Origin of the sequence: Yeguia hominis, assembly GCF_014384705.1 — a bacterium.
Lineage (GTDB): Bacteria > Bacillota > Clostridia > Oscillospirales > Acutalibacteraceae > Yeguia > Yeguia hominis.
On record NZ_JACRSN010000013.1, the window covers coordinates 1 to 57,671 of the forward strand.

45 protein-coding genes, 2 tRNA genes and 1 pseudogene (2 of these 48 only partly in view) are annotated in these 57,671 nt (G+C 48.7%); 27 read left to right on the forward strand and 21 right to left on the reverse strand.

What is annotated here, in order from left to right; genetic code table 11:
• Positions 1-165: 165 nt before the first annotated feature.
• Complete coding sequence (locus tag IAG03_RS09075; RefSeq protein WP_249319804.1) at positions 166-1,476, reverse strand: transglutaminase domain-containing protein; 1,311 nt, start codon at positions 1,474-1,476, stop codon at positions 166-168.
• 166 nt (positions 1,477-1,642) lie between these two features.
• The gene (locus IAG03_RS09080; protein WP_249319805.1) at positions 1,643-3,427 is read right to left on the reverse strand and encodes an ABC transporter ATP-binding protein; all 1,785 of its coding nucleotides are present in this window, start codon (positions 3,425-3,427) and stop codon (positions 1,643-1,645) included.
• A gap of 421 nt (positions 3,428-3,848) precedes the next feature.
• Between IAG03_RS09080 and rlmD the strand changes: the two genes are divergently transcribed.
• Positions 3,849-5,222: a 23S rRNA (uracil(1939)-C(5))-methyltransferase RlmD gene (gene rlmD / locus IAG03_RS09085; protein WP_249319806.1), complete on the forward strand. Its 1,374-nt coding sequence runs from the start codon at positions 3,849-3,851 to the stop codon at positions 5,220-5,222.
• A gap of 193 nt (positions 5,223-5,415) precedes the next feature.
• On the opposite strand, the gene IAG03_RS09090 is transcribed toward rlmD, so the two are convergent.
• The 3 genes from IAG03_RS09090 to IAG03_RS09100 all read right to left on the reverse strand — a co-directional run bounded on the left by IAG03_RS09090 (position 5,416) and on the right by IAG03_RS09100 (position 7,225).
• A complete protein-coding gene (locus IAG03_RS09090; protein ID WP_249319807.1) occupies positions 5,416-5,844 on the reverse strand; it encodes a hypothetical protein in 429 nt (142 codons plus the stop codon).
• Positions 5,768-6,163: a TfoX/Sxy family protein gene (locus tag IAG03_RS09095; protein WP_249319808.1), complete on the reverse strand. Its 396-nt coding sequence runs from the start codon at positions 6,161-6,163 to the stop codon at positions 5,768-5,770. The genes IAG03_RS09090 and IAG03_RS09095 overlap by 77 nt, the downstream gene beginning before the upstream one ends.
• A 303-nt stretch (positions 6,164-6,466) precedes the next feature.
• Positions 6,467-7,225 carry a TraX family protein gene (locus IAG03_RS09100; protein WP_249319809.1) on the reverse strand — a complete coding sequence of 253 codons (759 nt, stop codon included), beginning with the start codon at positions 7,223-7,225 and terminating at the stop codon, positions 6,467-6,469.
• 259 nt (positions 7,226-7,484) lie between these two features.
• On the opposite strand from IAG03_RS09100, the gene IAG03_RS09105 reads away from it, so the two are divergent.
• The 6 genes from IAG03_RS09105 (at position 7,485) to tnpA (ending at position 13,951) form a co-directional block, all read left to right on the forward strand.
• Positions 7,485-9,281, forward strand: a complete 1,797-nt coding sequence (locus IAG03_RS09105; RefSeq protein ID WP_249319810.1) for a cache domain-containing sensor histidine kinase — start codon at positions 7,485-7,487, stop codon at positions 9,279-9,281.
• Positions 9,256-10,017: a response regulator transcription factor gene (locus tag IAG03_RS09110; RefSeq protein WP_249319811.1), complete on the forward strand. Its 762-nt coding sequence runs from the start codon at positions 9,256-9,258 to the stop codon at positions 10,015-10,017. Before IAG03_RS09105 ends, IAG03_RS09110 begins: the two co-directional genes overlap by 26 nt.
• A 103-nt stretch (positions 10,018-10,120) precedes the next feature.
• A complete protein-coding gene (locus IAG03_RS09115; RefSeq protein WP_249319812.1) occupies positions 10,121-11,479 on the forward strand; it encodes an ABC transporter substrate-binding protein in 1,359 nt (452 codons plus the stop codon).
• An 80-nt stretch (positions 11,480-11,559) separates the two neighbouring features.
• Positions 11,560-12,429 (forward strand): carbohydrate ABC transporter permease, encoded by an 870-nt coding sequence (locus IAG03_RS09120; RefSeq protein WP_249319813.1) that lies wholly within the window; start codon positions 11,560-11,562, stop codon positions 12,427-12,429.
• Positions 12,426-13,280, forward strand: coding sequence for a carbohydrate ABC transporter permease (locus tag IAG03_RS09125; protein WP_249319814.1), 855 nt, complete (start codon positions 12,426-12,428; stop codon positions 13,278-13,280). Before IAG03_RS09120 ends, IAG03_RS09125 begins: the two co-directional genes overlap by 4 nt.
• Before the next feature lie 209 nt (positions 13,281-13,489).
• On the forward strand, positions 13,490-13,951 hold the full coding sequence (gene tnpA / locus IAG03_RS14575) for an IS200/IS605 family transposase (protein ID WP_430472453.1): 462 nt from the start codon (positions 13,490-13,492) through the stop codon (positions 13,949-13,951).
• A gap of 308 nt (positions 13,952-14,259) precedes the next feature.
• Here the strand turns inward: tnpA and IAG03_RS09135 are convergent, their stop codons facing one another.
• Complete coding sequence (locus IAG03_RS09135) at positions 14,260-15,666, reverse strand: hypothetical protein (RefSeq protein WP_249319815.1); 1,407 nt, start codon at positions 15,664-15,666, stop codon at positions 14,260-14,262.
• Positions 15,667-15,933: 267 nt separating this feature from the next.
• Between IAG03_RS09135 and IAG03_RS09140 the strand changes: the two genes are divergently transcribed.
• Positions 15,934-17,067, forward strand: a complete 1,134-nt coding sequence (locus IAG03_RS09140; protein WP_249319816.1) for an IS3 family transposase — start codon at positions 15,934-15,936, stop codon at positions 17,065-17,067.
• 198 nt (positions 17,068-17,265) lie between these two features.
• Here the strand turns inward: IAG03_RS09140 and IAG03_RS09145 are convergent.
• Positions 17,266-17,341 (reverse strand) — tRNA-Ala (locus IAG03_RS09145).
• 69 nt (positions 17,342-17,410) lie between these two features.
• Positions 17,411-18,046, reverse strand: coding sequence for an endonuclease III (gene nth / locus IAG03_RS09150; protein WP_249319817.1), 636 nt, complete (start codon positions 18,044-18,046; stop codon positions 17,411-17,413).
• Between the two features lie 82 nt (positions 18,047-18,128).
• Between nth and IAG03_RS09155 the strand changes: the two genes are divergently transcribed.
• The 4 genes from IAG03_RS09155 (at position 18,129) to IAG03_RS09170 (ending at position 21,758) form a co-directional block, all read left to right on the forward strand.
• Complete coding sequence (locus IAG03_RS09155; protein WP_249319818.1) at positions 18,129-18,785, forward strand: TraX family protein; 657 nt, start codon at positions 18,129-18,131, stop codon at positions 18,783-18,785.
• 74 nt (positions 18,786-18,859) lie between these two features.
• Positions 18,860-20,113: a serine hydroxymethyltransferase gene (locus IAG03_RS09160; RefSeq protein ID WP_249319819.1), complete on the forward strand. Its 1,254-nt coding sequence runs from the start codon at positions 18,860-18,862 to the stop codon at positions 20,111-20,113.
• Positions 20,114-20,193: 80 nt separating this feature from the next.
• Positions 20,194-21,459: a replication-associated recombination protein A gene (locus IAG03_RS09165; RefSeq protein WP_249319820.1), complete on the forward strand. Its 1,266-nt coding sequence runs from the start codon at positions 20,194-20,196 to the stop codon at positions 21,457-21,459.
• A gap of 110 nt (positions 21,460-21,569) precedes the next feature.
• Positions 21,570-21,758 (forward strand): alpha/beta-type small acid-soluble spore protein, encoded by a 189-nt coding sequence (locus IAG03_RS09170; protein WP_249319821.1) that lies wholly within the window; start codon positions 21,570-21,572, stop codon positions 21,756-21,758.
• Positions 21,759-21,860: 102 nt separating this feature from the next.
• On the opposite strand, the gene IAG03_RS09175 is transcribed toward IAG03_RS09170, so the two are convergent.
• Entirely contained in the window at positions 21,861-22,283 is a 423-nt protein-coding gene (locus IAG03_RS09175; protein WP_249319822.1) for a hypothetical protein, read from the reverse strand.
• A gap of 92 nt (positions 22,284-22,375) precedes the next feature.
• On the opposite strand from IAG03_RS09175, the gene IAG03_RS09180 reads away from it, so the two are divergent.
• Positions 22,376-24,775 (forward strand): transglycosylase domain-containing protein, encoded by a 2,400-nt coding sequence (locus tag IAG03_RS09180; protein WP_249319823.1) that lies wholly within the window; start codon positions 22,376-22,378, stop codon positions 24,773-24,775.
• A 367-nt stretch (positions 24,776-25,142) separates the two neighbouring features.
• Here the strand turns inward: IAG03_RS09180 and spo0A are convergent, their stop codons facing one another.
• From spo0A to potA, 6 genes are all read right to left on the reverse strand, one after another.
• Positions 25,143-25,919, reverse strand: coding sequence for a sporulation transcription factor Spo0A (gene spo0A / locus IAG03_RS09185; protein ID WP_249319824.1), 777 nt, complete (start codon positions 25,917-25,919; stop codon positions 25,143-25,145).
• Between the two features lie 136 nt (positions 25,920-26,055).
• Positions 26,056-27,336, reverse strand: coding sequence for a SpoIVB peptidase (gene spoIVB, locus IAG03_RS09190; RefSeq protein ID WP_249319825.1), 1,281 nt, complete (start codon positions 27,334-27,336; stop codon positions 26,056-26,058).
• Positions 27,337-27,545: 209 nt separating this feature from the next.
• Positions 27,546-28,730, reverse strand: a complete 1,185-nt coding sequence (locus IAG03_RS09195) for an ABC transporter substrate-binding protein (protein WP_249319826.1) — start codon at positions 28,728-28,730, stop codon at positions 27,546-27,548.
• Positions 28,727-29,551 (reverse strand): ABC transporter permease subunit, encoded by an 825-nt coding sequence (locus IAG03_RS09200; RefSeq protein WP_249319827.1) that lies wholly within the window; start codon positions 29,549-29,551, stop codon positions 28,727-28,729. The genes IAG03_RS09195 and IAG03_RS09200 overlap by 4 nt, the downstream gene beginning before the upstream one ends.
• Positions 29,548-30,369 (reverse strand): ABC transporter permease, encoded by an 822-nt coding sequence (locus IAG03_RS09205; protein WP_249319828.1) that lies wholly within the window; start codon positions 30,367-30,369, stop codon positions 29,548-29,550. The genes IAG03_RS09200 and IAG03_RS09205 overlap by 4 nt, the downstream gene beginning before the upstream one ends.
• Entirely contained in the window at positions 30,366-31,502 is a 1,137-nt protein-coding gene (gene potA, locus IAG03_RS09210) for a spermidine/putrescine ABC transporter ATP-binding protein (protein ID WP_346726131.1), read from the reverse strand. Before potA ends, IAG03_RS09205 begins: the two co-directional genes overlap by 4 nt.
• A gap of 474 nt (positions 31,503-31,976) precedes the next feature.
• Between potA and IAG03_RS09215 the strand changes: the two genes are divergently transcribed.
• The 3 genes from IAG03_RS09215 to IAG03_RS09225 are packed head-to-tail and all read left to right on the forward strand — an operon-like array spanning position 31,977 to position 35,206.
• Entirely contained in the window at positions 31,977-32,360 is a 384-nt protein-coding gene (locus IAG03_RS09215; RefSeq protein ID WP_249319829.1) for a GntR family transcriptional regulator, read from the forward strand.
• A complete protein-coding gene (locus tag IAG03_RS09220) occupies positions 32,353-33,252 on the forward strand; it encodes an ABC transporter ATP-binding protein (RefSeq protein WP_249319830.1) in 900 nt (299 codons plus the stop codon). Before IAG03_RS09215 ends, IAG03_RS09220 begins: the two co-directional genes overlap by 8 nt.
• Positions 33,227-35,206 carry a hypothetical protein gene (locus tag IAG03_RS09225; RefSeq protein WP_249319831.1) on the forward strand — a complete coding sequence of 660 codons (1,980 nt, stop codon included), beginning with the start codon at positions 33,227-33,229 and terminating at the stop codon, positions 35,204-35,206. Before IAG03_RS09220 ends, IAG03_RS09225 begins: the two co-directional genes overlap by 26 nt.
• Before the next feature lie 182 nt (positions 35,207-35,388).
• On the opposite strand, the gene IAG03_RS09230 is transcribed toward IAG03_RS09225, so the two are convergent.
• Complete coding sequence (locus tag IAG03_RS09230) at positions 35,389-36,687, reverse strand: methionine gamma-lyase family protein (RefSeq protein WP_249319832.1); 1,299 nt, start codon at positions 36,685-36,687, stop codon at positions 35,389-35,391.
• Between the two features lie 229 nt (positions 36,688-36,916).
• On the opposite strand from IAG03_RS09230, the gene IAG03_RS09235 reads away from it, so the two are divergent.
• The 4 genes and pseudogenes from IAG03_RS09235 to IAG03_RS09250 all read left to right on the forward strand — a co-directional run bounded on the left by IAG03_RS09235 (position 36,917) and on the right by IAG03_RS09250 (position 42,805).
• Positions 36,917-38,401 carry a UDP-N-acetylmuramoyl-L-alanyl-D-glutamate--2,6-diaminopimelate ligase gene (locus tag IAG03_RS09235; protein ID WP_249319833.1) on the forward strand — a complete coding sequence of 495 codons (1,485 nt, stop codon included), beginning with the start codon at positions 36,917-36,919 and terminating at the stop codon, positions 38,399-38,401.
• The gene (locus IAG03_RS09240) at positions 38,398-39,762 is read left to right on the forward strand and encodes a UDP-N-acetylmuramoyl-tripeptide--D-alanyl-D-alanine ligase (RefSeq protein WP_249319834.1); all 1,365 of its coding nucleotides are present in this window, start codon (positions 38,398-38,400) and stop codon (positions 39,760-39,762) included. The genes IAG03_RS09235 and IAG03_RS09240 overlap by 4 nt, the downstream gene beginning before the upstream one ends.
• 252 nt (positions 39,763-40,014) lie before the next feature.
• Positions 40,015-41,289: an NlpC/P60 family protein gene (locus tag IAG03_RS09245; protein ID WP_249319835.1), complete on the forward strand. Its 1,275-nt coding sequence runs from the start codon at positions 40,015-40,017 to the stop codon at positions 41,287-41,289.
• Between the two features lie 299 nt (positions 41,290-41,588).
• Positions 41,589-42,805 (forward strand): annotated as a pseudogene (locus IAG03_RS09250) (IS256 family transposase).
• A gap of 571 nt (positions 42,806-43,376) precedes the next feature.
• Here IAG03_RS09250 and IAG03_RS09255 read toward each other — a convergent pair.
• The 3 genes from IAG03_RS09255 to ppdK form a co-directional block, all read right to left on the reverse strand.
• Positions 43,377-43,850, reverse strand: a complete 474-nt coding sequence (locus IAG03_RS09255; protein ID WP_249319836.1) for a hypothetical protein — start codon at positions 43,848-43,850, stop codon at positions 43,377-43,379.
• Positions 43,844-44,596, reverse strand: coding sequence for a hypothetical protein (locus IAG03_RS09260; RefSeq protein WP_249319837.1), 753 nt, complete (start codon positions 44,594-44,596; stop codon positions 43,844-43,846). Before IAG03_RS09260 ends, IAG03_RS09255 begins: the two co-directional genes overlap by 7 nt.
• A 524-nt stretch (positions 44,597-45,120) precedes the next feature.
• Positions 45,121-47,751 carry a pyruvate, phosphate dikinase gene (gene ppdK, locus IAG03_RS09265; RefSeq protein WP_249319838.1) on the reverse strand — a complete coding sequence of 877 codons (2,631 nt, stop codon included), beginning with the start codon at positions 47,749-47,751 and terminating at the stop codon, positions 45,121-45,123.
• Positions 47,752-48,466: 715 nt separating this feature from the next.
• On the opposite strand from ppdK, the gene IAG03_RS09270 reads away from it, so the two are divergent.
• The 5 genes from IAG03_RS09270 to IAG03_RS09290 all read left to right on the forward strand — a co-directional run bounded on the left by IAG03_RS09270 (position 48,467) and on the right by IAG03_RS09290 (position 54,507).
• Positions 48,467-49,426 carry a ribose-phosphate diphosphokinase gene (locus tag IAG03_RS09270; RefSeq protein WP_249319839.1) on the forward strand — a complete coding sequence of 320 codons (960 nt, stop codon included), beginning with the start codon at positions 48,467-48,469 and terminating at the stop codon, positions 49,424-49,426.
• A 77-nt stretch (positions 49,427-49,503) separates the two neighbouring features.
• Complete coding sequence (pth, locus tag IAG03_RS09275) at positions 49,504-50,109, forward strand: aminoacyl-tRNA hydrolase (protein ID WP_249319840.1); 606 nt, start codon at positions 49,504-49,506, stop codon at positions 50,107-50,109.
• Positions 50,110-50,125: 16 nt separating this feature from the next.
• On the forward strand, positions 50,126-53,590 hold the full coding sequence (gene mfd, locus IAG03_RS09280) for a transcription-repair coupling factor (RefSeq protein WP_249319841.1): 3,465 nt from the start codon (positions 50,126-50,128) through the stop codon (positions 53,588-53,590).
• A gap of 290 nt (positions 53,591-53,880) precedes the next feature.
• Positions 53,881-53,957 (forward strand) — tRNA-Arg (locus IAG03_RS09285).
• 370 nt (positions 53,958-54,327) lie between these two features.
• Entirely contained in the window at positions 54,328-54,507 is a 180-nt protein-coding gene (locus IAG03_RS09290) for a hypothetical protein (protein ID WP_102364675.1), read from the forward strand.
• 75 nt (positions 54,508-54,582) lie between these two features.
• Here IAG03_RS09290 and ant(6) read toward each other — a convergent pair whose 3' ends face one another.
• A complete protein-coding gene (gene ant(6), locus IAG03_RS09295) occupies positions 54,583-55,455 on the reverse strand; it encodes an aminoglycoside 6-adenylyltransferase (protein ID WP_002582178.1) in 873 nt (290 codons plus the stop codon).
• 53 nt (positions 55,456-55,508) lie between these two features.
• Positions 55,509-56,276 carry a nucleoside phosphorylase gene (locus IAG03_RS09300; RefSeq protein ID WP_002582179.1) on the reverse strand — a complete coding sequence of 256 codons (768 nt, stop codon included), beginning with the start codon at positions 56,274-56,276 and terminating at the stop codon, positions 55,509-55,511.
• 607 nt (positions 56,277-56,883) lie between these two features.
• Between IAG03_RS09300 and IAG03_RS09305 the strand changes: the two genes are divergently transcribed.
• Positions 56,884-57,671: the 5' portion of a ParA family protein gene (locus IAG03_RS09305; protein ID WP_024721698.1), read on the forward strand. Its footprint extends 37 nt past the window's final position; 788 of the gene's 825 nt are visible here — the first part of the coding sequence; the start codon lies at positions 56,884-56,886; its stop codon lies beyond the right edge, outside the window.
• A protein-coding gene (locus IAG03_RS09310; RefSeq protein ID WP_024721697.1) for a ParB/RepB/Spo0J family partition protein crosses the window boundary here: on the forward strand, positions 57,665-57,671 show its start. The gene runs 938 nt beyond the window's last position; only the first 7 of its 945 coding nucleotides appear in the window; the start codon lies at positions 57,665-57,667; its stop codon lies beyond the right edge, outside the window. Before IAG03_RS09305 ends, IAG03_RS09310 begins: the two co-directional genes overlap by 44 nt.

Sequence of the window (57,671 nt, forward strand, 5' to 3'; positions counted from 1 at the left end):
CTCTAAAACCGTCTCTCTCGAAACCCTTTAGAATCTTCAGGTCCGTTTCGCTCTTGTTGTTTAATTTTCAAGGTCCGCCGCCCGCCCGTCTCCGGGAGAGCGAGATTTATTTTAGCACCTTTCTCCACCTTTGTCAATACCTTTTTTTAATCTTTTTTTGAGTTTTTATTTTTCGGCATCCACATACAGCAGTTTTATCGTAATTCCACGGGAGATTGGATCCGATACAAAGACGCTTCTTTTCGTTTCCAACTCCACGCCGGACTTCCGTGATGCAGCCCCCATGCAGTGGCTTACCAAATACGGTGTCTTGCTGAATAGTCCATCGAGCGCATTCTCGAAATCCAGTGACTCGTCAATATAGACGGACACGCTCTCTTTCTTTGATTTTGCCGCCTCTGCAATCGCATCAACCAGTTGCGGATTCGTTTTATCGTGAAGCGTCTTGATCGGGATTCCCTTCGCCAAAAAATAATTTGCCGCTGTAGCACTGCATACAGGCAGACGAAGATTTGTATTTTGCAAATCCTCCGCGCTGGCTGTTTCCAAATCCAAATTTTCGTAAGAGCCGTAAATCACATGATCCCGCGTAATCCGATCATCCGTCACATTAAAGTACTGGTAATTCATCATCTCTTCGCCGTCTCCCCAGGTCGCGTCCAGATGATACCAGTCTCCGTCCACCTTTACGAGATTCCACATATGATCCATTCCCTTAGAGGTTCCGTTAACCAGAATACTCTCCATTCCTGTGCAGCCCAAAAGTGACTGCATTGCACGGGAATATCCCTCGCAAACCGCCTTTCCGTCAACCAGGGCGCCATAAAGCGTATACGCTTTCCAGTTTTCTTCTCCAGAAGCCGTTTCCGTATCGTATGTACAGCGTTTGGAGAGGCTTTCAAACAGATAAATTTCCCGATCCAGTTCAGACAGACCGTTCGGCATTTGACGAAAAATTTCATCCCGAATCCGATTGAGATTTCTCTGCATCGTAGTATACCGTTCCGGCGAAACATAGGAGTAAAGCGATAGCGTCGTAACATCGCTGCCGTAGGCATAGCGGTAACGGTTCGCAAGCCAGAACACTTCCGGATTCTCATTCCGGAACGTAGAAATCACCAATTGCAGACTGGCTTCCTGAAGCCGCCCCTCATACACAATCTCCTCGATCGGATAGAGCCCTTCTTCGTTGGGTTCCGTTTGAATTTTCGAAATTCCCTGTGCAATCTGCTGGTAAAGCAGTTGCTCCGCTTCACCCGGAAGCTGCTCATATCCCATACGCTGCTCCACATAAGGATATTCCGCATTTTCGGGCGCCGGAACCAATGGATCTTCCTTTGTTTGCTGCCCGGATACCATCCCCCAAATCCAGCCCGCCAGATCCACCTGATAAATCAGCATTCCGCAAATCTGTACCAGAACCAGAAGGAATGCCCCCATCGCAACAGTACATGCAATTTTTTTGGCCGTCCTCAAGAAAGGCTTCCCCCTATCATATCAAAATCCGGTAAAACACGCCGAATTCCGGCATGAGCCGGCCTCCCAAACGCATCAGATCCGCACCAAGCGCTCTATGCGATCGCAAGGTTCCACTATTATACCACAGCTGTCTGCCGCAGTTCCTGTCTATTTTATGAATATTTTAGCAGTTTTCAAGCAATCCGGAATTCTGATAAAGCCGGTAATAGACTCCCCGCTTTTGCATCAGCTCCGCATGCGATCCCATCTCTTCAATTCCATTTTCCGTCAAAACCAAAATCGTTTTGGCATTTTGAATCGTCGACAGCCGGTGTGCAACCGTAAACGTCGTGCGGCCTTTGGTCAGACGCTCCAGTGAATCCTGCACAATTCGTTCACTCTCGTTGTCCAGTGCAGAAGTCGCTTCATCCAGAATCAGAACCGGCGGATTCTTCAGGAAAACCCGTGCGATGCTGATTCGCTGCTTCTGGCCGCCGGAAAGTTTCACACCGCGTTCCCCGACATTTGTCTGATATCCGTCCGTCAAACGTTCAATAAACGCATGCGCGCCCGCAAGCTTTGCAGCCTGCAGAACCTCTTCCTCTGTTGCATCCGGCCGGCCGTAAAGGATATTCTCATAAACAGTTCCTGCAAACAGATACACGTCCTGTTGGACAATTCCGATCTGCGAGCGCAAAGACTGCAGCGTATATTCCCGGATGTCTTTTCCGTCAATCAGAATTTCACCGGAAGAAATCTCATAAAATCTGGGAATTAAATTGCACATCGTCGTTTTTCCGCTTCCCGACGGTCCGACAATGGCAACGCTGTCTCCCGCTTCAACATGCAGCGTAATATGAGAGAGGACATCCTTCTTGCCGTCAATATAATGGAAGCTGACGTTCCGGAAATCCACCGTACCGTGAATATCGGAAGGCGATTCATTTCCAGCAGCAAGTGCAAGTTCGTCAGGCATATCCATAATCTCGACAAACCGTTCAATTCCGGTCATGCCGAGTTGGAACTGCTCTACGTAGTTGACAATCACGGTGATGGTTGTGAGCAGCATCGATACATACATCAGATAGGCAATCAGGTCGCTGGGCGCAATTGCGCCGCGAATCATAAAAAGCGCGCCTGCAACCACGACAATAATATACATCAACCCCTCGAACATGCGGGTAGAGGTCCGGAAACACGCCATATAATGATACATCCGGCGTTTGATATTCAAAAATCGCGCATTGCCTTCCTGAAATTTTTCCTCCTCGACCTGTTCATTTGTAAAGGATTTTACGACCCGAATTCCCAGCAGACTGTCCTCGACACTGGAATTGAGCTCTCCAATCTGAACGCGAGAATCCTTAAATGCCAACCGCATTTTTTTATTAAAGTAATAGGCACACGCAAGCATCACCGGAAGCACTGCAAAAATGATCAGCGTCAGCCACACATTCATCGTGCAAAGGATCGAAAAGGCCGCAACAATTTTCAGAAATGCAATGAAGAATTCTTCCGGGCAATGATGGGAAAACTCCGTCACCTCAAAAAGATCATGCGTGATCCGGGACATCACTTGTCCAACCTTCGTGTTATCATAGTATGTAAAACTTAATTTTTGCAGATGGGAAAACAGATCCCGCCGCATATCTGTTTCTAGGCGCGCCCCCATAATATGCCCGATCGACGCCATAAAATAGTTTGCAGCGCCGTCAATCAGGCGGAGCCCCAAATATAAAAGGCCCAGCCGAAGGATCACGCTCACCGTCAACGATGCAAGATCATTCGTCCCTATATCTGTAAGATACCGGATAATCAGCGGCAGTACGATCTCACAAACCGTCGTCAAGGCCGCACAAAATAAATCCAAGGCCAGAATCCCGAGATAAGGCCTATAATACGGCATAAACCGCCGGATCAGGCCCTTGTTTTTTTGCTGTGTGTTCAAAATTAGTCCCTCCGTTTCCATTTCCATTTTTCATTATGGCACATCTGAGACTTTGAAGCAAGCCGGGAAAGCAAAAGACCGGCGGAAACCGCCGGTCTTTTGCTTTTGGGGAGGAGTTATATTGAAAAAGGTGCGGTATCCACCGCAAGGCTTGTACGCAAAACAGAATGTAGTGATACAGATTAAATTTATACCTTAGTATAAGATATTGAATAAATAATGTCAAGCATTTTTGTAGAGTTTTTTGTTTTTAGGTCATATCCCAAAAAACGCCATAAATTTTCAAAGAATGGATTGTAACAAATTCCGAATCTTTAAAAACCCCTTAACAAAAAGAGGACGGGAACATTGACAAACCGCCGAATTTATACCATTATTATAGAAAAAACAAAATGCACCCTCACGTCCTAAACTTTTGCCTATATTATTTTATGGAGGATTCATGTCCATTCAAAAAAACGACTCTATTTCCCTTACGATCACCGGAATGACCGCAGAAGGCGCCGGCGTCGGCCGGTATGAAGGCATGGCAATTTTTGTTCCCTGCTCTGCACCCGGCGATCAGCTCATCGCCAGAATTATCAAACGATCCAAAACCTATGCCGTCGGAAAAATCGAACAGATTCTCACCCCGTCCCCCGATCGAATCGTCCCGGACTGTCCGCAGTTTTTCAGGTGCGGCGGATGTGAGTTCCGCCATTTGCGTTACGAAGCGGAACTGCGTCTGAAAGAGCAGCGCGTCTGCGACGCCATTTCCCGAATCGGCGGGTTTTCTCCTGCGCTTGTTCAGCCGATTCTCGGCGCAGAAGCGCCGGACCGCTACCGCAACAAAGCACAAATTCCCATTGGATGCCAGAAAGACGGCAGTCTGTGTATGGGCTTTTACGCCAACCACAGCCATCGGATTGTCGATTGTCCGGACTGTCGTCTGCAGCCCGGTGTTTTTACAACAATCCAGAATCTTTTTCGGGCTTGGTTCGAGAAATATCACATTTCTATTTATGAAGAAGTTTCCGGAAAAGGCTGCTTGCGCCATCTATATTTGCGGTATGCCGAAAGGACAGGAGAAATCATGGTCTGTCTCGTCGCGGCCAGCATGCCGGAACACTGTGACGTACTGTGCGAGATGCTGCACGCAGAAGTTCCGGAAATCGTCAGTATTCTGCTCAACTATAATCCGGACAAGACCAACGTCGTGCTTGGCAAACGTTTTGAAACACTCTGGGGACGCGATCAGATCGAGGATCTGCTGTGCGGACTGCGCTTTTCCATTGCACCGGCTTCTTTTTATCAGGTAAACCACGCGCAGACACAGCGGCTTTATCAAGCCGCCGCTGCCGAAGCCGCGCTGCCGAAAGACGGTCTTTTACTGGATCTCTATTGCGGAACCGGAACCATCGGTCTGACCATCGCCAAGGACGCCGGCCGCCTGATTGGTGTAGAAATTGTAGAAAGCGCCGTGGAAAACGCACAGCAAAATGCACGCCGGAACGGAATTTTGAACGCGGAATTTCTCTGTATGGATGCCACAAAAGCGGCTGCGCGTCTGGCCCGGGAGGGCCTGCAACCGACTGTCGTTACCATTGACCCACCGCGAAAGGGCTGCACGCCGGAGGTTGTTTCCGCAATCACTGCGATGCAGCCGGAACGAATCGTCTACGTCTCCTGCGACCCTGCGACCCTCGCACGGGATTTAAAACAATTTGCAGCGCTCGGATATCCGCCGATGCGCCTCACGCCGGTCGATATGTTCCCCCGAACTGCAAATGTCGAGACGGTATGCTTGCTGTCCAAGGCTCAGACCATCTCGCTTTAAGGCAAAAGCGCTGCCGCCCGCCCTTTCCTTTTTCTGTTTTCCAATTCACTTTTGACGGATAAAAAACGCTATCTGCACGTTTTTCGGTTTTCAAAACGGCCGACGGTGCAACCATTATCAAAATGCGTCCACAAACATTTTCTTTTCTGTGGACGCATTTTTTATTGCGGCAAAATTCCGTTAAGCGTACTTATCACACGATCGGAGAATGGATGCCCATCGCCTGATGAATTTTATCCAGCGTTATACCTTTTGTATAGACCGAGTCAGATTCTGCCACTGCGGTAATAAAATCCAAAAACGCCTCCGTAATGGTGCCCTCTTCAATTTGCACATTGCAGTATTCTCCGGAAATCTCTAGCGGCAATGTAAAGTGGGTTCCTACATACTCCCGGACGGCAATCACCACATCCTGCGGCAAATGCAGACGCTGCGGTTTTGCGATACGCAGCAGCTTTCCGCTTTCTGCACAATCCTGATACAGCCGGTTGAGTACCGTTTTCCGGATATCCGGCGGCGCAGCGATCGAAACATTTTGCGGCAGATCATAAATAAAACCAGTCTCTGTAAAAAGGCGCAGACCGCCCTTGTAAAAAATTCCGATATAGGCCTGCCGCCGCATCCGCCTTCTTTTCCTTTGGCTTTGGCAACGGAATCACCTTTTCCAGAATCGGAATCACCTGCCTGAGCAGATCCGGGGCTTCGATGTCCAAAATATAATGCTTCTTCGCGCCGCCGTACGGATATCCGCGCGGCGCTTGTTCCATCAGGATCTCCAGTTCGGGCAGTTCCTTCACAAAAACCGTATTGTCGCAGACTAAAAGGATTGGCCGATCCTGCAGATATACCATATACTCGCCAAACATTTTCCGGTACCGAATTTCTCCGAATTCACGAATCTGTTCACAAACGAACTCTACATAATCTACTGAGGTTGCCATTGCGATCATTTTCCCTTTCCTTTTCCATGTTCAGGATCTTCCGCCGCACTCTGTACAGCGTTCGTAAATAAAATTCACATGTAAATTTCTGTGCAGACCAGGACGCCCGGAAAGTCTCCCTTCGGCAAAAATAGAGCGTCCAATTTTGGAAGTTTCGCAGCTTTCTCTTTCCAAAAAGGATCGATTCCAAATGGGATTTCATCCCGCAATTCCAGATTGGATGAATTCACATAATTTCTGACTTGTACATATAAATCTCGTCTGAACCCCATCCTGCAATCCGCATAAATTAAAAGAAAACGCCTATTTTAGAACAAACTGCATGATTAGACCAATCACAAGCAAATGCAGGGGATAATAGAGATAAAATAACCATTTCATCACCCGATTGATCCGGGCATTTTTTCCACGAGTTCCATTATAGAAAAACAACAGCGGAATGGACAACACCACACCGAACTGCAAAACTCCATAAAGCGGATCCAGCGCCAGGCAATAAACCCCTGCATACAGAGCGATGTAGAAAAGGCACCACAAAATCTGCTTTTTTGCGTTGCCGCGATTGGTTCCGATCGAGAGCACGCACAGAGAGGCAATACAGCTCCAATCACTCGGCAGCGCGGCCGCACAGGCCAGCACCACCAGTACAGGCTTCCATGCTGCTCGAATCCTGGAGCTTTCCGCAATCCGCAGCATCACAAGCCCCCACGCAAGCGCCCACATCACACTGGTTTGATTTAAAACGTCTCCGTAATAAAACGGCAGGAACGACTTCCAGTCGACATAATTTTCAGATGCCAAAATATACGGAACATGCGAAACACCCGCAAAAAGGAACAGTCTGCCCGTATATTTTTTGATGTCATGCGTGTAGTGAAACCCTTCTGCAATAAAAAAGCACATGATCGGACAGGTCAGCCTTCCGATGATATGTAGAAAGACAGGCAGCGGCTCCTTCGCATACCCCGGAAACAGCATCCAGGTAAGATGATCTACCGTCATTGCGGCAATGGCAATCAGTTTCAAAACATTCGCATCGAATTCGGGAGCCAATTTTTTCACGCTTCGATATGTCTCCCCATTTTGAGAATCTTGCACTCCGGTTCCCATTTTTCTTCTTGCACCCTTTCTTCATAAGGCCTTCTTCGGCAAAGATGTTTTTCAAATTCATTGTACAACGATCCAAAAAGGCACGCAAGCCTTTTCTGTGCACAGCCCTACGCACCGAAATTTTAGAAATTTCACCCTAAAAAATCGGCCTTGACACAATTCCATTTGGATTTTATGATAAAATAGATCTTTAAACAGGAGAAGTTCTGCCATGAAAAAATTGCTGGGAACCATCGGACAAAAAATTCTTTTTACAAGCGTACTGCTGCTGGTAATCGCCATTCTGACAACCGGTGCCATTCTCAGCCGTCTGTACACTTCGGAAAGCATCTTTCAGGCAGGATATTATTCCACCAGTCTGGTGGAACAAATTGCAGCAAACCTCAACACGCGCACGAAAGAATACGAGGACGGCATTCTCTCCATGGTGCAGGACTGGCGCTTGTTCGAGGATTATTTCAACAATTCCGACAGTCTTCCCTATTACAACCGGCGCAATCTGGCCTCTTTTGTCAACACCCGAAACACCACGCAATCGCCAATCGAAGAAATTTACGTCCTGGACCGTTACGGGCAGATCACAGAATTCTGTTATTCCACCCAACGTTTTGAAGGAAAAAGCCCCGCAGTGCGGGAAAAGCTGCTCGAAACTGGAGATGATTTTCCCTGGGGATGTGAATGGTTTGTCACCGAAGATTCCCCGGATATCGTTTATATGGCCCGCCGCATCATCCACGCACGCACCTTACAGCCGCAGGGCTCCATTGTCGTCGGCATCCAAAAACAAATTTTCAGTTCGCAGTTTTCCACGCTGCAGGAAGGCGGGTACGGCAGTCTTCTGGTCGCCAGCGAACAGGGCCAGCTGATCTTCGGCAGTACCGAAGAACCCGTCGAGATTGCAGAATTGCTTTCTGTCCCCAGAGAACAGTACACGGAGTCTTCTCTCCTAAAATTTCAAAACGGAAAGTTCCTGTTTCGCCGTCATAACAGCCGAGACGGAAAATGGGCCGTGCTCTATTTTATTTCCGAGCACGCGCTCTCTCAAAAAATGTCCCAGACGATTGCGCTGATCTTTCTGGTGTGCGCTGCGTTTATTGTCATTTCCGGCGTCTGTATGTCCGGAATTGCACACAATCTTACCCAAGGTATTCAGCGCCTGATCAAGCACCTGAAGCTTGTGCGTCATGGCGGCTGGGAACCCATTGGGCCTCCCTATCCGAACGATGAAGTTGGGGAAATTACGCTGGCCTACAACGAAATGGTTCGGGATCTGCACATGCTGGTCGAAGAGGTTTCCGAACAAAAAATGTTGGCCGAGCGCGCGCAGTTTCGCGCTTTACAGGCAGAATTCAAGGAACTGCAGGCAATGCTTAATCCCCATTTCATCTATAATGCAATGGAGGCGATGAATGCCCGCGCAAAACTTGCAGGCCAACAGGAAATCAGCCGGATCTGCATTGCGCTTGCCAAATTGATGCGCGCCTCACTCAGTCGAAAATCCAATATCATCACCATGGAAGAAGAAATTTCCCATCTGCAAAACTATTTGGAAATTCAGCAATTTATTATGGGAGATCGCCTCGACGCCTTTTTTGAGCTTTGCGACGGCCTGGATCGCGTCCGGATTCCTGCGCTTCTGCTGCAGCCGATCGTCGAAAATTCCATCGTGCATGGCGTGGAAGGACAGGAAGGCGATGCCGTGATTTTCATTTCCGTGTCCTTTGAAACCTATCATGACCAGGAATGCGTCGCCGTTCGTATTTCTGACAACGGCGCTGGAATGGATGCCGAAACGCTCAACCAGCTGCGAAGCCTGACACCGAAAAGCGAAGACCCGCCCGGACACTTCGGCCTGATCAGCGTAATGCGCCGGATCTGGATCTACTATGGAGAAGCGTATGGCCTGCAGATTGAAAGCACGCAGGGCCAGGGCACCAATATTACCGTGCATCTGCCGGTTCATAAGGAAGGAGAGGATCCCTTTGAAATCCGTCGTATTTGTGGATGATAATCCCCTGATTTTACAGTCGCTCCGCCATTCCATCCCGCTGGAACCACTGGGATATCAGCTCGCCGGCGCCTTTACAAACAGCAGCGAAGCGTTTGCTTTCTGCTGCGAAAACCGTCCGCAAATGCTCATTACGGACATCAAGATGCCGGGCATGTCCGGACTGGAACTCATTGAACGCCTGCAAACGGTTTATTCGAATTTTTCGTCCATCGTCATTACCGGATATGACGAATTTGCCTATGCGCAGAAAGCGCTGCGTCTTGGCGCAATCGATATTATTCTCAAACCGATCGACGACGAATCGCTCATTGCAGCGCTTCGCCGCGCTTCCGGCTTACGGGATGTCTCTACCCATTCTGCGGAAACCGCCGCCGTGGCGGCCGATTCCGGATTTCACGCATTGGATCCCGAAATCCAGACCACTGCCGCCGTACGGCGGGCGCTCGATTATCTGCAGGATCACCTTTCCGAAAAGACCAGCCTTGCGGAGCTCGCAGACTATGCCGGCCTGAGCAGCGCACATTTATCAAAGCTTCTCAAGAAGGAAACCGGCATGAATTTTGTCGACATCAACAACCGCATGCGCGTCGAAAAGGCGATCACGCTGCTCACGGACGGACGGTACAAAGTCTACGAAATTTCCAATATGGTCGGGATCGATAACTATGCTTATTTTTACCAAATTTTTAAAAAGGTTACTGGAAAAAGCCCAAAAGAATATCAATATTTCTAATAAAATGACAAAACAGACAAATTGTGTTCCTCCTGACGAAATGGATATAATAAAAACATCGACAGGGATGTTTCCCGTCACATTTTAAGGAGGTATTTGTCAAATGAAGCATGTAGCAAAAATTGCGGCAATCCTGCTGGCATTCCTGATGATTTTTGCAGGCTGCAGCACTGGATCTGCCGGAAGCTCGGATGCGTCTTCTACGCCTTCTGCGTCCACAGCTTCTTCGGAAGCAGAATCTGAGGATTCTTCCGCATCCGGCGAAGAAGTTACACTGTCCTTTATGCATCACATGGGTGAGCAGGGCAAAAAAGACGCGCTCGTTGCGCTGTCTGAAGATTTCACCGCAAAGAACCCGAACATCAAAGTAGAAGTCGAATTCCTTTCCTATGACGATTTTATCAACGTCTTCAAGCAGAGAGCTGCTGCTGACAATGCACCGGATTTCGTACAGCTGACGCCGTACCAGAGCCCGGAGACCATTGATGCCGGCCTCATCCTCGAACTCGACAGCGATTTGTATCCGGCAGAAGTCGGCCAGGACGTCATCGAACCGATGAAGCATGGCGGCAAATACTATGCGATTCCGCTTTCCCGCAGCGGCTACGGCATGTACTACAACAAAAACATGCTCGAAAAAGCGGGCGTTGATCCTTCCGCTCTCTCCACCATCTCCGGCCTGCTTGACGCTTGCCAGAAGGTGAAAGACGCTGGTATGGTTCCGCTGGCTTCCGGTTATGCGGAGAGCTGGACCGAGAACATGATCATCGAAGGCCCGATCTTTGCCGGCCTGATGAAGGAAGACCCGAACATGGCTGTTGACCTGATGAGCGGCGACAAGAAGTTCTCCGATTATCCGGAACTCGCAACCATCGTTGACAACTGCTACAAACTCCTCCGCGACTATGCGCTGGTAAATGAAGAGGTTGCAAGCAACCAGGCTTCCGATCAGTATGCACAGTTCGGCCGCGGCGACGCTGCGATGATGATGCAGGGCGTTTGGGCGATCACTGACATCCGCACCGCGCAGGAAGCTGCCGGAAACACCGATGAGTTTGGCTTCACCTACTATGCATGGTCGGACGACGAAAGCCGCAACTATCTTGCTGCGAACGGCGACTCCATCATGTGCAGCGCAGGCACCAAACATCCGGAAGAAGCAAAAAAATTCCTCAAATATATGATGACAAAAGAAGCGGGCAAAATCTGGTCTGAATACACCGGTACGATCAGCGCTGTTTCCGGCGTTGAAGTCGACAATCCGGATCCGATGATGCCGCAGATGCAGAAACTCTTCGACGAGAAGGCTTACTACTTCGAGCAGAACTCTGCATTTACCGGCCAGTACTACAGCGATCTTGATAAGATCTTCATTCAGGGTCGTGTCGATGGCAAGACCTCTGACGAAGTCATCGCCGAGTGGCAGGAAGCGTTCGATAATATCCGTGCAATCGGCGGCTAAAATCCCCGTAAGCATTTTTTCACGGTACCCCGCTCCCCTCTTACGGGGGGCGGGGAATCTTTCTAGAAGGGTGATGCTCCATGCTGCAAAGCAAGCAAAAGCGGCGGCTCCTTAATCAGCTCGTCATGTTCAGTTTCCTTTTTCCAGCAGTCGCGATCTTTGTTTTCGTGCTGCTCATTCCCTTTATCCAGGGCGTTGGGATTGCCTTTACCGATTGGAACGGCATCAATCCGACCTACAATTTTATCGGCCTCAATAACATCAAATATCTGCTCAACGACAAACAGGCGGGCAACGCAATTCTCAACACGCTCTATTACACCGTGCTCACCTGCGTCGGCGTCAACATTTTGGCGCTCGTTCTGACTGTTGCGCTCAACAGCAATGTCTTTGGGCACAAATTTTTGCAGAGCGTCATGTTTCTGCCTATGATCACCAGCCTCGTAATCGCAGCATTCATGTGGCTGCGAATCTTCAGCGACGTCTTTCCCGTCAATTTCGGCGTCGCAAGCCCCCTGACCGCCACATCGACCGTCATGCCCGGCATCGCGCTGATCTGCCTGTGGCGTGACACCGGCCTCGCAATGGTCATCTACAATGCGGGTCTGCAGTCCGTTCCGGAAGAGCTCCGGGAAGCCGCCAAAATCGACGGTGCAAACGCGTGGCAGACCTTCTGGAAGATCACCTTCCCGATGCTTGCGCCGGCCTTTACAACCTGCATTACACTTTGGCTCGGCTACGGCCTGAAAGCCTTTGAATATCCCCGTGTTGCGACAAACGGCGGTCCTGGAAAAGCCAGTGAAACGGTTGCGCTGTTCGTCTATAACCACTTCTTCTCCAATAACCGCGCAGGCTATGGCCAGATGGCTTCGATCATCATGCTGATCATCGTTGTCGTGATTACCGGAATTACGACAAAGCTGCTTCGGAAACGGGAGGTGCAGCTATGAACAAGAATCCCGACCGCATGAAACCGGACCGCAAAGTCAATCTTCCGCTCTCCATTCTGATGTGGCTTATTGTCGCGGTTTTCGCGATGCCGTTTTATATTTTGATTGTCTATGCTGTAAAACCCAGGGAAGCGACTATGCTCAAAAACCCGCTTTCTCTTCCCACCAGCCTGTGCTGGGAAAACTTTACCGAAGCCATTGAAAAGTCGAAATTTACGCTTGCCTTCTGCAATTCACTTATCGCAACCATTTGCGGCACCTTGCTGCTTGTCATCGTGTGCAGTATGGCAGCTTATGTGATTGTCCGCCGGGAACGTTCCCGTTTTTACAACGCCTGGCAGTATATTTTCCTTGCAGCAGTCATGCTGCCGTTCCAAACCGCCATGTTTCCGCTGTATAAAAACCTTGTGAACCTGCATATGCTCAATACCCTTTGGGGCTATGTCCTGGTTTCTGTGGGGTTCCAGCTCGGATTTAATATTTTCCTGTACTGCGGATTCATTAAGACCGTGCCGCTGGAGTTGGAAGAAGCCGCACAAATCGACGGCTGCAACGCCTACGGAACCTATTTCAAAATTGTGTTCCCGCTGCTCAAGCCGATCACGATGACAGTTGTGGTCCTTGCAGCTTTGGGAATCTGGAACGACTACCAGATTGCGCTCGTCGTCATCATGAAGGACAACGTCCGCACGCTTCCGGTCGCACAGCAGGCCTTTATCGGACAGCAGATTTCTTATCACAATCTCGCGGCCGCAGCTTGCCTGCTCTCGATCATCCCGATGTTCCTGCTTTTCCTGTTCTTGCAGAAATTTATTGTCAAGGGCATTGCCGCAGGCGCTGTAAAAGGATAATCGAAATTTATCAGAGATTAAAAAAACGGCATCTGCACGGCGTTGCCTGCAGATGCCGTTTTTTCAGATTATGGCTTTAGCCAGTTGAGGACGGAAGATCCGAAACAAACAACCACCCGCAATGCGGGTGCGCGTCAAGAGTTATACAAAAAAATTCTCCAAAGCAGTACAATAAGGTTGTTCAAGTCTTAGAGAACTGCGAAAGGAGAATTTTAACGGCTAACAGCACAAATGGTCTATCACACACAAAATGGTTATGCAAGAACCACATTGTAATTGTTCCAAAATACCGCAGGAGAATACTATATAACCAAACCCGAAAAGATTTACAGGAGATAATAAAGATATTGTGCAAATACAAAGGCGTAGAGATTATAGAGGGGCATATGATGCCGGATCATGTACATCTTTTGCTAAGCATCCCCCAAAACGAGCATACATATACTGATTTAAAAAAGGCTAAAAAGGCAGCGAATCAACATAAAGGTTATTTCGTTTTCGATGAATTCGGAAAAGCCGTTTATCCTATTGTAAAACCCAAAAGCTACACAGTGCGCGTGACGGTTGATGCTTTAAACATTCGTAAAGGCGCAGGAACCCTCTGCAAAAAGGTCGGAATGATTACAGATCAGGGCGTGTATGCCACACTAAAGGTAATGGGGGTAAACTAAAATCTGGTGCCGGATGGATTTGCTTGAAGTACACGAAAAAGGTTTAAAAGCGGAGATCACCTATAATGGGTGGTCTCCGTAATTATCACATAAAAAAGACACTCTTTATTACAAAGAGTGTCTTTTGGTTTGGACGAAAACCGTCCCCATACAGGGTTCGGATATGCGTCCAATGTCTGTGGAGTACGAAAAAGATGTTTTTGCATTTTTTGTGGAGAGAGTTGAACTCCCGCATCTTACATGCAATTCAAAAACAATTTTACAAGAAAAAATATCTCTAATATTTAACATTAGACAATTCGTTTTCTCTAAAAAATTTGTTGAATAAGACGTTTTATTTTTTCATCGGGAATTCCGAGGTGTTTAAATAAACATGCATATACTAAAGCAAGGAGAGCTGGGTATATTTCCGCATTTTCTCCCCATTCAATTGTGCCGGAGTGTGTTTTGCCATTACGAAGCTTTACAAAAGACGAAATATTTGTATCTGTTATTTGTGGTAATGACCATTTTGAAATTACTGCATCAATTGCATCTGTATTTTCATTATATAGTGTAAGGATTTTCTGCTTTAATGTGTAATCCAAATACTGAAAAGCACTACTTATCGTGGTTTGCTTAGAAGGATCAAGTTCTGAATGTAACTCTGTAAATTCTTTTATAGTACCTTTTATTTTTTCTTTTAATTCTGCTATCAAACTGTCTTTCTTTCGCTTTTGCTTATTCCACTCATATGAAATTTCTAACGCTGTACATATGTCTTGAATGTTTGTAATTGATATTTGATTATTTTTTCTATTATCCTCCGGCAAAAGAGTAAGCAATGGTTCGCATTTACCACTCACAATACTATCCACTAATTTTGGAATATAATCAAATATATGAAGTACGGAAATTACATTTCCGTATTTTTTGGAAGAATAATTATCGTAAGGATCAGCGAATTTACAATATGCTGTTGTAAAGAATTGATTATCGGAATTTCTTTGGCTTAGATATGTATCAAAGAAAATGTTTTTTTGTTTTGTCAAAATAGCAATCAAAGATTTAACAATGCGATAGTACTTCTCTATTTTATCAAATTCTTGTGCATTTTCAAAAGAAAAACGTACAAAGGAGTTAAGTTCCCCTAAACTGTATGATTTAAGATAATCATCATTATTTTTTTCACCAAACTGTCCTACAGAAATCGTTAGATTTACTTTTTCTCTATCTATTATCAAATCAATTGAATGAGTATAATCTTTCCAATGGCGTGTTTTTATTTCCCATACGCCGTTAAGGCTTAAATCATTTTGTGTGTCAGCTGGATCAATAGCCATTTGTGGCATGAATATAGAATTTATATTGCCACCGTAAAATGTAATTGCATGAAATTCATCCCATCGGTTTGCTATTCGATTAAAAAATCCTCCAACATTTCCTGCAGACTGTACGATTATAGGCGTTGCAAATCGGACACACTTATCCAACCCAAAAAGGCTGTGATAAAACTTATCATTGCGCAACAATGCAATTGAATAACCGCCACTGCTACCGAATAGATATTCCGGCAACTCAATGTTGCGCGAACGAATGCGATCAAAAATTTCCTCTATTTTTGTTGGATTGCTTTCGGCTGGAAGTAAAGAAACAATATAGTTCGACACGCTAAATGTAAATGTATCTTTATCAACATTGATATATCCATTAAAATCATTTGATACTTTCGCCATGTCTAATCCGTGACCTCCTTATAAAGCATTTGGATAAAACTGTTAAGATAGTTTCGGTATCATGATTGATTCGATTACGCTCTGCATAAACATTTCTAGGCTACGACAACAAATCAAAAATGGTAACATTGTGTTTCATAGAAACTTTCACTTTTTAACATTTCATATAAAATTAAATGTTTTTTTGTTTTGTTGTAATTATACCACACTTTTATAAAAAGTCCTTATAAATTTTCATGTTATAATTCTCCTAGAGGAGTTGATAACATGAACAAAAAATATACTGAAGAACAAAAGCAAGCAGTAATTAATCAATTTACTGATGGAATGTCTGTAGTAGCTATTGTTTCTAATACCGGAATTCCTCGTAGCACGGTGTATGCGTGGATTAAAATCTATCAAACCAAGCAAAACAAAAAAGAAGTTTCACTCAAAAACTTTCGCGTTCTCGAAGCAAAAGTAAAACGCTTAGAAGGAATCATTGAGATTTTACAAAATGTCGGTTGCCGGGTAGATGATCCCTTAGATATTAAGCTCTACGCATTGGAACAACTTTATGGACAGTACAGCGTTCATATGTTGTGCGATGCGCTTAAAGTTTCAAGAGGAACATTTTACAACCACGTCCTTCGCAACAAAAAAGACAACACATGGTACGCTAAACGCCGAGAGGAGTATCGTCTGAAAATACAACAAATATATGATGACAGCAATCAAATCTTTGGCGCAGCTAAAATTGCCACTGTCATGAAAGATAATGGCTATCGTATCTCGGTTGAAATGGTTAGAAAACTGATGCGAGATATGGGGCTTATCAGCATTCGGCAAGATGCAAAGGATTTGTACGATAAAGAACAACGCCGATATAAAAATTACTTAAATCAACAATTTACTACCACAAGACCGAATGAGGTGTGGGTAAGCGATATTACCTATTTTCGGTTCAACAATAAGAATTTCTATATCTGTGTTATCCTTGATTTATTTTCACGCATGGTTATTGCCTATAAAGTGGGAAAAGTAAACAGTACACAACTTGTCAGAAGTACATTTCAAATGGCTTATATGGAGCGAAAACCCGTACTGCCGCTGACTTTTCATACGGATCGCGGCTCCAACTATCAGTCTAAAACTTTTCGCCTACTTTTACGTTCGTTCGGGGTGACTCAGTCTTTTTCCAGAGCACACATCCCATATGACAATTCCGTCATGGAATCTTTCTTTTCCAATCTTAAGCGAGAAGAACTATACAGAACAAAATACCGTTCTGAAGGCGAATTCAGAACGGCGGTAGATCGATATATAGTCTTTTATAATGAACAGCGGCCACACGCAAAAAACGGATACAAGACACCAATGAAGAAAGAACTGGACTATCTCAACAAACAGGCCATTTTATAACCAGAATCAAATTAGACAGACGGGTTCGGATTGTAAATTTTTTTGTTTTCAATCTTTGTTTTACACTTTTTTTGATTTTTCTGTCCAATTTGAATTTGGAAATAGATAGCCTACGAACCCGCATAAATACTGAGATTATAACAAAAACACCACTGCTGTCCAAACCTTAGGGGTTCAGATTTCAATGGTGTTTTCATATGGTGGACCTGAAGAGACTCGAACTCTCGACCTCTCGGATGCGAACCGAACGCTCTCCCAGCTGAGCTACAGGCCCGTAAGAACAGGAGATATTATAACACATCTCCCGCCAAAATTCAACACAAAAATGAGAAGATTTCAAAATTTATTTTTCTGCTGCCGCAAATCTGCAAAATCCCTGCATACAGCACCCGCCGCAATTCGGTTTTCGGGCCGTACAGACCGCGCGCCCATGCAGTACCAGGCGGTGGCAAAAATCATTCGATTCCTCCGGCGGCAAAACTGCCCAGAGGTCTTTCTCCACTTTCTGCGGAACCGTTTGGTCTGTCAGACCGAGTCTTCCGCAAAGCCGGATGCAGTGCGTATCCGTTACAACCGCCGGTTTTCCAAAAATGTCCCCGACAATCAGATTTGCCGTCTTTCTTCCAACACCCGGCAGCTTCGTCAGCGCCTCTACGGTATCGGGTACAACGCCGCCATAGAGATCCCGCAGTGCATGGCACATGGCAAAAATATCTTTTGCTTTTGTTTTATATAGTCCGCAGGAACGGATATACGGCTCAATTTCCTCCGCGCTCGACGCACAAAACGCCTCAAGTGTCGGAAACCGTTCAAACAACGCCGGCGTGACCAGGTTGACGCGCGCATCTGTGCATTGCGCCGCCAGACGGGTTGCGATCAATAGCTGCAAAGGATCTGTATATTCCAGAGAGCAGACCGCCTCCGGATACGCCTTCTTCAGCGCCTCCACCGCAAGGCGGGCAAGTTTCGTTTTCTCCATTGCATCGCACCCTCCCTTTTGTTATGATTATACTGAATCCTGCATGATTTTGCAAGGCTGTGTGGAAAGGAGCGTTTTCTGCTTGACCGGATTTGGACTAAAACTTCTGGCTGTTGCCGCCATGTTCCTTGACCATACTGGCGCCATCCTGTTTCCGGAACTTTCGGTTTTGCGGGTCATCGGCCGCCTTGCGTTTCCAATCTACTGCTTTTTGCTTGCAGAGGGTTTTTATCATACTTCCAGCAAACCGCGGTATGCGCTGCGGTTGTTTCTGTTTGCCATTCTTTCCGAATTTCCGTTTGATCTTGCCTTTCACCGGATGGATGCCCCTTTTCAAAAACAGAATGTATATTTCACACTGCTTCTTGGCCTTCTGACTGTTTGGGGCTGCGATATTGTGCGGAAGCGCCATTTGCTGCTTTGTCTGCCCGTCGGAGCCGCAGGCTGCGCCGCCGCTTATCTGCTGCAAAGCGATTACCGCTATTACGGCGTGATTTTTATTCTTCTTTTTTACTTTTTCCGCCAGAATCGCCCGCTTGCGCTCTCGGCCTTTTTTACTGCGAATGCAGGATATGCATTTCTTGTCAAAAGCACACTGCAGCACGCCGGCGCACTCGCGGTGATTCCGCTGAGGCTTTATAACGGCCAGCGCGGGAAGCACCTTTCCAAATGGGTTTTCTACGCCTTCTATCCCGTGCATTTGCTTCTGCTCTACTTTTTGCAGCGGATTCTCTTTTGATCGGAAACGATTCTTGTTTTTTGCGGACATCCGTTGTATAATAATTCCTATCAACTAGGAGAGGAAGATTTTTGATGTACCGTGACATGATGGACACCATTGGATTCGTAACGGGATATGATCCCGAGGTTGGAGCCGCTATGCAGCAGGAGCTTCTGCGCCAGCGGAACAATCTGGAACTGATCGCTTCGGAGAACTCCGTTTCCCCTGCCGTTCTTGCCGCAATGGGAAGCATTCTGACCAACAAATACGCCGAAGGCTATCCCGGAAAGCGCTACTACGGCGGATGCCAGTACGTGGACATCGTGGAAAATATTGCGCGGGATCGTGCCTGCAAGCTATTCGGTGCAGAGCACGCAAACGTTCAGCCGCATTCCGGTGCACAGGCCAATACAGCCGTCTACTTCTCTATGCTGAAGCCCGGAGACACCGTTATGGGCATGAACCTTGCAGAGGGCGGGCATTTAACGCACGGCTCTCCGGTCAACATTTCCGGCGCATATTATAACTTTGTTGCATACGGCGTCGATCCGGTCACGCACCGCATTGATTACGATAAGCTCTACGAACAGGCCATGCAGACCAAGCCGAAGCTGATTGTGGCAGGCGCCAGCGCCTATCCGCGCATCATTGACTTCAAGCGGTTCCGCGAAATTGCGGATGCCTGCGGCGCGCTCTTCATGGTCGACATGGCACATATTGCAGGGCTTGTAGCAACCGGACATCACCCGAGCCCGGTGCCGTATGCTGATTTTGTGACAACTACCACACACAAAACACTTCGCGGACCGCGCGGCGGCATGATTCTCTGCAAAGAGCAGTATGCAAAGGCTATCGATAAAGCGATCTTCCCCGGCACACAGGGCGGCCCGCTTATGCACATCATCGCAGGCAAAGCGGTCTGCTTCGGAGAAGCGATGAAGCCCGAATTCAAAGCATACAGCGCCCAGATCATCAAAAACGCCGCAGCACTTGCGGACGGCCTGACCCGGCGCGGCATCAAGCTGGTTTCCGGCGGTACAGATAACCACCTCATGCTCGTTGACCTGACCGGTCTTGAACTGACCGGCAAGGAACTGGAGCACCGCCTGGACGAAGTCCATCTTACCGCAAACAAAAATACCGTTCCGAACGAGCAGCGCAGCCCGTTTATCACCAGCGGTCTGCGGCTTGGTACGCCTGCCGTTACCACCCGCGGTCTTGACATTGCTGATATGGAAAAACTGGCAGAGTGCATTACGCTGGCCATTCAGGACTTTGACGCAAATCGCGAAAAGATTCTGGATACTGTCTCCTATATCTGCAACGCGCATCCGCTTTACGAATAAGCCAACGACTTTTCTAAAAATGCGACAGCCGCTGTGTTGTCGCATTTTTTTCGAAATCATCTCCACAGGAGGTTTTCACCATGCCAGCTCCGCTTGCTGACCGGATGCGCCCCCGGACGCTTGACGAAATTGTCGGACAACAGCATCTGCTTGCAGAAGGACGTCCTCTGCGCCGGATTATCGAATCCGGCAGCATTCCGAATATGGTCTTTTACGGGCCCTCCGGCGTCGGAAAAACAACGCTTGCCACAATGATTGCCAGAACCACCAACCGCAAGCTCTGCAAGCTCAACGGCACCACTGCTTCAACCGCGGACATCCGCGCTGTCGTCGCGCAGACGGAAACCCTCGGCGCGGTAAACGGCGTGCTGCTCTATCTCGATGAGATTCAGTACTTCAACAAAAAGCAGCAGCAAACCCTGCTCGAATTCATCGAGGACGGACGCATCACCCTGATTGCTTCCACAACCGAAAATCCTTATTTTTACGTCTACAATGCCATTTTAAGCCGGTCGACCGTTTTTGAATTCAAGCTGGTTCCGAAAGAAGAGATTGCGCGCGCCGTGCGGCGGGCTTTTGCGTTTTTGAGCGAAGAAAAAAAGCAGCCGATTACGTTTGAAGAAGGCGTTCCGGATGCAATTGCTACCGGCTGCGGCGGCGATGTCCGGAAATCCATCAACGCAGTGGAACTCTGTGTCCTTTCCGCCGAGGAACGGGAAAACGGTCTCTTTGTCACGCTCGAACACGCGCGCGAACTCTCACAAAAAAGCGCGATGCGATATGACAAAGGCGGAGATGAGCATTACGACATCGTCTCTGCGTTTCAAAAATCCATGCGCGGTTCGGATCCGGACGCTGCAATCCACTATCTGGCGCGCCTGCTTGAAGCCGGTGATCTGCCGTCTGCCTGCCGCCGGTTGATGGTCTGCGCCTGCGAGGATGTCGGACTTGCATGGCCGCAAATCATTCCGATTGTCAAAGCTGCGGTGGATGCCGCTTTGCAGGTGGGGCTTCCGGAAGCGCGTATCCCTCTGGCAGATGCCGTCATTTTGGTAAGCACCGCGCCCAAATCCAATACTGCCTATCTTGCGATTAACCGTGCAATCGCCGATATCCGCGCTGGTAAGGCCGGCGCAATTCCCCGGGCGCTGCAAAACAAGCACTATGACGGCGAAGACCAGGCGGTAAAGGGACAATTCTATCAGTATCCGCACGACTTTCCGGGCCGTTGGGTCCGGCAGCAGTATCTGCCGGATACTTTAAAAGACGCAAGCTACTATCAGTACGGCGAAAACAAAAACGAACAGGCCTTCCGCGCCTATTGGGAAAAAATCAAAAAACCGTAAAGACATTTTTTTGAAAACCGCTTAAAAATTACCATTCATAAACCTCCTCAAACTCCACAAAATAGAATTGCAAACGCAAAGAAAAACTTTGAATTGAGGAGTGTACGATCATGTCCAATAAGAATGTTGTTCCTGAGGCTAGAGAAGCTTTGAACAAGTTTAAGATGGAAGCTGCTAACGAAGTCGGCGTCAACCTGAAACAGGGCTACAACGGCGACCTGACCTCCAAGCAGGCCGGTTCTGTCGGCGGCCAGATGGTCAAAAAAATGATTGAACAGTATGAGAAGAACATGAAATAACTCTTCTCCGCGGAAACAGACCCGGATGTCGACCTGACATCCGGGTCTGTTTTGTTTGCATGAATCACCGGACGCACGGGCTTTCTGACGCAGAAAAGGCACTTACCCGTCGTAATCCTGCAATACTGCAATCAGCTCCGTCCGGTTGTCCGCATAAATGCCGTTTTTCAATAAAATCTGGTCGGCCTCCGGCAGCGACGCCACACGGACGCCGACTTCCAGATAGGGCGTTTGCTGCCCTCTTAAAAAAACGCCGATGTGATCATGATATTCCCGGATGGTGTAAAGATGTTCTTGCGGCGCCATAACGGGGGCTTCCGTTTCTTGACTTACCGCATCATTTGCGGTAGAATAGGTTTGATTATCTGCCGGGTCTATTTGGCTTTCTGCGCTGCTTTCAGAAACCGGCGGCAGTTCTGTTTTTCCCGAAAAAGCGGAAATCGCTGTAACCAGAACCGCAACCATGGTCAGAGTCATCACCCCCTGGATCGCCATCGACAATATTCTATACGTTTTGTCGGACATTACGCCCACCACTTTCCTTCCAAAAGTTTTTTCTTTTAGTATGGAAAAAAGCTGGGCAAACTATACATTGTCTGCGCAAAGGAGGTCTTCGCTTGCGAAAAACGGATATCAATAAATACAACACCGCATCCAACGAAACCGGAACCAAAGGAGAAACCGGAAGAATTGCTTCCACGGTTTCCAGATCGGTCTGGCAAATGGTCTGTAAATTCATCAAAACATTTTTTGTCATTTTGGTCATTGCCGGAACCATCGTGCTGGGAACGGTCGTTTCGTTTATCATCAGCATGCGCAATGAGGCGGTCATCGAGCTGTCCAATACCAACATTTCTTTAAAATACACCAGCTTCATCTATGCGCTCGATGAAAACGGAAACGACACGGAGTACATGTCCTTTTACAGCTACGAAAACCGTGTCTGGGTCGATTATAAAGACATTCCCCAGCAGATGATCGACGCCATCACTGCAATCGAGGACAAGCGTTTCGCGGAACATCACGGTGTTGACTGGAAACGGACCGCAGGTGCAATCCTGGGCCTCATCACTGGAAAGGGCGGCGGCGGTTCCACCATTACGCAGCAGCTGATTAAAAACGTTACCGGCGACGACGATGTCAGTCTGACCCGAAAGATCAAGGAAATTTTCAGCGCGCTGAATCTGGAAAAGAAGTATTCCAAGCAGGAGATTCTCGAATCCTATTTAAATATTGTCAACTTCGGCAGCGGCTGCAACGGCGTACAGGCCGCGGCAAACCTTTATTTTAATAAAGACATCAAAGATTGCAGCATTGCCGAATGCGCCGCAATTGCAGGCATTACGCAGAATCCGTCCCGCTATACACCGCTCATTTTCCCGGAATACAACAAGGAACGCCGCGAGACCGTCCTGGAGGAAATGTACAAGCAGGAAAAAATCACCAAACAGGAATATGAAGACGCCATGGACGAATCTGCACACATGACGTTTGCAGGCGCATCGAACAATGACGATGATGAGGATGACGGTGGGCTCGACGTCTGGGATTGGTACACCGACGCGTTGTTTGAAAAGGTGCTTGCCGATTTGATGGATACCTACGGGTATTCCGAAGAAATCGCAACCATGCAGATTTATCAGGGCGGCATTACGATCCATTCCGCAATGGACCGGCGGATTCAAAATATCGCCGATTCTATCTATACCAGCGACGAGTACCGTCCGGAGGATCGGGAAATTCTTTCCGGATTCTATATGATGGACTATTCCGGGAGAGTTCTTGCGACGGTCGGCTCTTTTGAAAAGAAAGAGGGAAACCGGCTTTTCAGCAATGCCATTGACGCCGGACGGCAGTCCGGTTCCGTCATCAAGCCGGTCTCGATTTATGCACCGGCCATTGACAATGGCATGATCAATTTTTCCACGATCCTCAAGGATGAACCGCTCCCGCACTACTTCCCGGACGGCTCGGCCGGACCTGGAAATGCCGGCGGTACGTATACCAAAAAAATGACGACCGCCGATGCGATCACGGTCTCCCAGAACGCACCTGCTGCACAGCTGTGCAACACGATGGCCCCGCTTTCTTCCTACACCTTTTTAACAGAAAAGCTGAACTTTACACATTTGGATCCGACAGAAGACAGTTCCTCCATCGCCGCTATGGCGCTCGGCGGCGTTCACGGCGGAATTACCGTGGAAGAAATGACGGCTGCCTTCCAGATTTTTGGAAACGGCGGCGTCTACCACAAGCCGTATATGTACTTCTATGTCGAGGATCACGATGGGAATGTTATTCTTGATAACCGCGACAAAACCGGTGAACAGGTCATTTCTTCCGAAACTGCGACTATCATGGAAAAGCTTCTGCGCAACGTTGTATACAGCACGAACCCCTGGGGTACTGCAACAGACCTTGGCATTTCTTCGGAGTGGGACGCTTTCGGAAAAACCGGTACCACCGATATCAACGACAACTCCTGGTTCATTGCCGGAACGCCTTATGGTGTAGCCGGAATCTGGACCGGATATGACATTCCGGAGACCCTTTCCAGCACCCAGCACGCAAAACGCCTCTGGATGGCAATTATGGAACAGGTCCTTGAGCCTGTCGATCTCTCCAATTACAGTTACCCGCTCGATGAGAATGTGGTTTCTGCGACTTACTGTAGAGAAACCGGACTCCTTGCCGGCACACACTGCAAAAAGACTGCAACCGGATGGTACGTCCGTGACAAGCTTCCGACGACCTGCACGGATGAACATGAAGAGTCCAGTGACATTTCCTCCGGCATCAATTCTGAGCTAGAATCCGAGGTCAGCAGCGAGGTTTCCTCCGAGCCGGAGCCCACGCCGACGCCAAAACCGACCCCGACGCCGGCTCCGACACCGGAACCCACGCCGGAGCCCACGCCGGAACCGACGCCGGAACCCACGCCGGAACCGACGCCGGAGCCCACGCCCACACCGGAGCCGGAATCAAGTGACCCCAATGAGTCGCACGAGGCGCCGTAACTGTCAATTCGGATTGACGCGGCGTTTTGACGCCGTTTTACAGTCGCCCTGCCGAAAAGATCGGCGGCGAAAAGCTGGGCTGAATGCAAAAAATCTATGTGTCCTGGCATTTCGGATTTTGCACGATTCGCATGCTGCTTTTAAAATGCTCTCGCGATTGGGGCTTCCACATTTTGATTTTCAAAAAGCACACTTGCCGCAAGGTCGGTGTGCTTTTTCATTTGCAATCTGGCGGCCGGCGCTTCCGCTGAATCGGGAAGAAACGCGCCGGTCTGTGCGGATAACTTTATAAGAAAACGAACCGGACACTGTGCAGCATCCGGTTCATTCCAATTTCTGTTTTTTGTTTTAAGCCGTAATCCAAAATTCAGCTTGCGTTCCGCAGCTGCAAGCGCAGCTTATCGCTAATCATCGCCACAAATTCGCTGTTTGTCGGCTTTCCGCGTGTATTCTGAATGGTATAGCCGAAATAGGAATTTAAGATGTCGACATCTCCGCGATCCCACGCCACTTCAATTGCATGGCGGATCGCACGTTCCACGCGCGAACTGGTTGTTGCGTAGCGTTTGGCAACGCTCGGATAGAGCTGCTTCGTAATCGCGTTGATAATATCCGGGTTTTCAATTGCCATGATGATCGAATCGCGCAGATACTGATAGCCTTTAATATGCGCCGGGACCCCAATCTGATGCAGGATCTCTGTCACTTGGATTTTCAGAGAAACTGTGTCCTCTTCTGCTGCAAACGCTTTCTCCGGAATTCCGCGATCGATTCCGCAAAGGCGAATCATCCGCTCTGCAAGCGCCCGTGCCTGGAAGGGCCGAATCAAAAAGTATCCTGCACCCGCCGCAATGGCTTCTTTCTCCAACATCGGGCTTGCTGAATTTGAGGCAACGACAAAGAGCGGCCGCTTTTCGCCTTCTCCCACTGTATAGGCATTCAAAACGCCAATTGCATCTAGCCCGGGCATAAACAGATCCATCAGGACAATGTCCGGCTGTGCTTTTGGAAGTTCCTCCAGAACGGCCAGCCCGTTTTTTGCGACGAAACACAAGCAAAAACCCATTCGCTCGAAATCCGAACACATTTCTCTGGAAAATCCCTCTTTTTCTCCTGTAATCATAAGTTTTAGACTGTTCTCCATTTCAAATCCCCCAATTGTTGTGTTTTATGGGTTTATATTACCATATGCGGTTGATTTTGGCAATAGTATTTTTTGATTTTTTTCAAATTTTTTGGAAAAAATAAGAACAGTCCGCCATTTTCACGGCTTCTTCAGATTATGCGGCCGGATTTGACAAATTTTGATATTCCAAAAGCTGGTCAAACATGTTTTCCGCAAAGATTCCATAACCGCGTTCCGGTTCATTCAGAAAAACATGTGTCACGGCGCCAACCAATTTGCCATTTTGCAAAATGGGACTTCCGCTCATTCCCTGTACAATTCCGCCGGTGATCGAGAGTAGTTCTTCGTCCGTGACATGCAAAACCATGTTTTTGGTCTTGCGGCCATCATTTAAAGAGACGCTTTCAATTTCCACTTCAAAAAGCTGCGGGCCGCGGTTGTCGACCGTTGCAAGGATTTGTGCTTTTCCCGTTTTGATCTCCTGCTTCAGCGCAACCGGGATCGCGTTTTCTGCAGAAGGCTGATCGTAGAAGACACCATAGACGCCGGTGTCCGTATTGCCGAATAACGTCCCCACCGGTACGCCGGTCGGAAAATAGCCCTGCAGTTCTCCAGCTTCTCCACGCCGTCCCGGAATACAGCCGAGGATCGCCACATCTACGACGTCCCCGCTTCCCAAGGGCATCAGCTCGCTGGTATCGACATCACAGATGCCGTGTCCCAGTCCTCCAAAGAGGCCGGTTTCACTGTCGCAAAACGTCACCGTCCCGATTCCGGCCGTACTGTCCCGCACCCAAAGTCCGGCTTTATACTGATTGTCTACAGAAGATTTTACCGGCTGCAGCGTCGTTGTAAACGACTCTCCGGCCCTTTGATATGCAATCTCAATGGGATCTCCTCCACTTTTTCGCAAAAGCGCCGCAAAGTCATCATTGCCGGCAATCTCCGCTCCGTCGGCTTCCGTCAGGATATCCCCTTTTTGCAGACCGGCACGGTCCGCCGGACTGACTGCGCCGTCCGCACTCTGCACCTTTGCCGTTCCCACAACCATGACGCCGTCTGTAACCATTTTAATGCCGAACGGCGTTCCGCCGGGAACAACTTTCGGCGCCTCGATCACATGGACCGTAACCGTTTTAAGCGGAATACACTGCAAGAGCCGAACCTCTGCCGTATAGCTGCTGCCCGCAGCCGTAGAGAGATTGACCGTTTCCGCCTGCGCGGTATGCTGTGCTGAATACGCATGATTTTGAAAAGAAAGCGACTCGCCTTCCCGGACAAAAAAGCTTTCCGGAAGCTGTGTCTCCGCTACCACCGCGCCTGTACCGCCGGCCGCCGTCAAAACAGACAGCATCGCTGCCGCCGACCGAAACAGCGACCTGCCGGTAAAATGCTTTTTTATCCAATTGCGCTTCCATTTGAAATTATGATTCATTGTAAATTCCCTCCCTCCTTCTTTACTCTGCCACAACCGCTCACACTTTATTTTGACAATTCCCACCGGGCGATACCCGATTCGAGCGGACATTTGGGACTTGGATAGCTCTTCTCCCGCAAGCAGAAATTCAGGAAAAACCGGAAAAAATTTACAAAAAATCCGATACAGAACCTTCTGCACCGGATTTTCGTCTGATGAAATTGTATTTAGCGTTCCCGCCGTTTTTTCAGCTTTTTGGCAATTACAATTCCGACATACACTGCAGCAAACGCAACCAGAATGATGACCAGCGTTGCCGTATCTCCCGGTCCGCCCATTTTCACTTCTGCCCACAGCGTATCGAGAAGCGTACTGGTTTCCTTCGGAAGGTCCGTAAAGATCTCGGATTGCGCAAGGATTTCCTCCGGCGGGTAGTAAATCGGGTTGTTTACCGTTTCCTCATCCATGAGTTCCTTGGCCTCGCTGATCGGCGTCGAGTACCCGATATACTCTGAATTCGCTGCCGCAACTTCCGGCTCACATAGGAAATTGATATAAGCCTCGGCTTCCGTCTTGTGCACACTGTCGATCGGAATGCACATCGCGTCGACAAAAAAGTTTGTGCTTTCGCCCTTCGGAATCACAAAGCCGATATCCTCGTTGTCCTCGCAAAGGATCGCTGCATCGCCGGCATAATACGGCGCAAGCCAGGCCTCGCCGCTTTCCATTTTATCAAAGATCTGGTCCATCACATAGGCCTGCACGAGCGGCTTTTGCTGTTTGAGCAAATCTGCCGCCGCATACCAATCCGCCTCGTCCGTCGTATTAAACGGAATCTTCAAGATGCTCTGTGCAATGGCAAACGCATCCCGTGGATTGTCAAACATCAAAATTTTTCCGGAATACCGCTCATCCCACATGGCTTCCCAGTTTTCCGGCTCCTCGACATAATTTTTGTTGTAAAACATGCCGACCAAACCCCAGGTAAACGGAACCGAATAGCGGTTTTCCGGATCATAGTCCTGATTCCGGAACTGCGCATCGATTTTTTCAAAATTGGGAATATTCTGGAAATCGAGTTCCGCAAGCATCCCCTCTTTGATCATCTTTGCAATCATATAGTCGGACGGAATGATGACATCATAGTTTGCACCACCGCCCGCCAGCTTTGCATAGAGCGCTTCGTTTGTTTCATAGGTCGTATAATTGACCTCGATTCCGGTCCGACGGGTAAATTCCGCATTGACGTCCATCGTTCCGTCGACGCCGTTGGAGATATATTCCCCCCAGTTATAAACATTGATGACGACACCGGTTTTGGGCGCGTCCTGCGTTTCCGCCGCAAAAGCGGCCGGCGCCATGGGAAGCAAAAGAAGCAGCGTCAGCAAGAGAAGCAAAATCCGCTTTTTCAATGCGTGCCGCCCCCTTCCGAAAGCACCTTTTTGGCAGCGCGCTGATCCTTTGCCTGCCGCATATTGACAATAATCAGAAGGATCATAATCACAACAAACATCAGCGTTGAGAGCGCATTAATTTCAGGGCTGATCCGCTTGCGCGTCATGGAATAAATATAGATCGACAGCGTCTGCGTCGTTCCGCTCGCAAAATAGCTGATGATAAAATCATCGATCGAGAGCGTAAAAGCCATAATAAAGCCTGTCACGATTCCCGGCATGATCTCCATCAGCACAACCTTAAAAAAGGCGGAAATCGGTGTGCAGCCGAGATCCTGCGCCGCCTCATAGAGGTTCGCATCCATCTGTCTGAGCTTCGGCAAAATGGAAAGAATCACATACGGCAGACAAAAGGTAATATGCGCCAGAATCAGGGAAACCATTCCGAGAGACGCCCCGCCCATCTGCCGCGCGACAAACACAAAGAGCAGCATCAGAGAGACGCCGGTCACGATTTCCGGATTGACCATCGGGAAATTGGTCAGATTCATGACCAGTTTCTGTTTCCATTTTTTCATGCCGTTGATTCCGATCGCCGCAATCGTACCGAGCACCGTCGAAACGACCGCCGCAACCACCGCGATAATCAGCGTGTTTTTGAGCGCGTCAAGAATCATGCCGTCCTGAAAGAGACGGCGGTACCACCGCAGGGAAAATCCGTAGAACACCGAACGGCTCATGGTATCGGTGTCGTTGAACGAAAAAACAATCAACACCACAATCGGCGCATAGAGGAACAGGAAAATCAGCACGGTGTAAATTTTGGAGAGCACCTTCACAGCATCATTCCCCCTTCCATGTTTTCGCTGCCGTCATCAAACTGGTTCATAATGCCCATGCAGATCAAAATCAAAACCATCAGAACCAGAGAGATCGCCGAACCGAGATTCGGATTGTAGGCATTTCCGAGGAACTGCATATCAATCAGGTCGCCGATCAGGAGGTTGCCCCCGCCGCCGAGCATTTTGGAAATAATAAACGTACTGACCGAAGGGACAAACACCATTGTTACGCCGGAAATCATTCCCGGCATGCTCATCGGCAAAATGACCCGCAAAAACACCCGCAGCCGGTTGGCGCCGAGATCCTGCGCCGCCTCGATCACGCTCCCGTCAATTTTGGTCAAAATCGAATACAGCGGCAAAATCATGTAGGGAATATAGTTGTAAACCATTCCGAGCACCACCGCGCCCGCTGTATTGATGAGCTTCACCGGCGGAAGTCCCAACGCGGTAAGCGCCGTGTTAATTAGGCCGCTGTCCTCTAAAAGCGTCATCCAGGCATAGGTCCGCAGCAAAAAGTTCATCCACATCGGCAGCATCACCAGCATAATCATGACATTCTGCCGGCGCGCGTGCGTGTGCGCGATAATATAGGCCAGCGGATATCCCAGGATCAGAGAGATCAGCGTTGCCAGCGCGCCCATCCAGATCGAGCGCAAAAACACGTTGGAATACTGTCCGACCTTTGCGATATTTTCCAGTGTAAACTGGCCGCTTTTATCCGTAAATGCAAAAAACACAACCAGAATCATCGGGACAACAATAAAAATGATCATCCAAATGATATAGGGAAGCGATGCCGTTTTTGATTTCATTCTTCCGCTTCCTCCTCTTCCGGAGGCGCCATCTGCAGATCCTCCTCCATCTCATCGCTGAATGTCGAGTAGTCGCCGAACGTTCCGGAATATTCGGATTTCTTCATCACGTGGATGTCATCCGGCGTCAGGGAGATGCCAATCTCCTGGCCGACCTCCTGACCGTAAATGGACTGGATCATCCATTTGAATCCGCGTACGTCCACAATAATCTCGTAGTGTACGCCCTGGAAGTTCACGCTTGTCACTGTTCCGCGCAGCGGGCTTTCCTCCGGACGCGTCACTTTAATGTCCTCCGGGCGGATTACGACATCCACCGGTTCCCGTTTTCCAAACCCTTTGTCGAGGCAGGCAAACCGACAGCCTGCAAATTCTACAAGATAATCCTCCAGCATCACAGCGTCGAGGATATTACTCTCGCCGATAAAATCCGCAACAAATGCATTGCGCGGCTCGTTGTAGATGTCCTCCGGCGTTCCGATCTGCTGGATTACGCCCTTATCCATGACGACTACCGTATCGGACATGGAAAGCGCTTCCTGCTGATCGTGCGTGACAAAGAGGAAGGTGATTCCTGTCTGCTGCTGGATTTTTTTCAGCTCCGTCTGCATGTCCTTGCGCAGCTTTAAATCCAGCGCGCCAAGCGGCTCGTCCAGAAGCAAAACCTTTGGGTCGTTGGCAAGCGCCCGGGCGATTGCCACGCGCTGCTGCTGTCCGCCGGAAAGGCGGTTGACACTGCGGCGCGCAAAGCCGTTCAAGTCGACCAGATCCAACATGTGTCTGACGGTCTCGTCAATCTCTTTTTCCTTCTTCTTTTGGATCCGCATGCCGAATGCGACGTTTTCATACACATTCAGGTGAGGAAACAACGCATAGCGCTGGAAAATCGTATTGACTTCCCGCTTATACGGCGGAAGATCCGTAATTTTCTGATCGTTAAAATAGACCTCACCCGAATCCGGTGTTACAAACCCGCCGATAATGCGCAGGGTCGTCGTTTTTCCGCAGCCGGACGGGCCGAGCAATGTCACAAATTCTCCGTCCCGAATATTGAGATTAAAATCCTTCAGAACCGGCTCTCCGTCAAACGCCACCGTAATATTCTTCAGCGAAATAATTACATTCCCTTTCACCTGCTTGCGTCCCCTTTCCTTTGCTTGATACCCGGATTTCAGCCTGTCAGCCGCAAAGCGCCTGTTTTTAAACATAAAAAACAACCGCGGTTCTGCGGTTTTTCCTTCTGCGCATGCGCTTTTTTCAGAACCGGGCGTTCTGCCTTAACAGCCCGCGGTTCCGTCTTTTCTGCCGCTAATTTGGAAACCTGAAATCCACCATAACAAAATATAGTTCAAAATTCCTTATATGTCAATGTTTTTCGACATTTTTCTTTATTTTCCCGATTTTGAGATATCGGCATATCGAAAATCTTCTTTCTTCTCCGTTTTTCTCCGAAATTCTCTGATTTCCCCAAAAAGCATTTCAAATATTTGTTTTCATGATTTTTTACAATTTCGGCGAAACTTTTTAACCATTGACATCTGAAATTCCGCATGTTATAATCCATCTGTATTAATCGAAATAATACAGTTAAAACAGGAGGCCTGGCGATGGTATTTATTCTGGATCAGAAAAGCCGGTATCCAATTTATGAGCAGCTCTACCAGTCTGTGACGCGTATGGCTGCGCTCGGCGCACTGGAACCCGAGGAGCAGCTGCCTTCCGTCCGCGCGCTCGCCCAGGATCTCGGCGTCAACCCCAATACGGTACAAAAAGCCTACCAGATGTTAGAGCACGACGGCGTCATTGTCTCGATTCCGGGAAAGGGTTCCTTCCTTTCTAAAGAGGGCAATGCCGGCTCACTCTGGCGCACGCAAATTCTGCACAAACTGCATGATGATATTTCGGAAGCCGCAGACAGCGGCGTCGAAAAATCCGAGCTGCATACCCTTGTGGATGTCTGTTACGAAGAAAGGGGGCAAAAACATGATTGAGATTCAGTCTCTCGTCAAGTCTTTCGGATCCTTCCACGCACTTGACGGTATTTCTTTTCAAATTGCACGCGGATCCGTTTTCGGCTTGGTCGGCTCTAACGGTGCCGGAAAATCCACCCTGCTGCGCACACTTGCCGGCGTTTATGAACCCGACGGCGGCGTGGTAACCATTGACGGCGCGCCGCCTTTTGAAAACAGCGCGCTGAAAGGCCGCCTGATTTTCATCCCGGATTATCCGTATTTTCTTCCGCAGACGACGCTGCTGGATTCCGCTATGCTGTATCGGAGCCTTTATCCAAACTGGGATGAACAGACCTTTTCCAAGCTCTGCTCCATGTTTCCGATTGATGCGACACAGAAAATCCACAACATGTCAAAAGGCATGCAGCGGCAGGCGGCACTGATTCTCGGGCTTTCCACCTGTCCGGAATATTTATTCCTGGATGAAATCTTTGACGGTTTGGACCCCGTTATGCGCCAACTGTTAAAACAGCTGGTTTCCGGAGAGGTTGTGAACCGGAATATGACGGTTGTGGTGGCATCGCACAATCTGCGGGAACTGGAAGATTTTTGCGATCACATCGGCCTGATGCACCGCGGCGGCATTCTTTTTGAGAGCGAAATTGATGAACGCAAACTGGGCATCTATAAGCTGCAGGCCATCTTCCGGCCGATGCCCGATATGAAAGCGTTTGACACCCTCCAGATTGTCAAGCTGGAGATTCGCGGATCGCTGATCAGCCTGGTCGTCCGCGGAAACAAAGAAGAAATTCTCGCGCAGATTGATGCGCTGCATCCGGTATTTTCCGAAATCATTCCGCTCACGCTGGAAGAAGTCTTTATCAGTGAAATGGAGGTGGCCGGCTATGACCTTAATAACATCCTACCGTAAACGCGTCCTCCGGGAATTTTCCGCGATTTTTCGGTTTTCCTTGCGGAAACTCCGGGGAATGCTGTTCCTGTATGGATTCCTGCAGACGATCCTGCTTCCCCTTCTGCTTTTACTGAATATTGAGAGCACCCGCAATCGTCCCCTTTCCCATACGGTGCCGAGTTCCGCATTTTATGATGCCCTGCGGGTACTGTTCGGCGTCACTGCCGTACCGCTCATGCTCATTTTCTCCGTCGTGTTTGTGCTGCAGCTTTTTCGCTATCTGCACGGAAAACGCAGCGTCGATTTCTTTCATGCCCTGCCGGTAGGCCGGACGCCGATGCTTCTGGGAAAATACTGTGCAGGACTTTTTTCTCTGCTGGTACCGTTTCTCTGCAATGTCCTGCTGTGTACGCTGATCGGTATTCTGTACCGCGTGTTTAACTGCGCCATTCTGCTGTGGCTTCTTTCCGAAACCCTGTGGTTCCTTTTGATGACGATTTCCTGCTTTACCTTCGCCATGCTTATTGCGGTATGCAGCGGGACCACGATGGAAATGATGCTCTCCGGGATTTTCATCAGCGTTTCCTGGCCGCTTGCGGTCCTTCTGCTTTTGGTTCTGGCAGAATGCCTGCTTCCCGGTTATGCGTCGAGCTACAACATCGCAGCGATCATGGCGTTTTCCCCACCTGCTGCGGCATTCGTTCCGTTTGCCGCCTCTATGATCGGCGACAGTTATACCGGTATCGTCCCGGTTAGTTTTACCGTCTGGTGGATCGTTCTGCCGATTCTCATGCTGGTTGCCGCGATTGCTGTGTACCGGCGCAGAAAAAGTGAATCTGCCGAAAACACCATCTCCATGCCGGCCATTAAAATTTTCATCCGCATGATCACCACTTTTGCCGCCGGACTTGGATTCGGATTTCTTCTGTATATGTTCTTTTCCGACGAAAAAGCCTTTTTTATCGGCGTATTGGCCGGGTCTGTCGCCGCGCATGTCGTCGCCGAAGCACTTTACAGCCGCGGATTCAAAGGCATGCTGAAAAGCTTCCGCTGGTATGCTGTTCCGGCAGTCCTTCTGGTTCTTTTTTATTGTTCTCTGGCAACCGGATTTTTCGGATACGACACCAAAATTCCAAAAGCAGACGAGCTTGTCAGCACACAAATTGAACTTCCGCAGCTTTATCCCGTATCGACCGATGAAAACAGCGAGTCCTTCGTCTCCTATTCGTATCATCAAGGTGATTTCTGCGATGAAAACGGACGCATTCTCGCCTCTGTTCTCCCGACGGCAGAGGATTCGGACACCTTTGATAAAATTTTGGATCTGCATCAACTCGCCATTCAAAACATCCGCTCTACGCGGTATCCCTATCAGTTCCAGTTCCAAAACTCCAGCCTTTTTGGGTCCAACGAAACGGTAAAATTCCGGTATCGGCTGAAAAATGGATCCACATTTTCCCGGACATTTTCTGTTCCCTGGAACGGAACGTTCTACGAGGAATTCTGCAAAAAAAGCCAGGCGCTTTCCGCCAGCGAAACCTTTTTGAAACAGTCCAACCTCGCCTATTATCTGGAACCTGCATTTATTGAGTCAATCGACCTCAGCGGAATCTGGTCCTCCCAAACGCTCAAACCCAACGACGCCGTAAAAGCGGAGCTTTTGAAGGCGCTGGTTGCGGACAGCGGCAAGTTTGGATATTACGTTTACGCGGAAGATTCGGAAACCGCCACCAAAACCGAAGGAATCCCGGAAATTTCCGTTTCCCTGAACCTGAAATCTTCCTTTATTCCAAGCCAGGGCAGCGTGCTCTCCCATCTTCTCGGCGATCATTCCGGGCCTGTCGTTTATAAGGGGAGCGGCTCTAACTTTCCCATCAATCCCGCGTGCACACACACACTTGCATTTTTTGAAAAAGAAGGATGGGATCTCACCGCGCTGAACGAAGCGCCGGAATACGGTCTGGACGAATAAAAACGGCCTTTCCGCACATCTGCATTTTGGGCTGGAATCCGCGACCGCTTTTGTGTGCCCAACAGCCGGTAGAAATGCTCTGCGCCGGCCAGCTGTTTTGATCCTGACCGCTCTTTCAACAAAAACCAAAAAGCAGCAAAAAGGACGCTTCCGACCGGAAGCGTCCTTTTTTATGGTCTCATTTAGGCAAATTGGGTCTCATCCAACTGCACGATGCCCGCTTCGCAGAGCTTTTGCAGTGACATCAGAATTCCCAGCTTTGCATGCTGCCAAGTCAGGCCGCCTTGAAAATAGACGGCGTACGGCGGACGGATCGGCCCGTCTGCGCTCAATTCAATCGACGACCCCTGGACAAAGGCGCCGGCCGCCATGATCACATCCGAATCATACCCCGGCATCGGCCAGGGCTCCGGCACCACATAGCTGTCCACCGGCGCTGCCGCCTGAATGCCTTTGCAAAACGCGATCACACCTTCCGGCGTTCCGAAGGTGATCGCCTGAATAATATCGTGCCGGGACTCCGAACCGTTCGGAATCACCGAAAATCCTAACTGTTCATAAAGATTCGCCGCAAACACTGCGCCCTTGAGCGCACTGGCCACAACGGTAGGCGCCAGGAACAGGCCCTGATAAAATGCCGGCATCAACCCGAGGTTTGCACCGACCTCCTGCCCGAGGCCCGGCGCGCTGAGCCGATAGGCGCACTGCTCCACACAGGCCTTTGTGCCGCAGATATAGCCGCCGATTGGCGCCAAACCGCCGCCCGGGTTTTTGATCAGCGAGCCAACAATCATATCTGCGCCGACATCTGAAGGCTCAATTGTCTCTACAAATTCCCCGTAGCAGTTATCCACCATGCAGATTACAGCGGGCTTTATCGATTTGACAAAGGCAATCAGTTCCCCAATCTGCCGGACAGAATAGGTCGGACGCGTCTGGTAACCTTTGGAGCGCTGGATGGTGACCAGTTTTGTTTTTTCGTGAATCGCCTGCCGGATTCCTTCATAGTCAAAAGAATTGTCCGGCAGCAAATCGACCTGCCGGTAAGAAATCCCGTATTCCTTGAGGGATCCCACCGAATCGCGGATTCCGATCACTTCTTCCAGCGTATCATACGGCTTTCCTGCCGGAGAAAGCAGCTCGTCCCCGGGACGCAGATTGGCTGCCAGCGCAACTGCCAGCGCGTGTGTCCCGCACGTAATCTGCGGCCGCACCAGCGCCGCCTCTGTATGGAAGCAGGAAGCATAGACTTTTTCAAGGTTATCCCGGCCGGCGTCGTCGTAGCCGTAACCGGTTGTCGCCGCGAAATGTGTTGCGTTTACCCGGTTTTCCTGCATGGCGCCGATCACTTTCATCTGATTATATTCCGCAACCCGGTCAATCTCCCGAAAGCGTTCCTGCAGTTTCTCCAAAACGTGCTCTCCGAATCGGTATACCGTCTTGTCAATTCCGAGTTTTCGGTACATGGTTTCCAGTTCCATATCTGCTCCCCCATCGTGCTCTGTCCTGCATCATTTTCTGCTGGCCAAACCGGATTGGTTCCGGCTCCAGAACGTTCGTCAAGTTCCGAATTATTATACAGTTTCTGTCGTTGTCTGTCAATTTTCTGTCGTTCAACGCCTTTTATTTGACAACCGGAAAAAGGTATTGTATCATCGAAGATAGCGTATCCTTTTTTGGAAGGATGATCTTTTTCTGGGAGGCCTTTTCATGTTGCTTTCTGCACTTTTAACAGATCTTACTTATACCGGCGATTATCCGTCAGTCGAAATTTCCGACATCATTATCGACTCCCGGCGCGTAAAACCGGGCTGTGCCTTTGTTTGCCTGCGGGGTTCTGCCGTAGACAGCCATCAATATGCCGCACAGGCCGCAAAAGACGGCGCCGCTGTCATTTTTGCGGAATATCCGGTAGAAGCAGATGCACCGGTGCTGCTGGTTCCGGATACCCGGCGTGCGCTGGCATTGCTTTCCGCTGCCTTTTTTGGCCATCCTGCCCGCAGACTGACCACAATCGGCATTACGGGCACAAAGGGAAAAACCACGACGTCCTATATGATCCGCTCCATTCTGGAAGCTGCCGGGCATAAAGTTGGCATGATCGGAACCATCGGCGTCGTAATTGACGGCAAAACCATCCCGATCAACAATACGACACCGGAATCCTACGATGTCCAGCGCTATCTAAAAGAAATGGCGGACGCCGGGTGTGATTTCTGTGTCATGGAGGTTTCCTCCATCGGACTGAAAGGCCACCGTGTGGATGGCATGACCTTTGACGTCGGTCTGTTCACCAACTTCTCTCCCGACCATATCGGCGGCAGTGAACACCGCGACATGGAAGAGTACTTATATTGTAAGAGCTTATTGTTCCGTCAGTGCCGCACCGGCGTCGTAAATATTGACGACGAAAATTGCGAAGGCGTCCTTGCCGGACACACCTGCCAGGTCGAGACCTATGGTTTTTCCGAACGCGCACAGCTGCGCGCCGCGGATGACCACCTGATTTCAGAACCGGGTTATCTCGGCGCCGGCTTTACGGTTTCCGGCGCGCTTACCGGCACGCTGCGCGTCTGTATTCCCGGCACCTTCAGCGTCTATAACGCACTCGCCGCAGCAGCCGTCTGCCGCCTGTTCGACATCACGCTTTCTCAGATCCAGCAGGGCCTTGACACCGTCAAAGTCAAGGGACGCGTCGAACCGGTTCCGGTTCCCGGAAACTACACGCTTCTGATTGACTATGCGCACAACGCGGTCAGCATGGAAAACATTCTCGGGACTCTGAGTGAGTATCATCCCAAACATCTGATCTGCCTGTTCGGCGCAGGCGGAAACCGTCCGAAAATCCGGCGGTATGAGATGGGAGAAGTGTGCGGGCATATGGCGGATCTCTCTGTCATCACGGCAGATAACTCCAGATTTGAAAATGTGATGGATATCATTGCGGATATTAAAACCGGTATGGCGAAAACGACCGGAAAATATGTCGTGATCCCCGACCGGCGGGACGCCATCCGCTACTGCATCGAAAATGCACAGGACGGCGATATCATCGTTCTTGCCGGAAAAGGGCATGAGGATTATCAGGAAATTGCAGGCGTCAAGCACCACTTTGACGAGCGGGAGGTCATCGCAGAAATTCTGCAGACGCACGGCACCCTTCCGCCTGTCCAGCCGGAGGAGGAATCGCTATGAACTTAAGCGTACGGGAAATTCTCAACGCCTGCGGCGGCACGCTGCTGTGCGGCAATCCGGATGCGGAAGTAACCGGCGTAAAGGTTGACAGCCGTGAAGTGATCCCCGGGGACCTCTTTGTTCCGATCAAAGGGGAACGGATTGATCCGCATCTCTATATTGATGCAGTTTTTGAAGCCGGCGCTGCCGCTTCGTTTACAGAAAATCCAAAAGAGCCCCTTCGCAGCGGTGCGCTGATCTATGTTGAACAGACGCTTCCTGCGCTGCAGAAACTTGCCGCCGCTTACCGCGCGCAATTCTCGATTCCGCTTGTCGGCATTACAGGCAGCGTCGGAAAAACAACCACCAAAGAAATGGTTGCGCTGGCGCTCTCGGCCGGAAAGCGGGTCATGAGCACCAAAGGAAACCAAAACAGCCAAATCGGGCTTCCGCTGACGATGTTCCAGCTGGCACCCGAAGACGAAGCGGCGGTCATCGAGATGGGTATGAGCGAATTCGGAGAGATGAGCCGCCTTGCCGCCGTTGCAGCGCCGACGCTTGCGGTTATGACCAACATCGGCCTTTCCCACATCGGGCAGTTACATACGCAGGAAAATATCCTGCACGAAAAGCTGCATATTACAGACGGATGGGGTCCCGGGAACATCCTGTTCCTCAACGGGGATGATCCCCTGCTTGCTCCGCTGCACGGGCATTTGCCGTTCCAGACGGTGACCTACGGCACCGGCGAAACCTGTATCTGGCGCGCCTGCGGCATCGTGCCCTACGGAGATGGGCTTTCCTTCCATATTCTTTATCCCGGCGGCATTGTCCATGTTGATCTTCCGGTTCCGGGAATGCATCATGTCCTTAACGCGGCAGCAGCGGTCGCCGTTGCCGCTGCATGCGGAATTTCCCCACAGGCAGCAGCCGCTGCGCTCAGTCGGTATACCCCGCCTGCCATGCGTCAGCAGATTCATCACGCCGGCGACATCACGATTATTGACGACACGTATAACGCCAGCCCGGATTCTGTTCGCGGCGGGATCGATGTCCTCTGCGGGCTGAAAACACCCGGCAAGCGCATCGCACTGCTTGCCGACATGCGGGAATTAGGGGAACACTCCCGGGAGGCGCACGAAAGTGTCGGGGCTTATGCCGCACAGCGCGGTGTGGATCTCGTGATCACCATCGGAGAAGAGAGTCTGGCAACTGCCCAAGCGGCGCAGGCCGGCGGTATCTCGTGTCATTGCTGTAAAGAAAACACCGAGGCCGCAGAACTTCTTCTTTCTCTTCTTAAGCCCGGCGACGCAGTATTGGTTAAAGGATCGCGCGGAATGCACACCGAAACGGTCGTGAAAACCCTGCTGCAAAAATTGTAATTGGAAAAGAAAGGCAGTTTTCCGTACACACGATCGGCAAAGCTGCCTTTCCTTTATTGGTTTTGATAAAAAATTTGGTTTTTTGCAAAAGTTTTTTTGAAAAATACGGATTTTTTTCGTCTCAGGCCTTGCACTCTGAGACTTTCCGTGTTACAATAGTAACAGTTTTGTTACCATTGTAAAAAAATTGTAATTGACAAGGCAGTTTTACACGGCCTTTTATCATTCCAAAAAACACGGAGGATCTACGTTTTGAAAAAGAATGCCAAACGATTTATCGTCATCATTTTAATTGCAGCAGTAATTGTCTCCTCTTCGCTGGTGTTTTCCGGCGGTGTCGGTGTCGATGCTGCGACTGCAACCGGTGTTGGGCTTTCTGAGCATTGCCTCAACGCCTATTATGAAGGTTGGTCTTATATCTACGGCGCCATGTCTTACGGAGCAGTTGACTGCTCGGGTTTGATTATGCTGTATAACGGTGTCGGCGGCATCCGGACAGATATGATGGCTGCCTCTCCGGAGACCGGATCCATCGGTTCCCTGCCCCGGATTCATGGTCTCGGACTTTATCAGCCCGGCCATGTCGGTGTCTATGTCGGCAGCGGAATGGCCGTTGACGCGCGGGATGAATATTCCGGCGTGTGCTATGATTCAGTTTATAGCAAAAGCTGGACCAACTGGTTTAAAGTCGCTGGCGTGAGCTATCCGGACACCGGATTTGTTTCCTTTAACGGCAGCATGTTCTATTATGAAGATGGCCAGTATGTTGTGGATACCACCCGCACAGTGGACGGCGTGACCTATTCGTTTGGCTCTTCCGGTGCAGCAGTCAGCGCCTATGACAGCAACGGAAATTCGGTAGATATCGGTTCTTCGGCAGGAAATTCCATGGCTAACAATTCGATTGCAGCGCCGACGACTCCGGATCCGGATCCGGAACCCTCTTATGACGAGCCTTCTTACGATGACGATTCCTCCAGCGATGCTGAGGCTGAAGCCGAAAAGGCTGCGCAGGAAGAAAAGAAGAAGCAGGAAGAAGAGAAGAAACGTCTGGAAGAAGAAAAGAAGAAGCAGGAAGAAGAAGAAAAACGCCTTCAGGAAGAAGCCGCTCAGCGCGAAGCCGATGAAAAGGAAGGCTCTGCCGCAGCGTTTTTGACCACAATGGCGCTCAATGATCCTTACAATCAGGTCGAGCCGGAAACGCAGGCTTTGGTGGCCAACGCAGATACGCAGGATTTGAAATCGAATGATCAACCGGAAGTCACCCTTCCGAAAGAAGAAAGCACAACCACGGTTGTGGAACAGAGAGCCTTGATCGGCGAGGAAGCTTTGGTGCAGCAGCGCACTTCCGGCGCCACACAGGGCCATCCCCTCGCTTTTGTTTTCATTCTTTTCGCAACTGTTTTGAGTGCGTTCGGATTCTTCGTGGTTGAACGCCGTATTTGGAAAAATAAAAAACACAGCTATGCTTTTGTACGGGATTTGACTTCCCGAAAAGCGTCTTCCAATCGGAAAAATATGTTTTAATCTTTGACTGTAATCCTTCTGGGATTGGCAAGTGAAAACCTCCGAAAGGAACGTGGACATCCGCAGTGTCCACGTTCCTTTTTTCTTTTTGCTGCAATTCAAAATGGCACGCAAGCGTTTTTTCAAAATGTGAAGCCACCCAAAGCCGACCGAATAAGGTAAGATAAGTTGCGCAAATTGAAAAGAGGATAAAAGAAGACATAGTTTGCAGACTCTGGTAGAATGAAGTCACAACACAAACATTCAAAAGGAGACAGCAAACGATGTCCGAGAAAATTGTATAGCTAAATGAGGAAGTAATCAAGGGGCAGATCAAAGAATTAGTCCGCAGCAGCGCGGAAGAAACCCTGAACGAGCTGCTGGAAAAGGAGGCGGAGTCTCTGACGCAGGCGGCCCGCTGCGAGCGCAGCGAGGCTCGTCAGGGCTATCGCAGCGGCCACTATGACCGGAACCTCACCACGACCTCTGGCGATGTCACGCTCCATATGCCGCGGCGCAAGGGCGTGTCCTTCGAGACGGCCATCATCGAGCGGTATCGCCGCCGGGAGAGCAGCGTGGAGGAGGCTCTCATCGAGATGTACCCGGCAGGCGTTTCCGTACGCCGTGTGGAGGACATCACGGAGGCTCTGTGGGGCAGTAAGGTCTCGCCTGCCACCGTCAGCGAGCTGAACAAGAAAGCCTACGTCCACATTGAAGACTGGCGGAACCGGTCACTGCAGGGCGGACGGTATGCGTATGTCTACGTGGACGGCATCTACCTGCGCCGCAACTCGGGCGGAGAATACGAAAATGCTGCCATTCCGGCGGCAATTGCCGTGAATGAGGACGGGTTTCGTGAGGTTCTGGGCGCTGCCCCGAGGGGATGAAAGAGGACAAGGCCAGCTGGGTCAGCTTCTTGCAGCGGCTGCGCGGGCGGGGTCTAGACGGCGTGAAGCTCATCGTCGGCGACAAGTGCATGGGGATGCTGGAGGCCGTGGGCGAAGTGTTTCCGGAGGCCAAATACCAGCGCTGCATCGTGCATTTCTACCGCAATGTTTTCTCCGTTGTGCCAAAATCAAAGGTCAAAATTGCAGCGAAAATACTCAAGGCGATCCACGCGCAGGAGAGCAAGAAAGCCTCCCGCGAGAAGGCAAGAGCTGTCGTTGCCAAGTTAAAAACAATGAAGCTGAAGGAGGCTGCCAAGAAGGTCGAGGACGGCATTGAGGAACCGCTGACCTACTGTGATTTTCCCAGCGAGCACTGGACGCGTATCCGCACCAACAATGTGATCGAACGGCTGAACCGTGAGATCCGCCGCAGGACGTGTGTGGTGGGAACGTTCCCCGATGGGAACTCTGCGCTGATGCTGGTCTGTGCAAGGCTGCGTCATGTGGCGGGAACGCAGCGGGGCAACAAGAAGTACATGAATATTCACTGTGTGTTTTCTTCTCTGTTGACGGTTTACCAGCTGATTTGCTTTCTTCATTTTCTTTCATTTCGGAAGAAACAGCAGAAGTGGATTCTTCATTGTTGCTAGTCGAAGGGTCTTCTTTTGTCCCGCAGCCAGTGATTACACTCACCAATAGAGCAAGCATTAATGCAATTGAAATGATTTGTTTTGTTTTCATATAAATCCTCCTGTGCCTAAATAATCGGCATTTATTTTGGTGATTATATTATACTGGCGACCTCGCACCATATTGGGTACATAACAAAACAGAGCCGCATTTTTTGCAGCTCTGTTCGTTATTTTTGTTCAGTTGAATAAATCTCCTACGCATTTTTTACAGTGGTAGTGGTCATCATATTCTACTAAATAATTCCCAATATCAAATGCCTCTATAATCTGAGATAGAACATTGTCACGATGTATACAAGGGTCAATGTAAATGATTGAGTGATTCTTTTCCTCGTCCCATAAAACCCTTCCACGAGGGTAATCAAATGTACTCTCCGCTTTTGAAATGATCGTCATATAGCTGATCATGACCGTATGAGTTATCCAATTTTCTAACTTGTTCCCGGCCTTCTACAAGGGGACAGGCATTATAAATTAGCTTTCCATGAATATAGAAAAATGGACCTATTTGTGTCATACTACCCTCATCTTATGGATTTATTGCCAATAATCTTGCTTCAACATCATCAAACGCGATGTTACATTCTTCTGTTCCATCTGCCATCAGAAATCTAAAGCAGCAATCATCTTGATACATAACTTTTACGACAGGTTCATCTTCATTACCCAAGTAAAAATATGGTTGTTCAATATTAGTCTTTGCTCTTTGGTAGATTACTGAACCTAAAGCACCAAAAGTCTTTCCTTTTAGTTCATAATACTTACAAAGCGAAAATAGTTCTGCGTGATAGCCAGTTATTGCGGAACCAGGAATAAGATCAATTTCGTAGTTATCTTCGCTATTCTTTTTATGCGGATACTGCGTGGTTTCATTATTCCATCTTAAAAATCTGTCTTTTCCAAGAGCATTAACTTCAGTATTCTTTAAGATATCTGCGCAGTCAATAATAAGTTTTCTCCACATTGGGATTGAACTATCACGAGCTTGCGCTATAGCTAACAAGCTACTTTTTGCGTTAGATTTGTCAAACAGAGGATCATCAATGACCGCTCTAAAATAGTCTCGCAAATCACATGAAACCATTCCATAAGGATGATAAGCGTTATTGCCACTTGCCTTTTCTTTAAGAAATCTTCGCCAGCTATTATCTCGATCAGCATTAGCGTGTTTTCAGTGATACTTCCATCTAACACTTTATGAATTGTATCAAGCAAGGCAGCCGTTGTGCGAAGTAATACTGTTGTTCCATAGGAAGCCCTTGTGCCACCGCACCCATTTCTAATTATGAGATTATCTTGAATATCATTTGTGTTAAGCAAAGCTCTATTGTTCACGAGTTGGCCTTCATTATCAGTGAATAGACATTCGTAACATCCGCGTCTCCCATAATCTACAGCAAGAATGTGGCTATACTTTCCGCCTGCTTCCAACCAAGCATACAAAACCGGAACATTACATTTTTCATTGTGTAATGTTCTGTTAAATAAAAGTTGTTGATCGCTACTTCCGATTGTGAAAACAATTAAATCTGCTTCTTTAGCTTCCTTAGAGAGGGTGTTAGAGTCGATATTGCTACTAATCCCTTCAACATAAATTTCTGGATGCAACATGCCCAGTTGGATTTCCAGTAATTTTGATTTATTCATGCCTATGCCAAAAGCAGCGAAAGCCCAGCGTAATATATTTTCTTCGGAAAGAATATGCACAATAGGGAAATCATCAGACGCCCGATAGCGAATCGGGTCCATGGGAATCTCACCCCTGCCGGGTTCTCCGCCAGCTCCGTAGAGAAGTATCATTAGCCCTGTAGCGTTTCATTGCCATATCCGTAGCTGTCGGATATTTCAGAATGGTTCGGAAACGCTCGCCACCTTGCTTCCCGTTATAACCTGGAGTGGCAGGAGGGTCTTGGCGCACCTTCATTCGGCTGGAGTTCTTGCTCCCGCACAGGAACGTATCTGATGAATGTGTATTTAGTTGTCAAAGTGCATCGAGGTTTTTTGTCCCTCAAAGAGTAGCCAGCGAGAAAGGCCAAAATGTGCGGGTAAATCGAAAAAAGTTGAAAAAATTTTTTCATAGACACCTCCGGTAAATAAAAAAAGCACCACATCAGAACGATGAGGTGCAATAAAAAAAGATAACGGGTATCTGATCAAGAAATGAACAGATACCCGTTTATAGGACTTATTTCAGGCGAAAAAGCCTGATTTTTGAAGCCGTGTTTTCATCAGTTTTCGATGCCGAAAACCCTTGATATTACTGGCTTTTTTGCTTAATTCCGCGAGTCTTTAATTGCAGCCTGTGCAGCAGCCAAACGCGCGATCGGCACACGGAACGGCGAGCAGGAAACATAATCGAGACCTGCATTGTGGCAGAACTCAACAGAAGAGGGATCGCCGCCGTGTTCGCCGCAGATTCCGAGATGGATGTCCGGACGGGTCTCGCGGCCAAGCTTTGCAGCCAGTTTCACCAGACGGCCAACACCCTTCTGATCCAAATGCTCAAACGGATCGGATTCAAAAATCTTCTTCTCGTAATATGCATCCAGGAACTTTCCGGCGTCGTCACGGCTGAAGCCGAATGTCATCTGCGTCAAATCGTTGGTACCAAAGCTGAAGAATTCCGCTTCTTTCGCAACTTCATCCGCCATGAGCGCTGCACGCGGGATTTCAATCATCGTACCGACTTCATATTTCATCGTCACACCGGCATCCGCGATCAATTTGTCCGCCGTGGTGGTTACGATCTTCTTGACATACTGCAGTTCCTTGACCTCGCCAACCAGCGGAATCATGATCTCCGGCCGAATCTGGATATTCTTTTCTTGCATCACATGGATTGCAGCTGTGATCACCGCAGTTGTCTGCATTTCCGCAATTTCCGGATAGGAAACCGCCAGACGGCATCCGCGATGTCCAAGCATCGGGTTAAACTCATGCAGGTTGGAGATGACCTCTTTGAGCTCTGCAACCGAAATGTCGAGTTCGCCCGCAATTTCTTTGATATCTTCTTCCTTCGTCGGAAGGAACTCATGCAGCGGAGGATCGAGGAAACGGATGACAACCGGGTGTTCTTCCATCACACGGAAGAGCGCCTCAAAGTCTCCCTGCTGATACGGCAGAAGTTTTGCGAGCGCCTTTTTACGGGTCTCAAGATCCTTCGCCACGATCATTTCACGCACAGCCTTAATCCGGTCGCCTTCAAAGAACATGTGCTCTGTACGGCAAAGGCCGATTCCCTCTGCGCCGAATTTTTTCGCCTGCGCAGCATCACGCGGCGTATCGGCATTCGTGTATACGTCCAAACGGCGGGCATCATCCGCCCACTTCATGAAGCGTTCAAAGTCACCGGAGATGGAAGCTTCCACCGTCGGAATCGCCTCTCCGTAAATATTCCCTGTCGAACCATCGATGGAAATGTAATCTCCCTCATGAATGGTCCGTCCGGCCAGTGTAAACAGTTTTGCATCGTAATCGACATTGATCTCGCCGCATCCGGAAACACAGCAGGTTCCCATGCCGCGCGCAACAACCGCCGCGTGCGAAGTCATACCGCCGCGTACGGTCAGAATGCCTTCTGCTGCCGCCATGCCTTCGATGTCTTCCGGAGAGGTTTCCAGACGCACCAGGACAACCTTTTCTCCGTTTGCGGCCCATGCTTTTGCATCTTCAGCCGTAAAGACCACTTTTCCGCAGGCAGCGCCAGGAGAAGCCGCAAGGCCCTTTCCAATTGCCTGTGCTTTTTTGAGTGCAGCAGCATCGAACTGCGGGTGCAGCAATGCATCGAGCTGTTTCGGATCGACGCGGAGAACTGCCTCTTCTTCCGAGATCATGCCCTCATCCACAAGGTCTACCGCAATTTTCAAAGCAGCAGCAGCGGTGCGCTTGCCGTTTCTGGTCTGAAGCATATAGAGTTTGCCATTTTCAATGGTGAACTCCATGTCCTGCATATCCTGATAATGCTGTTCCAGCGTATTTGCAATGGAAGCAAACTGCTTGTAAACTTCCGGCATCTGCTTTTCCAGGTCTGCGATTGGCTGCGGCGTACGGATACCCGCAACAACATCTTCGCCCTGCGCGTTGATGAGATACTCGCCGAACAGTTTCTTTTCGCCGGTTGCCGGATTCCGCGTAAAGGCAACGCCGGTTCCGGAGGTGTTGCCGGAGTTTCCGAACACCATCGACTGTACGTTTACCGCGGTGCCCCAATCGTAGGGAATTTCATTCATCCGGCGATACACATTTGCACGCGGGTTATCCCAGGAACGGAACACGGCCTTGACCGCTTCCATCAGCTGTACCTTCGGATCGGTTGGGAAATCTTCCCCTTTCTGCTGCTTGTAAAGCGTTTTAAAGCGGCAGACCAGATCCATCATATCGTCAGCGTCCAGTTCGGTATCGAGCTTAACGCCCTTTTCTGCTTTTTTGGCATCGATAATTTTTTCGAATTCGCTCTTCGGCTGTTCCATAACGACATCGGAGAACATCTGGATAAACCGGCGATAGGAGTCATAGGCAAAGCGCGGATTGTTCGTGAACGCCGCCAGTCCCTTGACAACGGTATCGTTCAGACCCAGGTTCAAAATCGTATCCATCATGCCCGGCATGGAAGCGCGCGCACCGGAACGGACCGAAACGAGGAGCGGATTTTCCGGATCCCCAAACTTTTTGCCGCAGATTTCTTCCATCTTTGCCAGATGGTCATAAATCTGCGCCTGGATGTCCGCATTGATCTGACGGCCATCCGTGTAATACTGCGTGCAGGCTTCCGTAGAAATGGTGAAGCCCTGCGGAACCGGCATTCCCAGTCCGGTCATTTCAGCAAGGTTCGCGCCCTTGCCGCCCAGCAGTTCCCGCATTTTTCCGTTACCTTCTGAAAAAAGGTATACGTACTTGTGACTCATTAGCATTGACCTCCTAAAAATTTACTTTCCCCATATTTTTTCCTTCTGATTGGAACAATTTATTATAGCAAAAATAACGGGAAATTTCCATCCTTTTTCATTGTGCAAATCGTTGGATGTTTGTGGAGATTTTAAAATAAAATAACCATGTTTTACAAAAGTGAAATTTATAAAAAAATATCGTCTGTTTCCGCTTGAAAAAATATATTTATGTGCGATAATATAAATAAGTATTGTCCTTCTGACCTTTTCCCATATTTTCAAGTTATAACTGGTCATTTTTTCGAAGTGCTTGTCTCTTTTGTGTCCGCACAAAGGAACCTTTTTCTGGCTTCGAATTTTTTCGTTCCGGTTTTGAGCGGCAAGTTCAAACCGGTTTGATAAACACACCTCAATACTGAAAACCACCGCTTATTCGGGAGGATCTATCATGCCGGATTTTTTTCCATGGATTCCGTCTGTTTTGTACAGACACCCTGTGGAGCAAAAAACCGAACAAAGTGTTCTGCAGCATACCGCTTCTGAATATGTCATGCAGATGTTGGACACAGGCTGTTTTTCTGTCTGTGCAGACACTTCTTCTATCAAGAAGATGCATTCTACAAAATGTTCTGGGTGTATGGTATCTTCTTCTGTTTCTGTGCTCGACCAACAATAGCTATATTTTGCCGCCAAGCGTTCGCCTGGCGGTAAATTATTATAGGGGGAATCGAATATGAATTTTCACGGAAAAAACATCAAGATTTTCGCCGCAAACGCCTGCCCGCAGGTTGCACGGCAAATTTCGGAATGCCTGGGACTTCCGATGGGTAAAAGCGAAGTTACCACCTTTAGCGACGGTGAAGTCTCCATCTCGCTGCTCGAATCCGTTCGTGGTTCGGAGTGCTTTATTGTCCAGTCCACATGCGGCCCGGTCAATAACAACATTATGGAACTGCTGATTATGATCGACGCGATGAAACGTGCTTCCGCTGCACGGATCACCGCCGTTATTCCGTATTTTGGCTATGCGCGTCAGGATCGCAAGGCCAAAGCCCGTGATCCGATCTCTGCAAAACTCGTTGCGGATCTGATTACCGCTGCCGGCGCAGACCGCGTTCTGACGATGGATCTCCATGCAGCGCAAATTCAGGGCTTTTTCAACATTCCGCTGGATCATCTGCTTGGTTCCCCGCTTCTGATTTCCTATCTGAAAAAACGGATTGGCGCCAACATCAAGGATTATGTCGTCGTCTCCCCGGATCTTGGGTCCGTCACAAGAGCACGGAATTTTACCGCGCGTCTGGGCTGCCCGCTTGCAATTATTGACAAGCGCCGTCAGCGCGCCAACGTCTCTGAAGTCATGAACATTATCGGTGACGTCAGCGGTAAAAAGATTATCTTGGTTGACGATATGATTGATACTGCCGGTACGCTGTGCAATGCTGCTGTTGCGCTTCGGGAAAAAGGCGGCGCCGCTGAAATCATGGCCTGCGCGACCCATGCGGTTCTTTCCGGCCCGGCAGTAGAACGCATTAAGAACAGTCCCATCGATGAGCTCGTTCTCCTTGACACCATCCCGATGCCGGAAGAAAAAATGCTGCCGAACTTTACAATCCTTCCCACTGCGCCGCTCTTTGCCGAGGCCATTGAACGGATTTATGAGGACAAGCCTGTTTCCCCCATGTTTGTCTAATGTTCTCCAGCAAATTCTCCATTTTTTGCACAGACACTTTGCTATACTGATTGATAACGCATCTGAGGTTTGCACGCATGTTGAGTCATCTGTTTTCAAAACCTGCTCCCGGCCCTGTCGAATTTTTGATCGTGGGGCTCGGGAATCCAGGCAAACAATATGAGGGAACCCGCCACAATGCGGGTTTTCTCGTTCTTGATACCCTTGCAGAAAGCATGGGGGTCAAAATGAATCGAATTAAATTCAAAGGACTTTGCGGCGAAGGCATGCTTTCCGAGAAAAAGGTCCTGCTGTTAAAGCCCTCGACCTTTATGAATCTGAGCGGCCAATCGGTACGAGAGGCCATGGCATTCTATAAGCTGCCGCCTGAACGGGTTTTAATTGTTTTCGATGATATTTCCCTGCCGCCCGGCAAACTTCGGATTCGAAGAATGGGCAGTGACGGCGGGCATAACGGAATGAAAAACATCCTTTATCTCTCCGGAAAAGACACGTTCCCGCGGATTAAAGTCGGCGTCGGTGCAAAACCTTCGCCGGATTGGGATCTTGCCGATTGGGTGATGTCCCGTTTTACGGACAAAGAGGCCGCCTCTCTTAGAGAAGCAGCGGATCATGCGGCAAAAGCCTGTGCCCTGATCGTCGACGGCAAAATTGACCAGGCAATGAATCAATTTAACGCATAAAAATTAGGAGAAGCTCGTGGAATTCTTAACCTCTGCAATTTCCGGGCTTCCGGAATTTCGGCAGCTAAAAACAGCGGTCGATACCCGTGCGCTTCCCGCTGTCGTAACCGGATTGTCCGGCATTCACAAAGCAAATGTCATTTATTCGCTCTGCGCCCTTTCGCGGCGCAGGGCTTTTGTTGTTGCGTCCGATGAAGCGGAAGCACAGCGCCTTCAGCGGGATTTGGAATCCATGGGGATGCATCCGCTTCTGTACCCCACGCGGGATTTTACCTTCCGGGATACTGCTGCCACCTCCCATGAATATGAGCACAGCCGTCTGCATGTTCTTTCCGGACTGCTTTCCGGAGATTGCGACTGCGTAATCGCCTGCATCGACGCAGCCCTGCAATATACCATGCCGGAGACGATCCTGCGAAAACGAACCGTCTCTCTCTCCACAGCCCAGGAGATTTCTCCGGAAGCGCTCACCGCACTGCTGCTCTCCTGCGGGTATGAGCGCGCCGAGCAGGTCGAAGGCCCCGGACAGTTTGCGCAGCGCGGCGGTATTTTTGATTTCTTCCCGCCGAACAGCACCGCTCCGGTGCGGATTGAGTTTTGGGGAGACGAAATCGATACCATCACCTACTTCGATCCGGAAAGCCAGCGCCGTACCGATCAGACAGACTCTATCACCATAACCCCCGCTGTAGAAACACCGGTTGCGAATCCAACGCTGCTGGCCAAACAGATCCGGGAACACGCTTCCGGGCTGCGCGGCAAAACAGCGCCGGCGGCAAAGGCCATTCTTCTGCAGGAGGCAGAATCCTTGGAAGCCGGCGTTCATTTAAGCAACGCTGATAAATTCATTTCGTTCCTCTATCCACAGCCTGCCACTCTCTTTGACTATTGCGACGGACAATTTCTTTTGTTTGTTTCCGATCCCATGAATGTCAAAGAGCGCATCCGCACGACCACCTGGCAATGGGGAGAAGATCTTCGGGATCTTCTGGCGGAAGGCATTCTTTGCCGCGGCCTCGATTCCTTTGCCCAGGACGCGGCATATGCTGCGGACCGTTTCGCCGCATATGGTGCGATTTATCTCGATTCGTTTGCACACGGCAATTATGACGCGCCTTTGCGAACCGCCATTCACCTGTCCGTCCGGCAGCTCTCTGCCTGGGGCGGAAGCATCGGGCTGCTTACAGAAGACCTGCGCGCCATGCTCTATAATCGATGGGCATGCGCCGTATTGGCCGGAAACGAGCGCTCTGCACGAACCACGGCGCTCGACTTACAAAAAGAGGGCATCGACGCAGAATTTGTTGCGGATCCCAAGTCGATTCGACCGGGAAGCGTTGTCGTAACGACCGGAACGCTCTCTGCCGGGCTGGAATATCCCAGCGCCGGATTTGGAATGATTACACATGGACAACTTTCCATTCCAAAGGCACATCGGCGGCGCCGCAACAAAAACAGCAAAGAGATTTACAGCCTTGCAGAACTTACGCCGGGCGACTACGTCGTTCACGCTTCGCACGGAATCGGAATCTTTGACGGGATCCGGAAAATTGACATGCAAGGCATTACAAAAGACTATATTAAAATCCGGTATGCTAAGGCCGATACGCTCTATGTTCCGGTCACGCAGCTGGATTTGGTCTCCAAATATATTGGGCCGCGGGAAGATTCTGCCGTAAAGCTCCATCGGCTCGGCGGAACAGAATGGCAAAAAGCCAAAAGCCGTGTTCGAAAAGCGGTGCAGGATATGGCCAAAGATCTGATTGCACTCTACGCTGCACGGATGCAGACTTCCGGCCACGCCTTTTCTGCAGATACGGAGTGGCAGCATGATTTTGAGGCGCACTTTGAATATGAGGAAACCGAAGATCAGCTGCGCTGCATCGACGAAATCAAATCGGATATGGAACGCAGTGTTCCGATGGATCGCCTGCTTTGCGGGGACGTGGGCTTTGGCAAAACCGAGGTAGCATTGCGGGCAGCGTTTAAATGCATTACAGACAGCAAGCAATGTGCGCTTTTGGTGCCGACAACCATTCTTGCCTGGCAGCACTATCAAACCGTCCTGGGGCGTATGGAGGGCTTTCCTGTGAAGGTTGAGCTGCTCTCTCGTTTCCGCACACCAAAACAGCAAACCGAGATTCTGCATAAGCTTGCCCGCGGAGAAATTGACATGGTGATTGGAACTCACCGTCTGGTTTCCAAGGACGTTCAGTTCCGCGATCTCGGCCTTGTCATTATTGACGAAGAGCAGCGTTTTGGCGTTGCACAAAAAGAGCATCTCAAAACCATCTGCAAGAACGTCGACGTTCTGACGCTTTCCGCTACCCCAATTCCGCGAACCCTCAGCATGGCGCTTTCCGGAATCCGGGACATGTCCGTTATTGAGGAGGCCCCGCATGATCGGCATCCGGTACAGAGCTATGTTCTCGAATACGACATTGGGATTTTGACAGACGCCATTCGTCGGGAGTTGCGCCGCGGCGGCCAGGTGTACTATCTGCACAATGATATTGGTTCCCTGGAACGAACCGCTGCCCGGATCCAGTCCCGTATTCCGGAAGCACGAATCGGTATTGCACACGGCAGAATGGGCGAAGGCGAGCTCTCCGAAATTTGGAAAAAACTAATTGAACAGGAATTGGACATTTTGGTCTGCACCACGATCATCGAGACCGGCGTCGATGTTCCGAATGTCAACACGCTGATCATCGACAACGCGGATCGAATGGGTCTTTCTCAGCTTCATCAGCTTCGCGGCCGGGTCGGCCGGTCCTCCCGAAGAGCCTATGCTTACTTCACCTTTACCCCGGATAAAGTTTTAAGTGAAATCGCACAGAAACGCCTTTCCGCAATCCGCGAATTCACAGAATTCGGCTCCGGTTTTAAAATTGCAATGCGCGATTTGGAAATTCGCGGCGCCGGGAATATCCTCGGCGGAGAACAGCACGGGCAAATGGAATCCGTCGGATATGATATGTATCTCAAGCTGCTCGATGAAGCCATCAGCCGCGAAAAAGGCGAACCCACTGCGCCCGCCGATGCAGAATGCCTGATTGACCTGCGCATTGAAGCGCACATTCCGGAGCAGTATATTCCTTCTCTGACGCACCGGCTGGAAGTTTACCGCCGTATCGCCGATATCCGAAATACAGATGATGCAGAAGATGTCATGGATGAGCTCATCGATCGCTTTGGCGAGCCGCCTGAAGCGGTGCAGGGTCTCATCGACATCGCACTTTTGCGGAACACGGCGATGGCACTCGGCATCTATGAAATCAAACAGCAGGAACGGATGCTGCTGCTATATACCAATACGCTTGACATCCAGATGATTTCCAAAATGGGAACTGCACGCAAAGGCCAAATTGTGTTTGGAACCGGCAGCCGGCCCTATATCGGCATCAAAACGCAGCCGGACGCGCCTGCGCTTACCGTGCTTGCTGATACTTTAAAAATCATGCAAAACAGCCGCAGCTGAAAAAGCAATTCTATACCGCGGCATTTTCACATTGACAAATGTAGTGCCGCGGTATAGAATAGATGCATTGTATTTTGGTTTTCCAAAAAGAGCCTTGTGCTAAAATGGATTTTTGGCAGTGTACGGTTCTTTCTCCTTTGTTTGCCGATTCAGTCCGAAAAACATATGCGCCCGTAGCTCAGCAGGATAAAGCGTCCGCCTCCTAAGAATATGTTATAACGACCGCCTTTCGGGCAAAGGCGATTGACATTGAGTAAGTTTAAGACTAAAATTGAATAGATTTTAAAGATGTTTCCGTAGCTCAGCTGGATAGAGCGACCGCCTCCTAAGCGGTAGGTCGGGTGTTCGAATCACCTCGGGAACGCCAAAAACTCCGCCGGAAAACCCAGTAAAATCAAGGGTTTCCGGCGTTTTTTCATTTTTACGGAAAAAGTGAAAAATCGTAAAATTCACAGATTTTCATTAGCAAAATCTCCGTCAGCTAATGGAAATTAGGACGAATGTCGTCCGCCTTTCAGGTGAACGACTTGCTAATAAAAATTAGCAGGATTTTCGCTATTTTGCTAATGAAAATGCCCTCTCTGCTAATGGCAGAAAAATTCGAGCAAAATTCCTGCTAATGAATAAGGCGTTCGTTACCCTGTTAATTCGTTCATTTAGGGGTGGTCAAGCGACAATCGCACACTACTTCTATGCCATTTCTTATTATATAATTGCGGTAACAGGAGGTGGTTGTTTTGAAAGAACAAAAATATCATTTATACCTTTCCAAGGACGAATACAGCGAAGTGCTGCAATCACTTATCCGTTTGAAGAACAGCCTGATAGCACAAGGCAGATACACGGACGCAGCAGATGATATTCTTTGCAAGGTGCTTTCAGCCAAGAAAAGAAAGTTCAAAATCAAATATATCTGAACACGAATAAAGACCGCCTACACTTTTGTAAGCGGTCTTTGCTAATTTAGAGTAAGTTAGACAAATTGGAATTTGTCAATACCTATTACCATAAAGATATTTATTTGAAATTCTCTTTTGTGTTTCCAAATATTTTGTAACGTTTTCATCATAATCAGGATAATTATAACCAAGTGAATCTGCCACTTTTTTAGATATTTTTTTGAACAAACATAGACACAAATCAAACGATTTCCACATTTCTTCATACGAACTCATTGAATATGTATTTAGTAAGTTATCCCACAATTCTTTTGAAATATGCTTATCTAAAAATTTATAGTTTTTACCCAAACTGAAATTAAATCCTTTTTCAGTACCGACATACCAACTAATCATCCTAAGAAGCTCATGACGTAATACTTCATTCATATGGTCTATTGCAAATAGTATTTCACCACGAAGTAAGCCCTTGGATACATATGTTGCAACATTCCAAAATTCGTTACAACAGTCATCAAACTTTCTTTCTGTTGGACACTTAATGTAATAATCTTCATCTGTGGGAACTATTTCTGTTTTAATCATATTATCTTTATCTAACATGATTTTTACAAGTTTATCGCGAGTAAGATACTCCTCAAGCATTGAAACAGGTAACAAAGTTAAATCAATCTTTACACCATCATCAAAAAGCATTATATAAGAAAATCCTTTTTCTTCTGGAGGAAATAATTCCATATCTTCAGGTTTTTGCATCATAATTCTGTTACCAAAAACACTAAGCCAGTCATCGCTTTTCAAAAATTCTCCCATATCTATAACAAAAAAAGTAATATCATAATCTTGAAGATTGTCTTTTGGTATATTAACATTAGTGCGAGACCCCTCAAGAGTTACAATTCTAATTCTCTCATCTTGAAAAGCAAAATTCAAAACTAAATCGTATATTTCTTTTTCAGTCCTCATTTCATTCACCTCAATAAAATTATATCACAAAAAAAGATTGATTCTAACTGTTCTTATAATTTGATAACCGCATCAAGGCAGAGCGTAAGTGCATATTCGTATGCATTACCGCCCCAGTTTCTTTCGTCGTATTTGTCAACATCTGCAAGACTGTCTGCGGTATAAAGTATCATACCCCAGGTTGCCCCTCTGAAATCAGCACAGGCCGCCAGAGCAGAACATTCCATTTCTACAACTGCACAGCCTTCACTTTTGCGATAAGCCACCTTTTCTTTGGTTTCACGGAAAAATCCATCCGTTGACCAGGTTATAACCTCCTGATATTTCATACTATGCTCAAGAATGGTTTCTTCAATTGCTTTTCTTGCCTTCTCGCTGATTTCCACAAATCGAGAAGGGGGCGCATAGTGATAAGATGTTCCCTCATCACGCAGAGCCTTGTTTGGTACGAGGAATGTACTTTCGGGGAACTTTTCCAGAGCACCGCAACTACCTGCCGAGATTACCTCTCTTACACCATAACCAATCAGCCAATCAAGTATCTGTGTGGCTGCTGCCGCACCAACGGGTGCTTGACAAAGCACAATGTCCTCACCCTTGTATTTGGTGATGTAAATGGGATAATGCTTCGTTGCACTCTCAAAAGTGGATACCTGTTTGGTATCACTTTTACTGGCATATTCATCTATGTAAGCACCAAGAAATGCGAACACACATTTCTTGGGTAAGTTCAAACCAAGATTTTCATGAGTGGGATTAAGAACTGCTGTCTGCTCTGTATCAAACTCCAAAATCGGTATTTCGTTTTTAATAATAGCCATACTATCTCTCCGTCAAATTCAAATTTGTCTTTCTCTTAATTTCCTATTATACACCAAAATTATGAATATTTCTACCCGCCGTCTATTGACCTCAATTAAGAGGAAAGTAGGTGGCTTTTTTTGTTAGCAAAAAAATTTTCAAGAAATTTTGAAAAAACACCCCCCAAAAACGCTCTCCCATTTCAAACAAGTGAAGGGGTTAATTCCGAGCCACGAAAAGGTCAGCCCTTTCACTTGTATTTTGACAACTGAATAAACCATTCACTAAGACTTTAATTCTGATGATTTTAGCCACCTTATCGGGTACGCCGTGACTTCTGCATTGCAGAACAGCGAGAACTCCCGGTATAGGTAACAGGTTGCCCCTGTTACGGCGATGACAGTCAGAAGGATAATGATACTTCTCTACGGAGCTGGCGGAGTACCCGGCAGAGGTGAAATTCCTATGATACAGATTAGCAGTCTGTTCCTTAGTGACTTCCCGTGAGCTTATTGCTCGGCAAGGGGTGTTGAGAACAAATATTGCCCGACCGGTTAGGAAATGAGCCGGTCAAGTACATAGCCATACTGCGATGGCTATGAATTTCACGAAAGGAGGACGCACAAAGTGTCGAACTGCAAAACGATTGCGATATGCAATCAAAAAGGCGGAGTTGGAAAGACGACCACTACGGTAAACCTCGGCGTCGGTCTTGCAATGCAGGGAAAGAAAGTGCTGCTCATAGACGCAGACCCACAGGGCGACTTAACCACTTGTCTCGGTTGGCAGGATACAGACAACTTGGGTATCACGCTTGCAACGAAACTCACAGATGTCATAAATGAAACGATGAATGACCCTACGGTCGGTATTCTGCACCACGACGAAGGTGTTGACCTTATTCCGGCAAACCTTGAGCTTTCAGCAATGGAGTTTAACCTTGTCAACGCAATGAGCAGAGAGACGGCATTGAGAAACTATCTCAGCGAAGTGAAGGAGAAATACGACTATATCTTAATAGATTGTATGCCTTCCCTCGGAATGGTAACAATCAATGCTCTATCTGCGGCAGACAGCGTAATAATTCCTGTTCAGGCTCAGTATTTACCGGCAAAAGGTATGACGCAGCTTGTTCAGACCATTTCACGAGTTAAGAAGCGTATCAATCCGGGCTTAAAGATTGACGGTATGCTTCTCACTTTGGTGGATAGCCGTACCAACCTCGCCAAAAGCACGGTAGAAGCTCTGAGAGAGAACTTCGGTAGTCAAATCAAGATGTATCGAACATATATCCCGATTGCCGTAAAAGCCGCAGAGACTTCTTCCAAAGGCAAGAGCATTTTTGCCTACGAACCGGGCAGCACGGTGTCAAAAGCGTACACCGAATTTACAAAGGAGGTGTTAGCCGATGGCAG

Excerpts from the sequence above, each read along its gene's own strand:
- IAG03_RS09080 (WP_249319805.1), bottom strand. The coding sequence starts at position 3,427 with ATGGAAACGGAGGGACTAATTTTGAACACACAGCAAAAAAACAAGGGC.
- rlmD (WP_249319806.1), top strand. The coding sequence starts at position 3,849 with ATGTCCATTCAAAAAAACGACTCTATTTCCCTTACGATCACCGGAATG.
- IAG03_RS09090 (WP_249319807.1), bottom strand. The coding sequence starts at position 5,844 with ATGCGGCGGCAGGCCTATATCGGAATTTTTTACAAGGGCGGTCTGCGC.
- IAG03_RS09095 (WP_249319808.1), bottom strand. The coding sequence starts at position 6,163 with ATGGCAACCTCAGTAGATTATGTAGAGTTCGTTTGTGAACAGATTCGT.
- IAG03_RS09105 (WP_249319810.1), top strand. The coding sequence starts at position 7,485 with ATGAAAAAATTGCTGGGAACCATCGGACAAAAAATTCTTTTTACAAGC.
- IAG03_RS09115 (WP_249319812.1), top strand. The coding sequence starts at position 10,121 with ATGAAGCATGTAGCAAAAATTGCGGCAATCCTGCTGGCATTCCTGATG.
- IAG03_RS09120 (WP_249319813.1), top strand. The coding sequence starts at position 11,560 with ATGCTGCAAAGCAAGCAAAAGCGGCGGCTCCTTAATCAGCTCGTCATG.
- IAG03_RS09125 (WP_249319814.1), top strand. The coding sequence starts at position 12,426 with ATGAACAAGAATCCCGACCGCATGAAACCGGACCGCAAAGTCAATCTT.
- IAG03_RS09135 (WP_249319815.1), bottom strand. The coding sequence starts at position 15,666 with ATGGCGAAAGTATCAAATGATTTTAATGGATATATCAATGTTGATAAA.
- IAG03_RS09140 (WP_249319816.1), top strand. The coding sequence starts at position 15,934 with ATGAACAAAAAATATACTGAAGAACAAAAGCAAGCAGTAATTAATCAA.
- nth (WP_249319817.1), bottom strand. The coding sequence starts at position 18,046 with ATGGAGAAAACGAAACTTGCCCGCCTTGCGGTGGAGGCGCTGAAGAAG.
- IAG03_RS09160 (WP_249319819.1), top strand. The coding sequence starts at position 18,860 with ATGTACCGTGACATGATGGACACCATTGGATTCGTAACGGGATATGAT.
- IAG03_RS09165 (WP_249319820.1), top strand. The coding sequence starts at position 20,194 with ATGCCAGCTCCGCTTGCTGACCGGATGCGCCCCCGGACGCTTGACGAA.
- IAG03_RS09170 (WP_249319821.1), top strand. The coding sequence starts at position 21,570 with ATGTCCAATAAGAATGTTGTTCCTGAGGCTAGAGAAGCTTTGAACAAG.
- IAG03_RS09175 (WP_249319822.1), bottom strand. The coding sequence starts at position 22,283 with ATGTCCGACAAAACGTATAGAATATTGTCGATGGCGATCCAGGGGGTG.
- spo0A (WP_249319824.1), bottom strand. The coding sequence starts at position 25,919 with ATGGAGAACAGTCTAAAACTTATGATTACAGGAGAAAAAGAGGGATTT.
- spoIVB (WP_249319825.1), bottom strand. The coding sequence starts at position 27,336 with ATGAATCATAATTTCAAATGGAAGCGCAATTGGATAAAAAAGCATTTT.
- IAG03_RS09205 (WP_249319828.1), bottom strand. The coding sequence starts at position 30,369 with ATGAAATCAAAAACGGCATCGCTTCCCTATATCATTTGGATGATCATT.
- IAG03_RS09215 (WP_249319829.1), top strand. The coding sequence starts at position 31,977 with ATGGTATTTATTCTGGATCAGAAAAGCCGGTATCCAATTTATGAGCAG.
- IAG03_RS09220 (WP_249319830.1), top strand. The coding sequence starts at position 32,353 with ATGATTGAGATTCAGTCTCTCGTCAAGTCTTTCGGATCCTTCCACGCA.
- IAG03_RS09225 (WP_249319831.1), top strand. The coding sequence starts at position 33,227 with ATGACCTTAATAACATCCTACCGTAAACGCGTCCTCCGGGAATTTTCC.
- IAG03_RS09230 (WP_249319832.1), bottom strand. The coding sequence starts at position 36,687 with ATGGAACTGGAAACCATGTACCGAAAACTCGGAATTGACAAGACGGTA.
- IAG03_RS09235 (WP_249319833.1), top strand. The coding sequence starts at position 36,917 with ATGTTGCTTTCTGCACTTTTAACAGATCTTACTTATACCGGCGATTAT.
- IAG03_RS09240 (WP_249319834.1), top strand. The coding sequence starts at position 38,398 with ATGAACTTAAGCGTACGGGAAATTCTCAACGCCTGCGGCGGCACGCTG.
- IAG03_RS09260 (WP_249319837.1), bottom strand. The coding sequence starts at position 44,596 with ATGGACCCGATTCGCTATCGGGCGTCTGATGATTTCCCTATTGTGCAT.
- ppdK (WP_249319838.1), bottom strand. The coding sequence starts at position 47,751 with ATGAGTCACAAGTACGTATACCTTTTTTCAGAAGGTAACGGAAAAATG.
- IAG03_RS09270 (WP_249319839.1), top strand. The coding sequence starts at position 48,467 with ATGAATTTTCACGGAAAAAACATCAAGATTTTCGCCGCAAACGCCTGC.
- pth (WP_249319840.1), top strand. The coding sequence starts at position 49,504 with ATGTTGAGTCATCTGTTTTCAAAACCTGCTCCCGGCCCTGTCGAATTT.
- IAG03_RS09300 (WP_002582179.1), bottom strand. The coding sequence starts at position 56,276 with ATGGCTATTATTAAAAACGAAATACCGATTTTGGAGTTTGATACAGAG.